This is a genomic window from Mycolicibacterium xanthum, assembly GCF_019710635.1.
Classification (GTDB): domain Bacteria; phylum Actinomycetota; class Actinomycetes; order Mycobacteriales; family Mycobacteriaceae; genus Mycobacterium; species Mycobacterium xanthum.
This window is the reverse complement of the sequence record NZ_JAIFZS010000029.1, coordinates 57,672-114,330: the sequence shown is the minus strand read 5'-3', so window position 1 is coordinate 114,330 and position 56,659 is coordinate 57,672. Positions and strand designations below refer to the sequence as shown.

At 70.2% G+C, this 56,659-nt stretch carries 52 protein-coding genes and 1 riboswitch (2 of these 53 only partly in view); of the genes, 33 read left to right on the top strand and 19 right to left on the bottom strand.

All coding sequences use genetic code 11. The features are described from left to right. Both JDV09_RS13365 and JDV09_RS13360 read left to right on the top strand, forming a co-directional pair. Positions 1–883 carry the final stretch of a heavy metal translocating P-type ATPase gene (locus tag JDV09_RS13365; protein WP_221369653.1) on the top strand. Its footprint begins 1,466 nt before the window's first position, so 883 of the gene's 2,349 nt are visible here — the last part of the coding sequence; the start codon falls outside the window, past its left edge; its stop codon occupies positions 881–883. Positions 884–983: 100 nt separating this feature from the next. Next, positions 984–1,577 carry a hypothetical protein gene (locus JDV09_RS13360; protein ID WP_221369616.1) on the top strand — a complete coding sequence of 198 codons (594 nt, stop codon included), beginning with the start codon at positions 984–986 and terminating at the stop codon, positions 1,575–1,577. A gap of 85 nt (positions 1,578–1,662) precedes the next feature. Here JDV09_RS13360 and JDV09_RS13355 read toward each other — a convergent pair whose 3' ends face one another. Continuing rightward, positions 1,663–1,953: a WhiB family transcriptional regulator gene (locus JDV09_RS13355; RefSeq protein WP_221369615.1), complete on the bottom strand. Its 291-nt coding sequence runs from the start codon at positions 1,951–1,953 to the stop codon at positions 1,663–1,665. Positions 1,954–2,347: 394 nt separating this feature from the next. On the opposite strand from JDV09_RS13355, the gene JDV09_RS13350 reads away from it, so the two are divergent. The 3 genes from JDV09_RS13350 to JDV09_RS13340 all read left to right on the top strand — a co-directional run bounded on the left by JDV09_RS13350 (position 2,348) and on the right by JDV09_RS13340 (position 5,091). Then, entirely contained in the window at positions 2,348–3,151 is an 804-nt protein-coding gene (locus tag JDV09_RS13350) for a hypothetical protein (RefSeq protein ID WP_221369614.1), read from the top strand. A gap of 133 nt (positions 3,152–3,284) precedes the next feature. Beyond that, positions 3,285–3,863 carry a sigma-70 family RNA polymerase sigma factor gene (locus JDV09_RS13345; RefSeq protein WP_221369613.1) on the top strand — a complete coding sequence of 193 codons (579 nt, stop codon included), beginning with the start codon at positions 3,285–3,287 and terminating at the stop codon, positions 3,861–3,863. Beyond that, positions 3,856–5,091 (top strand): anti-sigma-D factor RsdA, encoded by a 1,236-nt coding sequence (locus JDV09_RS13340; protein WP_221369612.1) that lies wholly within the window; start codon positions 3,856–3,858, stop codon positions 5,089–5,091. Before JDV09_RS13345 ends, JDV09_RS13340 begins: the two co-directional genes overlap by 8 nt. Positions 5,092–5,119: 28 nt before the next feature. Here the strand turns inward: JDV09_RS13340 and JDV09_RS13335 are convergent, their stop codons facing one another. Next, entirely contained in the window at positions 5,120–5,524 is a 405-nt protein-coding gene (locus JDV09_RS13335; RefSeq protein WP_221369611.1) for a DUF5319 domain-containing protein, read from the bottom strand. 178 nt (positions 5,525–5,702) lie between these two features. Between JDV09_RS13335 and guaB the strand changes: the two genes are divergently transcribed. Together guaB and JDV09_RS13325 are read left to right on the top strand one after the other, a co-directional pair. Next, positions 5,703–7,256 carry an IMP dehydrogenase gene (gene guaB / locus JDV09_RS13330; RefSeq protein ID WP_221369610.1) on the top strand — a complete coding sequence of 518 codons (1,554 nt, stop codon included), beginning with the start codon at positions 5,703–5,705 and terminating at the stop codon, positions 7,254–7,256. Between the two features lie 48 nt (positions 7,257–7,304). Then, complete coding sequence (locus JDV09_RS13325) at positions 7,305–8,432, top strand: GuaB3 family IMP dehydrogenase-related protein (RefSeq protein ID WP_221369652.1); 1,128 nt, start codon at positions 7,305–7,307, stop codon at positions 8,430–8,432. Positions 8,433–8,604: 172 nt separating this feature from the next. Here the strand turns inward: JDV09_RS13325 and JDV09_RS13320 are convergent, their stop codons facing one another. Further along, on the bottom strand, positions 8,605–9,468 hold the full coding sequence (locus JDV09_RS13320; protein WP_221369609.1) for a type IV toxin-antitoxin system AbiEi family antitoxin: 864 nt from the start codon (positions 9,466–9,468) through the stop codon (positions 8,605–8,607). Between the two features lie 194 nt (positions 9,469–9,662). Here JDV09_RS13320 and JDV09_RS13315 point away from each other — a divergent pair, with 194 nt between their 5' ends. The 4 genes from JDV09_RS13315 to JDV09_RS13300 all read left to right on the top strand — a co-directional run bounded on the left by JDV09_RS13315 (position 9,663) and on the right by JDV09_RS13300 (position 14,157). Beyond that, entirely contained in the window at positions 9,663–11,396 is a 1,734-nt protein-coding gene (locus JDV09_RS13315) for a GMC oxidoreductase (RefSeq protein ID WP_221369608.1), read from the top strand. A 124-nt stretch (positions 11,397–11,520) separates the two neighbouring features. Further along, on the top strand, positions 11,521–13,080 hold the full coding sequence (gene guaA, locus JDV09_RS13310) for a glutamine-hydrolyzing GMP synthase (RefSeq protein WP_221369607.1): 1,560 nt from the start codon (positions 11,521–11,523) through the stop codon (positions 13,078–13,080). Between the two features lie 153 nt (positions 13,081–13,233). Then, positions 13,234–13,827 (top strand): alpha/beta hydrolase, encoded by a 594-nt coding sequence (locus tag JDV09_RS13305; protein ID WP_221369606.1) that lies wholly within the window; start codon positions 13,234–13,236, stop codon positions 13,825–13,827. A 42-nt stretch (positions 13,828–13,869) separates the two neighbouring features. After that, positions 13,870–14,157, top strand: coding sequence for a hypothetical protein (locus JDV09_RS13300; RefSeq protein WP_221369605.1), 288 nt, complete (start codon positions 13,870–13,872; stop codon positions 14,155–14,157). Positions 14,158–14,176: 19 nt separating this feature from the next. Here the strand turns inward: JDV09_RS13300 and JDV09_RS13295 are convergent, their stop codons facing one another. Beyond that, positions 14,177–14,533, bottom strand: coding sequence for a hypothetical protein (locus JDV09_RS13295; protein WP_221369604.1), 357 nt, complete (start codon positions 14,531–14,533; stop codon positions 14,177–14,179). 51 nt (positions 14,534–14,584) lie between these two features. On the opposite strand from JDV09_RS13295, the gene JDV09_RS13290 reads away from it, so the two are divergent. From JDV09_RS13290 to JDV09_RS13280, 3 genes are read left to right on the top strand one after another with little or no spacing between them, the layout of a single operon-like run. Next, positions 14,585–14,758, top strand: a complete 174-nt coding sequence (locus JDV09_RS13290; RefSeq protein WP_221369603.1) for a hypothetical protein — start codon at positions 14,585–14,587, stop codon at positions 14,756–14,758. Between the two features lie 25 nt (positions 14,759–14,783). After that, positions 14,784–15,491: a DnaE2-dependent mutagenesis accessory factor ImuA' gene (gene imuA' / locus JDV09_RS13285; protein ID WP_221369602.1), complete on the top strand. Its 708-nt coding sequence runs from the start codon at positions 14,784–14,786 to the stop codon at positions 15,489–15,491. Between the two features lie 34 nt (positions 15,492–15,525). Further along, positions 15,526–17,061: a DNA polymerase Y family protein gene (locus JDV09_RS13280; RefSeq protein ID WP_372452911.1), complete on the top strand. Its 1,536-nt coding sequence runs from the start codon at positions 15,526–15,528 to the stop codon at positions 17,059–17,061. Here JDV09_RS13280 and JDV09_RS13275 read toward each other — a convergent pair. Next, a complete protein-coding gene (locus JDV09_RS13275) occupies positions 17,052–18,104 on the bottom strand; it encodes a nucleoside hydrolase (RefSeq protein WP_221369600.1) in 1,053 nt (350 codons plus the stop codon). The two genes, JDV09_RS13280 and JDV09_RS13275, sit on opposite strands and share 10 nt — an antisense overlap. After that, positions 18,101–20,110, bottom strand: a complete 2,010-nt coding sequence (locus JDV09_RS13270) for an SDR family oxidoreductase (protein WP_221369599.1) — start codon at positions 20,108–20,110, stop codon at positions 18,101–18,103. The genes JDV09_RS13275 and JDV09_RS13270 overlap by 4 nt, the downstream gene beginning before the upstream one ends. A gap of 56 nt (positions 20,111–20,166) precedes the next feature. Between JDV09_RS13270 and JDV09_RS13265 the strand changes: the two genes are divergently transcribed. From JDV09_RS13265 to JDV09_RS13250, 4 genes are all read left to right on the top strand, one after another. Further along, positions 20,167–21,030, top strand: a complete 864-nt coding sequence (locus tag JDV09_RS13265) for a MaoC family dehydratase (protein WP_221369598.1) — start codon at positions 20,167–20,169, stop codon at positions 21,028–21,030. A gap of 117 nt (positions 21,031–21,147) precedes the next feature. Then, on the top strand, positions 21,148–22,311 hold the full coding sequence (locus JDV09_RS13260) for a diguanylate cyclase domain-containing protein (protein ID WP_221369597.1): 1,164 nt from the start codon (positions 21,148–21,150) through the stop codon (positions 22,309–22,311). A 61-nt stretch (positions 22,312–22,372) separates the two neighbouring features. Further along, positions 22,373–25,717 (top strand): error-prone DNA polymerase, encoded by a 3,345-nt coding sequence (locus JDV09_RS13255; protein WP_221369596.1) that lies wholly within the window; start codon positions 22,373–22,375, stop codon positions 25,715–25,717. A 125-nt stretch (positions 25,718–25,842) separates the two neighbouring features. Next, positions 25,843–26,493 carry a nitroreductase family protein gene (locus JDV09_RS13250; RefSeq protein WP_221369595.1) on the top strand — a complete coding sequence of 217 codons (651 nt, stop codon included), beginning with the start codon at positions 25,843–25,845 and terminating at the stop codon, positions 26,491–26,493. Positions 26,494–26,506: 13 nt separating this feature from the next. On the opposite strand, the gene JDV09_RS13245 is transcribed toward JDV09_RS13250, so the two are convergent. Further along, positions 26,507–26,971 carry a tRNA (cytidine(34)-2'-O)-methyltransferase gene (locus JDV09_RS13245; protein WP_221369594.1) on the bottom strand — a complete coding sequence of 155 codons (465 nt, stop codon included), beginning with the start codon at positions 26,969–26,971 and terminating at the stop codon, positions 26,507–26,509. 713 nt (positions 26,972–27,684) lie between these two features. Between JDV09_RS13245 and JDV09_RS13240 the strand changes: the two genes are divergently transcribed. From JDV09_RS13240 to JDV09_RS13220, 5 genes are read left to right on the top strand one after another with little or no spacing between them, the layout of a single operon-like run. After that, on the top strand, positions 27,685–30,204 hold the full coding sequence (locus tag JDV09_RS13240; RefSeq protein WP_221369593.1) for a HAMP domain-containing sensor histidine kinase: 2,520 nt from the start codon (positions 27,685–27,687) through the stop codon (positions 30,202–30,204). Beyond that, positions 30,201–30,599 (top strand): serine protease inhibitor, encoded by a 399-nt coding sequence (locus JDV09_RS13235; protein WP_221369592.1) that lies wholly within the window; start codon positions 30,201–30,203, stop codon positions 30,597–30,599. The genes JDV09_RS13240 and JDV09_RS13235 overlap by 4 nt, the downstream gene beginning before the upstream one ends. A gap of 7 nt (positions 30,600–30,606) precedes the next feature. After that, positions 30,607–30,978 (top strand): DUF742 domain-containing protein, encoded by a 372-nt coding sequence (locus JDV09_RS13230; protein WP_221369591.1) that lies wholly within the window; start codon positions 30,607–30,609, stop codon positions 30,976–30,978. Then, positions 30,959–31,540, top strand: coding sequence for a GTP-binding protein (locus tag JDV09_RS13225; RefSeq protein WP_221369590.1), 582 nt, complete (start codon positions 30,959–30,961; stop codon positions 31,538–31,540). Before JDV09_RS13230 ends, JDV09_RS13225 begins: the two co-directional genes overlap by 20 nt. 4 nt (positions 31,541–31,544) lie before the next feature. Further along, positions 31,545–32,111: a pentapeptide repeat-containing protein gene (locus JDV09_RS13220; RefSeq protein WP_221369589.1), complete on the top strand. Its 567-nt coding sequence runs from the start codon at positions 31,545–31,547 to the stop codon at positions 32,109–32,111. Here JDV09_RS13220 and JDV09_RS13215 read toward each other — a convergent pair. Together JDV09_RS13215 and JDV09_RS13210 are read right to left on the bottom strand one after the other, a co-directional pair. After that, the gene (locus tag JDV09_RS13215) at positions 32,108–32,683 is read right to left on the bottom strand and encodes a TetR-like C-terminal domain-containing protein (RefSeq protein ID WP_221369588.1); all 576 of its coding nucleotides are present in this window, start codon (positions 32,681–32,683) and stop codon (positions 32,108–32,110) included. The two genes, JDV09_RS13220 and JDV09_RS13215, sit on opposite strands and share 4 nt — an antisense overlap. 15 nt (positions 32,684–32,698) lie before the next feature. Further along, positions 32,699–35,338 carry an FHA domain-containing protein gene (locus tag JDV09_RS13210; RefSeq protein WP_221369587.1) on the bottom strand — a complete coding sequence of 880 codons (2,640 nt, stop codon included), beginning with the start codon at positions 35,336–35,338 and terminating at the stop codon, positions 32,699–32,701. A gap of 304 nt (positions 35,339–35,642) precedes the next feature. Here JDV09_RS13210 and JDV09_RS13205 point away from each other — a divergent pair, with 304 nt between their 5' ends. Continuing rightward, on the top strand, positions 35,643–36,206 hold the full coding sequence (locus JDV09_RS13205; protein ID WP_221369586.1) for a TetR/AcrR family transcriptional regulator: 564 nt from the start codon (positions 35,643–35,645) through the stop codon (positions 36,204–36,206). Here the strand turns inward: JDV09_RS13205 and JDV09_RS13200 are convergent. Continuing rightward, a complete protein-coding gene (locus tag JDV09_RS13200; protein WP_221369585.1) occupies positions 36,190–37,401 on the bottom strand; it encodes an NADH:flavin oxidoreductase in 1,212 nt (403 codons plus the stop codon). The genes JDV09_RS13205 and JDV09_RS13200 overlap by 17 nt on opposite strands. A gap of 38 nt (positions 37,402–37,439) precedes the next feature. Here JDV09_RS13200 and JDV09_RS13195 point away from each other — a divergent pair, with 38 nt between their 5' ends. Further along, positions 37,440–38,297 (top strand): bifunctional methylenetetrahydrofolate dehydrogenase/methenyltetrahydrofolate cyclohydrolase, encoded by an 858-nt coding sequence (locus JDV09_RS13195; RefSeq protein WP_221369584.1) that lies wholly within the window; start codon positions 37,440–37,442, stop codon positions 38,295–38,297. Continuing rightward, positions 38,294–38,584: a DUF3017 domain-containing protein gene (locus JDV09_RS13190; protein WP_221369583.1), complete on the top strand. Its 291-nt coding sequence runs from the start codon at positions 38,294–38,296 to the stop codon at positions 38,582–38,584. Before JDV09_RS13195 ends, JDV09_RS13190 begins: the two co-directional genes overlap by 4 nt. A gap of 89 nt (positions 38,585–38,673) precedes the next feature. Here the strand turns inward: JDV09_RS13190 and JDV09_RS13185 are convergent, their stop codons facing one another. The 4 genes from JDV09_RS13185 to ephH form a co-directional block, all read right to left on the bottom strand. Beyond that, complete coding sequence (locus JDV09_RS13185) at positions 38,674–39,405, bottom strand: class I SAM-dependent methyltransferase (protein ID WP_221369582.1); 732 nt, start codon at positions 39,403–39,405, stop codon at positions 38,674–38,676. Further along, positions 39,402–40,532 (bottom strand): homoserine O-acetyltransferase MetX, encoded by a 1,131-nt coding sequence (gene metX / locus JDV09_RS13180; RefSeq protein ID WP_221369581.1) that lies wholly within the window; start codon positions 40,530–40,532, stop codon positions 39,402–39,404. The genes JDV09_RS13185 and metX overlap by 4 nt, the downstream gene beginning before the upstream one ends. 10 nt (positions 40,533–40,542) lie before the next feature. Further along, positions 40,543–41,895 (bottom strand): bifunctional o-acetylhomoserine/o-acetylserine sulfhydrylase, encoded by a 1,353-nt coding sequence (locus tag JDV09_RS13175; RefSeq protein WP_221369580.1) that lies wholly within the window; start codon positions 41,893–41,895, stop codon positions 40,543–40,545. Between the two features lie 127 nt (positions 41,896–42,022). After that, positions 42,023–42,141: riboswitch (SAM riboswitch) on the bottom strand. 172 nt (positions 42,142–42,313) lie between these two features. Next, positions 42,314–43,144 carry an epoxide hydrolase EphH gene (gene ephH, locus JDV09_RS13170; protein ID WP_221369579.1) on the bottom strand — a complete coding sequence of 277 codons (831 nt, stop codon included), beginning with the start codon at positions 43,142–43,144 and terminating at the stop codon, positions 42,314–42,316. Between the two features lie 87 nt (positions 43,145–43,231). Here ephH and JDV09_RS13165 point away from each other — a divergent pair, with 87 nt between their 5' ends. The 3 genes from JDV09_RS13165 to yhjD all read left to right on the top strand — a co-directional run bounded on the left by JDV09_RS13165 (position 43,232) and on the right by yhjD (position 46,191). Then, positions 43,232–44,032 carry an exodeoxyribonuclease III gene (locus tag JDV09_RS13165; protein WP_221369578.1) on the top strand — a complete coding sequence of 267 codons (801 nt, stop codon included), beginning with the start codon at positions 43,232–43,234 and terminating at the stop codon, positions 44,030–44,032. A gap of 72 nt (positions 44,033–44,104) precedes the next feature. After that, complete coding sequence (trpS, locus tag JDV09_RS13160; protein WP_221369577.1) at positions 44,105–45,133, top strand: tryptophan--tRNA ligase; 1,029 nt, start codon at positions 44,105–44,107, stop codon at positions 45,131–45,133. A 17-nt stretch (positions 45,134–45,150) separates the two neighbouring features. Continuing rightward, positions 45,151–46,191, top strand: a complete 1,041-nt coding sequence (yhjD, locus tag JDV09_RS13155) for an inner membrane protein YhjD (RefSeq protein ID WP_221369576.1) — start codon at positions 45,151–45,153, stop codon at positions 46,189–46,191. Between the two features lie 6 nt (positions 46,192–46,197). On the opposite strand, the gene JDV09_RS13150 is transcribed toward yhjD, so the two are convergent. Further along, positions 46,198–47,415, bottom strand: a complete 1,218-nt coding sequence (locus JDV09_RS13150) for a D-alanyl-D-alanine carboxypeptidase family protein (protein WP_221369575.1) — start codon at positions 47,413–47,415, stop codon at positions 46,198–46,200. Positions 47,416–47,648: 233 nt separating this feature from the next. Between JDV09_RS13150 and JDV09_RS13145 the strand changes: the two genes are divergently transcribed. Next, entirely contained in the window at positions 47,649–47,807 is a 159-nt protein-coding gene (locus tag JDV09_RS13145) for a hypothetical protein (RefSeq protein WP_221369574.1), read from the top strand. A 282-nt stretch (positions 47,808–48,089) separates the two neighbouring features. Here the strand turns inward: JDV09_RS13145 and JDV09_RS13140 are convergent, their stop codons facing one another. The 4 genes from JDV09_RS13140 to JDV09_RS13125 form a co-directional block, all read right to left on the bottom strand. Next, the gene (locus tag JDV09_RS13140) at positions 48,090–48,395 is read right to left on the bottom strand and encodes a hypothetical protein (RefSeq protein WP_221369573.1); all 306 of its coding nucleotides are present in this window, start codon (positions 48,393–48,395) and stop codon (positions 48,090–48,092) included. Positions 48,396–48,562: 167 nt separating this feature from the next. After that, a complete protein-coding gene (locus JDV09_RS13135) occupies positions 48,563–49,573 on the bottom strand; it encodes an SMP-30/gluconolactonase/LRE family protein (RefSeq protein WP_221369572.1) in 1,011 nt (336 codons plus the stop codon). Between the two features lie 205 nt (positions 49,574–49,778). Beyond that, complete coding sequence (locus JDV09_RS13130) at positions 49,779–51,188, bottom strand: aspartate aminotransferase family protein (protein ID WP_221369571.1); 1,410 nt, start codon at positions 51,186–51,188, stop codon at positions 49,779–49,781. Beyond that, positions 51,185–51,706 carry an Lrp/AsnC family transcriptional regulator gene (locus tag JDV09_RS13125; protein WP_221369570.1) on the bottom strand — a complete coding sequence of 174 codons (522 nt, stop codon included), beginning with the start codon at positions 51,704–51,706 and terminating at the stop codon, positions 51,185–51,187. Before JDV09_RS13125 ends, JDV09_RS13130 begins: the two co-directional genes overlap by 4 nt. Positions 51,707–51,828: 122 nt before the next feature. Here JDV09_RS13125 and JDV09_RS13120 point away from each other — a divergent pair, with 122 nt between their 5' ends. The 3 genes from JDV09_RS13120 to JDV09_RS13110 form a co-directional block, all read left to right on the top strand. Then, positions 51,829–53,334, top strand: a complete 1,506-nt coding sequence (locus JDV09_RS13120; protein ID WP_221369569.1) for a gamma-aminobutyraldehyde dehydrogenase — start codon at positions 51,829–51,831, stop codon at positions 53,332–53,334. A gap of 390 nt (positions 53,335–53,724) precedes the next feature. Then, on the top strand, positions 53,725–55,923 hold the full coding sequence (locus JDV09_RS13115) for an MMPL family transporter (RefSeq protein WP_221369651.1): 2,199 nt from the start codon (positions 53,725–53,727) through the stop codon (positions 55,921–55,923). Positions 55,924–56,040: 117 nt separating this feature from the next. After that, positions 56,041–56,659, top strand: the 5' portion of a protein-coding gene (locus JDV09_RS13110) for a polyprenyl synthetase family protein (protein ID WP_221369568.1). The gene runs 470 nt beyond the window's last position; 619 of the gene's 1,089 nt are visible here — the first part of the coding sequence; the start codon lies at positions 56,041–56,043; its stop codon lies off the right edge, out of view.

Here is a 56,659-nt window from a genome sequence, read left to right as displayed (position 1 = left end):
GGCCGACAAGGTCGCCGCGGTGCGGGCCGAGTGTGAGCACGCCGTCACCGTCATGGTGGGTGACGGCATCAACGACGCTCCTGCCCTGGCGGCCGCGACGATCGGTGTGGCGATGGGCGCCCGGGGAGCCAGTGCGTCGTCGGAGGCCGCGGACATGGTGCTGACGACCGATCGGGTGGACCGCCTGGCCGATGCGATGGACGTGGCCCGCTGGTCGCGTCGTATCGCCGTGCAGAGCGCCGTGGTGGGGATGGCGCTGTCGTTGTTGGCGATGGGCGTCGCCGCGCTGGGATGGTTGCCGCCGGCGGCGGGTGCGTTGTTGCAGGAGGGCATCGATGTCGCGGTGATCCTCAACGCGCTTCGGGCTCTGCGCGGTAATCCCGCTACCGAATTGGCGCTGCCCACCGGCACCAAAGAGATGCTGAACCGGTTTTCCGCCGAGCACGACGAGTTGCGCGACACCCTCGGAATCATTCGTGACAGCGCCGACCGGCTGGTCGACGGCGGCGCCGACGCCGGAGCGCTGGAGTCCCTGATCGCCGCGCAGGCCCTGATCACCGGCCGGATCGTGCCTCATGAACTCGCCGAAGAGACCGAGCTGTACCCGGCGCTGGCCCGCCCGTTGGGCAGCGGCGAGGCCACCGCCACGATGAGTCGCACCCACGCCGAGATTCAGCGTCTCGCCGATCGCATCGCTGCCCATGTGGGCCTGGCCCGGTCCGAAGGCGCAATCCAGCCCGAGCAGGTCGACGACCTGCTGGCGTGCCTGTACGGGCTGTATGCGCTGCTTCGCCTGCACTTCGTCCAGGAAGAGGAGAGCTACTTCACGCTCGCGCAGGAGTCGGAGCGGGACGGGACCGGGACGCGGGCACAAAGCCCCTAGTGGACGGCTGAGGCCTGCGGAATCGTCGGACCGAGGGGGATCGGCGGCCCGTGGTCGACGGATCCACCGACGGCCGGCAGATCGGGTGAAACGGGAAGACATGGCACGACTGATGAGCCGTCGCGTCGCGCTTGCGGCGTTCGGCGCGCTCGCGGCGAGCGGCGCGGTGGGACTCGGCGTTGCGCGGCGGACGACGTCCGGTGCGACCGGGACCGCGGTCCGGCTGACCCAGGGACCCGGCGGCGGGATGATGGGTATCGACCCGGCCGACCGGCGGACCTACCTGGCGATGTTCAGCCGGCATGAGGAGATCGATCGCGTTGTCGAGTTGATTCCGGGCGGTGTCCGCACCACCACCGAATCGAGCGCGCCGGACCTTGTCGCGCAGCTTCAGGCGCATGTGTCGAACATGTATGCCCGGATGGACCAGGGCGACGAGGTGATGTGCATGAGCTCGAGTCTGCCGACGTTGTTCCGCGGCGCGGACGGCTACCAGCGACGACTGACCTTTACCGCCAACGGCGTGATCGCCGAAGAGACCGCCGGCGATCCGGCGCTCGTTGCTGCGATCCGCGATCACGCCGTGGAGGTCACCGGATTCGTCCGCGATGGCATGCCGGCGATGATGCAGCAGATGATGGACCCCGGGGGAATGATGGGCCCGGGAGGGATGATGCCGCACCACGGACGCTGATGTCCGCGCCGCGGCCGGCCCCTATGCGACAGCACCCCGGGTCGACGGATCGCCCGGGGTGCTGTCGGAAGTATTCGGTTGACGGTCAGGCGGTGCGGCGGATGCCCCGCTTGAGGAGCAGTTCGCGCTCGGACTCGCTGAGGCCGCCCCAGATTCCGTAGGGCTCGCCGACGGCGAGTGCGTGGGCGCGGCACTGGGTGATCACCGGGCAGCGCCGGCACATCTCCTTGGCCCGCATCTCCCGCTGCGCGCGGGCCCGGCCACGCTCGCCATCGGGGTGGAAAAACATCGAGGAATCAACTCCCCGGCAAAGGCCCTGCATCTGCCAATCCCAGATGTCGGCGTTCGGTCCCGGTAGCTGCTGCGGCTGTGGCACTGGAAAACCCCTCTCTACACATCCATTTCGGTCGCTCACTGGATGCGTGAGTCGTGGAACAGATCCGAGCGCAGTCGCCGATGACCACTCGTGCACACAACGTAGAAGGGCTTCGGAATTTCCGTCAATAGTCTCGGACTGTGCGGAACCGCATAATCGCCGGCGGAAAATTAACATCCCGTTCATCGAAGTGACGCGTCCGCAGCGAGTTCGATGCTATGGCAGATGGATGCAAAGTGACGAGCCGCCGCGTTTTGGCTGATCAGTTCATCCGGTGTCGATAGGCCATTTCCTGCCGCTCAGTAGGCAGTTGACATGGAGTTAACATGTCCTCCATAAACTGTTAACCGACGTGATTTTGAAAACACGTTCAACTTGGTAGCGTGCCGATCCGATGAGCACCAGCTCCGCGCCGGCCGTTGCTGGACTCGACGACGTGGCGTTCGGCAGCAACCCTGCGAAGTGGCCCCTTCCGCCGGCGGTCGGCGCCGGCGACCTGTGGCTGCGTGCGGTGGCCGCGGGCGGCCAGGGGCGCTACGCCAGCGCGCTGGCCGACCTCGACCAGCTGCACCGCCTGGGGCCGAATGGCCCGTTGGCCTCGCTGGCCGCCAGCACCCGGGCGTCGTTTCTGCGTCAGCTCGGGTGGCATGACCGTGCTCGATCGCTGGACGGCCAGGCGCTGGCCCGGTCCGCCGGGGATCCCGAGGCGGCGGCGGATGCGCTGATCGGGTTGGCGGCCGACGCGCTGGGGGTCGGGCGGTGCTCCGCGTCGGAGCGTGCGCTGCAACGTGCCGCCGAACTCGTCGCCCGCGCGGACGCGCAGCGGCTGCCGATCCGGTTCGCCTGGGTATCGGCCGAGCTGGCGATGGTCGGCGCCGACGGCGACGCGGCGGTCGGACACGCCGAGCGGGCCGTCGCCCTCGCCACGGAGTTCGGTTCGGTGCGGCACCGCGTCAAGTCCGGGGTGGTCCTGGCCGCTGCCCGCTGCTGCGCCGGCGACGGCGATGGCGCGCGCCTGGCCGCCGACGACGCGCTCGACCAGGCCGGGCCTGCCGGGCTGGTGCCGCTGCGGTGGGCCGCGGCCTGTCTGCTCGCCGACATCGGGAGCGGGCGGCGTCCGGCGGCGGAGATCTGCGCCATCCGCGACGAATCATCCGAAACTGTGATCAGACGGGGCGGCGTGTGGCGTCCGCGCTAACCCGGTTGCGCCCGTCGCGGTCGTTATTGTTTAGCTGAGCCGCGCCCCGCGGCACGGCTCGGCCGCCCGCAGGGCGGCACCACCTCCCCAACCGGGATGTGTCCCGCACGTAACGCTGGAGATATCGCCCACGATGACAATTTCGGGAGAACGTCTCGATTCTGTCGTTGCTGAGGCTGTGGCCGGCGATCGGGATGCGCTCCGGGAGGTGCTGGAGACCATCCGTCCCATTGTCGTCCGGTATTGCCGGGCGAGGGTGGGGGCCACGGAACGCAGCGGTCTGTCAGCTGATGACGTTGCACAGGAGGTGTGCTTGGCCGCCATCACGGCGCTGCCGCGCTACAGGGATCAGGGACGGCCGTTCCTTGCCTTCGTCTACGGCATCGCTGCACACAAGGTTGCCGACGCGCATCGTTCGGCGTCCCGGAACCGGGCCGACCCGATGGACGTCGTCCCGGAGCGCTCGTCGGGTGAGGCGAGCCCGGAACAGCTGGCCATCGACTCCGAATCGTCGGCGCGGATGGCGGCACTGCTGCAGATCCTGCCCGAGAAGCAGCGCGAGATCCTGATCCTGCGTGTCGTGGTGGGGATGAGTGCGGAGGAGACCGCCGAGACGGTCGGCAGCACCCCTGGGGCGGTGCGGGTCGCCCAGCATCGTGCGCTCGCGAAGCTGAAGGCGGAGATCACGGCGACGGGGCGGGACCATGCCTGATTTCGGACGCTGGACTTCCAACGGCGGGGATCCGTCGCTCAACGAGATCAATCGCTCCGATCAGTTCCTCGATGCGCTGGCCTCCCGGCAGCCCGCGTACCCGACGGACCACGCCGAGGCCGAGCTGGCGAATCTGCTGGCGGGCTGGCGCGACGACGTTCGCGAGACCCCGGTGTCGGCGGTGGTGACGCCGGAGCAGGCCGCGCAGGCGATGGACCGCGCCGCATCGTCGGGACGCCGCAGGCGGCTGTCGCTGGCGGTGGTCGGTTCGGCGGCCGCCGCGGTGCTGTTCCTCGGCGGGTTCGGGGCCATCGTCGCCGGAGCGGGACCCGGTGACGCGCTCTACGGGTTGCGCACGATGCTGTTCGGCGAGCCCGCGACGATGCGCGACGATGCCGTCATCCTGGCCGCCCAGACCGAGATGGCCGAGGTTCAGCAGCTCATCGACCAGGGGGACTGGCAGGCCGCCCAGGCCAGGCTGGAGGCCGTCACCACCACCGTCGCCACGGTGAACGACATCGAGAGCAAACAGGAATTGGTCACCCAGTGGCAGGAGCTGACCGTCAAGGTGGAGGCCCAGGACCCGGCCGCGACCGTGCCACCGGGCGCGCCGCTGCCGAGCTTCCCGGATCTGCCGTCGGTGGTGTTCGACCCGGGCACACTGTCGGCGTCCGAGACGTCCTCGGCTCCCGCGACGACTTCGGCTCCTGATGACACCACGTCGGTGACGACGCCGGCCTCCGAGACGCCGGGACCCTCGGAGACCAGCACCGCCCCGTCGCCGACCACGAGTGCGCCGGGCCCGTCACCGTCGGCGACCACCCCGGTCACCTCACAGGCGCCCGCTGGGGCATCCGAGACGACCTCCCCGAGCGCGGCGACCTCGCCGCCGAGTGCGACGTCGTCATCCACCTCCGCGCCGTCCGCGTCGTCGACCACGACGCGTGCGCCGTCCTCGACCACGGCCACGACGACCACGACGACGGTGGCCGCGGAACTGTCGACGTCGGCGGCGGCCGCACCATCGCCGGCGCCGTCCACTTCGGCGGCACCGCGCGCGACGCCGACTCCGCAGCCGACGCCCACCCCGACACCGGTCCTGACCACCCCGACCGCGGCGGCCACGCCGCAGCCGACGGTCCAGGAACAGCAGGAGCCGGCTCAGACGCAGTCGTTGGCGCCGCTGACGACCACGACGACGCCGGTGCTACCGGGGGCGGGGGAGTAGGTCGGGGCGCTACCGGTGAATTCGGCCGTCAGCGATAGCCGTCGGAGTCCGACGTGGCCTCGTTGAGGGAGGCGTCGGCGTAGCCGCGGCAGTAGTCCCAGGTGACGTAGGAGTCGGGCTCGGGATCGTAGGCAGGCTCGTGCGGGCGGACCGTGCCGTCGACGAGCAGCTGCAACAGGTTCGCCCGGAGCATGTCCCAGTCGTGGTAGTGGTCCTGCTGGCATTCGTCGCAGCAGACGACCAGCCCGCGAATTCCCTTGTGCGCCAGCAGCGCCTCATACACCGCGAGATCGGCGAGATCGGCCTCGACAGCCGTGCGCTCCTGCGGGTCAAGCGGCTGACCGGGCTCCAGGGCGTCGAGCGCCGCCGTCGGATCGCTCGGGTCGTCGGCGAACGGGTCGGGCGGCAGTCCTGGTGGCAAGTGGTCTCGCACGGTTCCCAGACTACGCAGCCTCCCGCGAATCGCGCCAGCGCTCCGGCGGCACGTCGTGGGGAACATGAACGGCGAGCGTGGCGCCGATCGGGATCCCGATAGCGATCGGGATCCCGATAGGATGTTGCTCTCAGGTCGCTTCTCTCGCCTGGCTGTATCTGTTACTGGAGGCTTACCCGTGTCGATCGCCGAAAGCAGCGTCCCGATCGCCGTGCCGGTGCCCACCGGCGGAGACGATCCGACCAAGGTCGCGATGCTCGGTCTGACGTTCGATGACGTCCTGCTGCTGCCGGCCGCGTCCGATGTGGTGCCCAGCGCCGCGGACACCTCGAGCCAGCTGACCCGCAAGATCCGGCTGAAGGTGCCGCTGGTCAGCTCGGCGATGGACACCGTCACCGAGGCGCGGATGGCCATCGCCATGGCGCGGTCCGGCGGCATGGGCGTGCTGCACCGCAACCTGCCGGTCGCCGAGCAGGCCGGCCAGGTGGAGACCGTGAAGCGGTCCGAGGCCGGGATGGTGACCGACCCGGTGACCTGCTCGCCGGACAACACGCTGGCCGAGGTCGACGCGATGTGTGCACGGTTCCGGATCTCCGGGCTACCGGTCGTCGACGACACCGGCGCGCTGGTCGGGATCATCACCAACCGCGACATGCGCTTCGAGGTCGACCAGTCCAAGCCGGTGTCGGAGGTGATGACCAAGGCGCCGCTGATCACCGCCCAGGAGGGGGTGTCCGCCGAGGCCGCGCTCGGGCTGCTGCGCCGCAACAAGATCGAGAAGCTGCCGATCGTCGACGGCCACGGCAAGCTGACCGGGCTGATCACGGTCAAGGACTTCGTCAAGACCGAGCAGTTCCCGCTGGCCACCAAGGACAGCGACGGCCGGCTGCTGGTCGGCGCCGCGGTCGGTGTCGGCGAGGACGCGTGGACGCGGGCGATGACGCTCGCCGACGCCGGCGCCGACGTGCTGGTCGTCGACACCGCGCACGCCCACAACCGCGGTGTGCTCGAGATGGTGCACCGGCTCAAGGCGGTGGTGGGTGACCGGGTCGAGGTGGTCGGCGGCAACGTGGCCACCCGCGCGGCCGCGGCCGCGCTGGTCGATGCCGGTGCCGACGCGGTCAAGGTCGGGGTGGGCCCGGGGTCGATCTGCACCACGCGGGTCGTCGCCGGTGTGGGTGCGCCCCAGATCACGGCGATCCTCGAGGCGGTCGCCGCCTGCGCGCCGCGCGGGGTGCCGGTCATCGCCGACGGCGGCCTGCAGTATTCCGGTGACATCGCCAAGGCGCTGGCCGCCGGTGCGTCCACGACGATGCTCGGCTCGCTGCTCGCCGGCACGGCGGAGTCGCCGGGGGACCTGATCCTGGTCAACGGCAAGCAGTTCAAGAGCTACCGCGGCATGGGTTCGCTGGGCGCGATGCAGGGCCGGGGCGCTGCGGGTGCCGTACGCGCGTCCTACTCCAAGGACCGCTACTTCCAGGACGACGTGCTCTCCGAGGACAAGCTGGTGCCGGAGGGGATCGAGGGCCGGGTGCCGTTCCGCGGTCCGTTGTCGACGGTGATCCACCAGCTCACCGGGGGTCTGCGCGCCGCGATGGGCTACACCGGTTCGGCGACCATCGAGGCGCTGCAGCAGGCGCAGTTCGTCCAGATCACGGCGGCCGGGCTCAAGGAGAGCCATCCCCACGACATCACGATGACCGTGGAAGCCCCGAACTACACCACCCGCTGATGAGCGCTGCGCGCGAGGAAGCAGAAAGCACGGGAACGCATGCGTGACATGGTCGAGATCGGCATGGGCCGCACGGCCCGCCGGACCTACGAACTCGACGACATCAACATCGTTCCGTCGCGGCGCACGCGCTCGTCGAAGGATGTGTCGACCACCTGGCAGCTGGATGCCTACCGGTTCGACATCCCGGTCGTCGCCCACCCCACCGACGCGCTGGTGTCGGTCGAGTTCGCGATCGAGCTGGGGCGCCTGGGCGGGCTCGGGGTGCTCAACGGCGAAGGGTTGATCGGCCGCCATGCCGATGTCGGTGCGCGGATCGCCGAGGTGGTGGCGGCCGCGGAGAAGGAGCCCGACCCATCTGCGGCGATAAGGTTGCTGCAGCAATTGCATTCCGCGCCATTGGATCCCGATCTGCTCGGGGCCGCGGTCGGGCAGATACGTGATGCCGGGATCACCACCGCCGTGCGGATCAGCCCGCAGAACGCGCGGGCGCTGACCCCGACACTGGTGGCTGCCGGGATCGACCTGCTCGTCATCCAGGGCACCATCATCTCCGCCGAACGGGTGGCTTCGGACGGCGAGCCACTCAACCTCAAGACGTTCATCTCCGAGCTCGACGTTCCGGTGGTGGCCGGCGGGGTGCTCGACCACCGCACGGCCCTGCACCTGATGCGTACCGGGGCGGCCGGCGTCATCGTCGGCTACGGATCGACCTCGGGGGTGACCACTTCCGACGAGGTGCTGGGCATCAGCGTGCCGATGGCCACCGCGATCGCCGACGCCGCCGCGGCCCGCCGCGAGTATCTCGACGAGACGGGTGGACGCTACGTGCACGTGCTCGCCGACGGCGACATCCACACCTCCGGGGATCTGGCCAAGGCGATCGCCTGCGGCGCCGACGCGGTGGTTCTCGGCACCCCGCTGTCCTCGGCCGCCGAGGCGCTGGGCGGTGGCTGGTTCTGGCCGTCGGCTGCGGCACATCCCTCCCTGCCGCGCGGCGCGCTGCTGCAGGTCGCGGTCGGTGAGCGGCCGTCGCTGGCCCGGGTGCTGAACGGGCCGTCCGACGATCCGTTCGGCTCGCTCAACCTGGTCGGCGGCCTGCGCCGGTCGATGGCCAAGGCCGGTTACTGCGATCTCAAGGAGTTCCAGAAGGTGGGGCTCACGGTCGGGAACTGACCCGGGCCGTTGGCCCGGGCACCCGCGGCCGGGTCGCCGACCGCGGCCCCGCCGCGCCTGCCCGTGCTGCCGACTGCCCCGTGCTGCCGACTGCCCCGTCGCCGCCCGAATGTCCCGTCGCCGCCCGAATGTGAAGTTACCTTCACGCTCGGGCGCCGTCGTGAAGGTAACTTCACGCGGGGCGACGCGCCCGCGGGGTTGGGCGCCGGGACGCGAGAGCGGCACGCACCCGCCGCAGGATGTCAGGTGGCTTGTCGTCGGCCAGTACGCGCACGATCAGCCATCCACGGCGCTGGGCGATCTCCAGCCGCTTGACGTCCCAGCTGTACTGGGATCGCTTGGTGCGGTGCTGTTCACCGTCGTACTCGACGGCGACCATGAGGTCCGGCCAGCCCATGTCGAGGTAGGCGACCACCGAGCAGGTGTCCCCCAACACGGGGATCTGGGTCTGCGGCCGCGGTAGGCCGCTGTCGGTCAGCAGTAGTCGCACATACGTCTCTTTCGGTGACTGTGCACCTCCGTCGGCCGATTCGAGCACCTGCCAAGCCTTGGCGATGCCGCGGCGGCCGGGATATCTCGCGACCAGCGATCGAGGCTCGGCGAGGTCGAGGCCGGTGGCTCTGACCAGCGCGTCGACGGCCGCCGTCGCCTCGACGCGCGGGTGCCGGCAGCCCAGATCCAGCGCGGTCCGAGCGGGCGTCGTGACCGGCACCCCGTCGATCACTTGCCATTCGTCGTCCTGCAGGCGGTCACCAAAGACCCGCAGACCGGACAGTCGGTGCCGGTTGCCGTGGATCAGCTCGACCGCTGCGCCGGCGTCAACCCATGCGCTCCCATGCAGTGCCGCCGCTGAGAGGCCTGCGACGATTGCCCGGCGCCCGGACCACAGCCATCCCGCATACGCGCGGGTTGTTGCGGTGATCCCGGCGTCGGCGTCGATGTAGACGTCTCGGAAGATGCGGGTGTGGTTGCGCTGCAGCTCACCCCAGGACATGCCGGCCGCGATGGCCTCGCTGCCGATGAATGGTTCCCCCATGGCGAGAGTGTGCCGACCCTGACCGACAGTCTGGGCACCGCCGGCGCTCATGACCCGGCCCCCCCTCGCCCGCCTGTGAAGTTACCTTCACGCTCGGGCGCCAGCGTGAAGGTAACTTCACACGGGGCCCGCGGGTCGGTTTCTTAGGCGAGCCTGTCTAGCAAGTTACCGGCCGGTAAGTTCATACTGGGCCGATGAAGCCTGACTACGACGTCGTCATCATCGGTTCGGGGTTCGGCGGCAGCGTGAGCGCGCTGCGGCTCACCGAGAAGGGCTACCGGGTGCTCGTCCTGGAAGCGGGTCGCCGCTTCGCCGACGACGAGTTCGCCAAGACGTCGTGGAATCTGCGCAGGTTCCTGTGGGCACCCCGGCTGGGCCTGTTCGGTATTCAGCGAATCCACCTGCTGAAAAACGTGATGATCCTGGCCGGCGCCGGGGTGGGCGGCGGTTCGCTGAACTACGCGAACACGCTTTACGTCCCGCCGGACCCGTTCTTCAACGACCCGCAGTGGAAGTCGATCACCGACTGGCGCGCGGAACTGATGCCGCACTACGACCAGGCCCAGCGGATGCTCGGGGTGGTGACCAATCCGACCTTCACCGACGCCGACCGCATCATGAAGGAGGTCGCCGACGACATGGGGGTCGGCGACACATGGGTGCCGACGCCGGTCGGGGTGTTCTTCGGCCCCGACGGGCAGAAGACCCCGGGCAAGACGGTGCCCGATCCGTACTTCGGCGGGGCCGGCCCGACCCGCACCGGCTGCATCGAGTGCGGCGAATGCATGACCGGCTGCCGGTACGGGGCGAAGAACACTCTGGTGAAGAACTACCTCGGGCTCGCGGAAAAGGCTGGGGCGCAGGTATTTCCGATGAGCACCGTGACCGACTTCGCGCAGGGGCCCGAGGGGCTGTGGCAGGTGCGCACCGTGCGGACCGGCAGCTGGCTGCGCCGCCGCAGGCGCACCTACACCGCGACGCACGTGGTGCTGGCGGCGGGGACGTTCGGCACCCAGCGGCTGCTGTTCAAGATGCGCTACACCGGCCGGTTGCCCGCTCTGTCGGACCGGCTGGGGGTGCTCACCCGCACCAACTCGGAGTCGATCGTCGGCGCCGGGCGACTGGAGGTCTCGCCCGACATGGACCTCACCCACGGCGTGGCCATCACGTCGTCGATCCATCCGACGCCCGACACCCACGTCGAGCCGGTGCGCTACGGCAAGGGTTCCAACGCGATGGGTCTGCTGCAGACCCTGATGACCGACGGCGCCGGGCCGCAGGGCACCGACGTGCCGCGCTGGAAGCAGTTGCTGCAGATCGCCGGGGCGGATCCGAAGGCCATGCTGCGCCTGCTCAACCCGAGCCGGTGGAGCGAGCGCACCGTGATCGCGCTGGTGATGCAGCACCTGGACAACTCGATCACCACGTTCACCAAGCGCACCCGGCTCGGCTTCCACCGCTTTTCCAGCAGGCAGGGACACGGTGAGCCCAACCCGTCGTGGATCCCGGCCGGTAACGAAGTCACCCGCCGCATCGCCGCCAAGATCGACGGCGTCGCGGGCGGAACCTGGGGCGAGTTGTTCAACATCCCGCTCACTGCACACTTCCTCGGCGGTGCGGCGATCGGCGACAGCGCTGAGACCGGTGTCATCGACCCCTATCAGCGGGTGTACGGCTATCCGACGCTGTCGGTGATGGACGGTGCCGCGGTCTCGGCGAATCTCGGGGTGAACCCGTCGTTGTCGATCACCGCGCAGGCCGAGCGGGCCGCGGCGTTGTGGCCCAACAAGGGGGAGACCGACCTGCGTCCGGCTCAGGGCGAGGCCTACCGGCGGCTGGCCCCGATCACGCCGGCCAACCCGGTGGTGCCCGCCGACGCGCCGGGGGCCCTGCGCATCCCGATCGAGCCGGTCGGTTCGACAGGGTAGTGCGGGCCCGCCGACGGCGCGCAGCCCGGCCCGCCGACGGCGCGCAGCCCGGCCCGCCGACGGCGCGCGGCCCGGCCCGCCGACGATCCAGAGGCCCTGCAGGGGCAGCCACTAAACTGACCGGGTGGAATCTGCAGCCCCCCGTCCCGTGTTGGTCGTCGACTTCGGTGCGCAGTATGCGCAGTTGATCGCCCGGCGCGTCCGCGAGGCGCGGGTGTTCTCGGAGGTCATTCCGCACACCGCCACCGTCGAGGAGATCAGGGCGAGGAACCCGCGGGCGGTCGTCCTCTCCGGCGGCCCGGCCAGCGTCTACGCCGACGGTGCTCCCCAACTGGATCCGGCACTGTTCGACCTCGACGTGCCGGTGTTCGGCATCTGCTACGGGTTCCAGGCGATGGCCCAGGCTCTCGGCGGCACGGTGGCGCACACCGGCACCAGCGAGTACGGCCGAACCGAGCTCAAAGTCACTGGCGGTCAACTGCATTCAGATCTTCCCGGGACCCAGCCGGTGTGGATGAGCCACGGTGACGCGGTGACGGCCGCGCCGGCCGGGTTCGACGTGGTGGCCACCAGCGCGGGTGCCCCGGTGGCGGCCTTCGAGGACCGCAGCCGACGGCTCGCCGGGGTGCAGTACCACCCCGAGGTGATGCACAGCCCGCACGGTCAGCAGGTGCTGAGCCGGTTCCTGCACGAGTTCGCCGGGATCGACGCCACCTGGACCCCGGCCAACATCGCCGACGCCCTCGTCGAGCAGGTGCGTGCGCAGATCGGTGCGGGCCGCGCGATCTGCGGCCTGTCCGGCGGTGTCGACTCGGCGGTCGCCGCGGCCCTGGTCCAGCGCGCCATCGGCGACCGGCTGACCTGTGTGTTCGTCGATCACGGGCTGCTGCGCGCCGGTGAGCGCGCGCAGGTGCAGCGCGACTTCGTCGCGGCGACGGGCGCCAAGCTGGTCACCGTCGACGTCGCCGACCGGTTCCTGGAGGCGCTGAGCGGGGTGACCAACCCCGAGGGCAAGCGCAAGATCATCGGCCGGGAGTTCATCCGGGCGTTCGAGGGCGCGGTGCGCGACGCGCTCGGGGTCGCCGAGGGCGAGGTCGAGTTCCTGGTGCAGGGCACGCTCTACCCCGATGTGGTGGAGTCCGGCGGCGGCGCGGGCACGGCCAATATCAAGAGCCACCACAACGTCGGCGGCCTGCCCGACGATCTGAAGTTCGCACTCGTCGAACCGTTGCGGCTGCTGTTCAAGGACGAGGTGCGCGCCGTCGGCCGTGAGTTGGGGCTGCCCGAGGAGATCGTTGCGCGCCAACCGTTTCCGGGGCCCGGACTCGGGATCCGCATCGTCGGTGAGGTCACCGCGGAACGGTTGGACACGCTGCGCCGGGCCGATGCGATCACCCGTGAGGAGCTGACGTCGGCCGGGCTGGACCACCAGATCTGGCAGTGCCCGGTGGTGCTGTTGGCCGATGTCCGGTCGGTGGGTGTGCAGGGCGACGGCCGTACGTATGGCCATCCGATCGTGTTACGGCCGGTGTCGAGCGAGGACGCGATGACGGCGGACTGGACGCGGGTTCCTTACGAAGTGCTGGAACGGATTTCGACGCGGATCACCAACGAGGTGCCCGAGGTCAACCGGGTGGTGCTCGACATCACCAGCAAGCCGCCCGGCACCATCGAGTGGGAGTGAGGGCCGGCCCCGGATCGCCACCGCGCAGCCGGTGTAACCGACCGGCCGCCGAGATTGCGGTCATGTGTCTATGATCAGCCGGTGATCAGCCACAGGCGCGGGGGCAACGTCCTTGCTGTAGCAGTAGCAATCGTATTCAACTTCGTTGCATTGGTGACGATCCCGGTGGCGGGGGCGCAGCCCCCGGCCGGTGCGCACATCACCGGCATCGAGCACGTCAACGACCGCTGGGACAAAGTCTCGGTGTACTCGCCTGCCATGAACAAGGTGATCGTCAACGACGTCTACAAATCGCCCACGTCGGGCTCACCCACCTTCTACCTGCTACCCGGCATCGACGGTGGCGACAACCTCGATCCCGGCGGCTCCTGGGCGCCGGGGACCAAGAGTTGGTTCGGAATGACCGACATCCAGGGCTTCTTTGCGAACAAGAACGTCAACGTGGTCTCACCGCTCGGTGGCCAGTTCAGTTGGTACACCGACTGGATCGCCGATCCCGGCAAGCAGTACCAGACGTACATGACCAGAGAGCTTCCGCCGCTGATCAACCAGGAATACAACACCAACGGCAAGAACGCGGTCGGCGGGTTGTCGAGCACCGGCGGGACGGCCGTCGACTATGCCATTCAGGTACCCGGTCAGTACCAGGCGGTGGGGTCGTACAGCGGCCTGCTCAACCCGTCGCGCGACCCTCAGCAGATTCAGCTGACTCTGATGGGCGGCGGTGCCAGCGCCGAAGCCATGTAGGGGCCCTTCGGCGGTCCGCTGTGGCTCGCCCACGATCCCACCGTGAACGTCGCGAAGCTCAACGGCGTCGCGGTCTACGTCGGCGCATCGGGCAGCGGCGACGTCGGTGAGGTCGACCGGCTGCCGGTCGGTTTCGGGCCGAACATCACCGGAGGCTTCATCGAGCGCATCGTCGCCGACAGCACGAGGGCCTTCGCCGACGCAGCCGGGGCGGCAGGCGTCGCGATCACCTATGTGGTGCGGCCCAACGGTTCGCACACCTGGGGTCTGTTCGAGTCGGAGATGCAGGAGTCCTGGAACACCACCATCGGCCCCGCACTGGGTGTGTAGCCGCCGGCGGTGGGTCCGCTCAGCCGACGAGCAGGGCGGCCTGGTGTAGCGCCGCGCCGACGGTCTGCTGGATGCTCGCCATCTCTTTCTTGGCCTTGTTCATGCCGATCAGGCCGCCGCCCATCCCCGTCATCGCGGGGGTGATCACCGCAGCCGTGGTGCCGGGCATGTCGCCCTGGGTGACCCGGTACTCGACGATCATCCGGCGGGCGAATCCGCCCGCCAGCGCGCGGGCCGCCGCCGAGCCGACCTCGGCACGTGCGCCCCAGCCATCGGGGTGTGGCATGACCGAGTAGCCCAGTGAACTCAGCGCGCCGCCGATCGTGGACAGCACGGCAGGTCCGTTGGCGGTTGTGCGGAACGCGACGTTGTCCATGACCGTCATTGTGCTGCGATGTCGCCGCGTACGTCCACGGCCGGTGCCGGGATGCCCCCCACCACCGATTCGGCCCTCGACCCGGTCGAGGACGCCAACGTGGCGGTCGCGACATTTGTCAGTGTCACCGTTTGTGAGTGGCGAATTCTCCGGTTGACGAGCGTCGCCGGCGGGGTGTTTACTGAAGGAATCGAACATATATTCGAATACGGTGGTGATCCATGATTCGGGTGGTGTGAAAGGTGCTGTTGTGGCCATTGCGGAGAACCTGGATCGGGGCCCCGTTCAACGCGCTGAACAGGTAGAACGGCTTCGGCGACAGATCGCGTCGGTGTCCGGGAAGGTTGGCGGCAGCCGTCGGGCGGCCACCGCGCCACCCGAGCTTCCAGCCGCCCGCGAATGTTTGCTGTCCAACCCCGGATCGCTGCCCGAACCACTGGCTGAACTGCTCCCCGACTCGTTGCCGCGGGGAACGGTCGCGGTGCTTTCGGGGGCGAGGTCACTGGAACTGGGTCTGGTGGCGGCGGTGACGGCCGAGGGTGGCCACGCCGCGATCATCGGCAGGCCCGACGTCGGGTTGCTCGCCGCGGTGGAGATGGGGGCCGACCTGAGCAGGATCGCCGTCATCCCCGAACCCGGGGTCGATCCGGTCGAGGTGGCCGCGGTCCTGATGGACGGGATGGATCTGATCGTGCTCGGCCTGGCCGGCCGCACGGTGCCCGCGAGCAGGGCCGGGGTCGTCACGGCGCGCGCCCGCCAACGCGGATGCACCCTACTGGTCGCCGACGGGGACTGGCAGGGAGCCCCCGCGCGGCTGGAGGCCCGGGTCAGTGGTTACGAGATCGCCGGTGGGCGGGGCGTGACACCGCTGCCGGGGTGCGGGCGGATCAGCCGGGTCCGGTTGACCATGCATGCCCGGGGACGTTCCGTGCGTCCCGCCCGTGCGCTGGGAGGCTGACGTGTCCGGATCCCGGGTGCTGGCGATCTGGTGCATGGACTGGCCGGCCGTTGCCGCGGCGGCCGCCGCCCGGGTGCCCCCGACGGCACCGGTGGCGGTGACGTTGGCCAACCGGGTCATCGCGTGTTCGGCGGCGGCGCGCGCAGCCGGGGTGCGCCGCGGGCTGCGGCGCCGGGAATCGCAGGCCCGCTGTCCGGAGTTGTTCGTCGCGACCGCCGACCCGGCTCGCGACGCCCGGTTCTTCGAACACGTCACGGCGGCGGTGGACGACCTGGTGCCGCGCGCCGAGGTGCTGCGCCCCGGTCTGCTGGCTCTGTCGGTGCGCGGCGCGGCCCGGTACTTCGGTTCCGAGCAGGCCGCGGCGGAGAGCCTGGTCGACGCCGTCGCTGCGGCCGCCGTCGAATGTCAGATCGGCATCGCCGACCAGTTGGCCACCGCGGTCTTCGCGGCTCGGGCCGGCCGGATCGTCGAGCCCGGCGGGGATGCGGCGTTCCTGTCCGGACTGTCCATCCGGCAGCTGGCCGCCGAGCCTAGCCTGGCCCCGCCGAGCCGGGCGGATCTGGCAGATCTGCTGTGGCGCATGGGGATCAGAAAGATCGGGCAGTTCGCCGAGTTGCCCCGAAGCGATGTGGCCTCCCGGTTCGGCGCCGACGCCATCGCCGCCCACCGGATGGCGCGCGGCGAGTCGAGCCGTGGTCCGTCGGGCCGGGACCCGGACGCCGACCTCGATGCGGTCATGAACTGCGATCCACCGATCGACCGGGTGGATGCGGCGGCCTTCGCCGGGCGTTCGCTGGCCGGCGTGCTGCACCGCAGCCTCGAGGGTGCCGGGGTGGGGTGCACCCGGCTGGCCATTCACGCCGAGACCGTCAACGGGCAAGAGCTGGAACGCGTCTGGCGCTGCGCCGAGCCGTTGACCGAGGATGCCACCGCCGACCGGGTGCGCTGGCAACTGGACGGCTGGCTGAACCGGCGCCAGGAGCAGGACCGGCCCAGCGGGCCGATCGCGGTACTGCGGCTCCGACCGGTCGAGGTGGTCTCGGCCGAGGCATTGCAGCTGCCGCTGTGGGGCGGGGTCGGGGAGGAGGACCGGCTGCGCGCTCGCCGTGCCCTCGTGCGGGTGCAGGGCCTGTTGGGTCCCGACGCCGTCAGGGTGCCGGTGCTCAGCGGCGGGCGGGGTCCCGCCGAACGCATCACCTTCGCCCCGCTCGGGGATGAGCTTGTGCCCCGGGCGAATCCGGACCAGCCGTGGCCGGGGCGGCTGCCCGAGCCGTCGCCGACGGTGTTGCTCGACGATCCGGTGGAGCTGCTCGATGCCGAGGACACCCCGGTGCGGGTCACCGCGCGGGGCCTGTTCTCGGCCGACCCGTTCCGGCTGCAGGCCCCGGGGCGCAACGGCCGGCTGTCCTGGTGGGCGGGGCCGTGGCCGGTGGACGAACGGTGGTGGGATCCCGATGCCGCCGGCGGCAGATCGGCGCGGGCGCAGGTGCTCGTCGGTTCCGACCCGGCCCAGGCCCTGCTGCTGTGCTTCCGGCAGCGGCGGTGGTACGTCGAGGGAGTCTATGAATGACCAGAATGACCAGAATGACCGAGCCGCCGGGCGAACGCGGCGACCCGGCCGATGAACCGGTCGAAGAACGCCGCCGGGTCGACGTCGACACCGATGAGCGCGTTGGGTTCCCGTGCCCAGTGCCCACTCCAGTCCGCAATCGTCATGCCACGGGTCAGGGTCCCGGTCAGCTCGACGTCGACCGCCGCGGCGCGGCAGCCCACCAACCCGGGGTCCAGCGCGACCGCGGCGGCCAGCGGGTCGTGCAGGTGGGCCAGGTAGCCCTCGCCCTGGTCGTGATGGAACTCGAAGTAGAACCGCATGGCGTCCTCGAGCACCCGGATCAGCGGGTTGGACGCGCCCGACGCGGTCCCGCGCACGTCGTCGGCGGACATCGTCGCCGACGACGTTCCGGCTTCCCGGGCCAGCCGGTTCAGCAGCGCCGGTGTCAGCGCGATGTCCTCGGTCAGGTTGAGCCCCAACACGATCGGCAGGCTCGCCGCCCCGGCGAAGGCGGCATAGACCTCGGCGGTCGACTCGGGGTCGACGCTGGTGTTCCATTCGGCCACCGGCGTGGTGTTGCCCCGGTAGTCGAACGACCCGCCCATGATCACCAGCCGCTTGAGCAGCCTGGGCAGTGATGGTTCGGCGCGCAGTGCCAGGGCCAGGTTGGTCAGCGGCCCGGTGGCGATCCCGACCAGCTCGCCGGGGTGGGCGCGGGCCGCCCGCACCCAGGCCTCGGCGGCGTCGTGGTCGGTCAGCGCGCCGGCCGGCGGGCGCAGTTGCGCGTACCCGAGCCCCTGCGGGCCGTGGGTGTCCTCGGCGGTGCGCAGCGGCGCGGTCAGCGGTACGTCGGAGCCCTTCGAGACCGGCACCCCGGTGATCCCGCACAACTCCAGCAGTGCAAGGTTGTTGCGGCAGACATGGTGCACGGCGACGTTTCCCGCCGTCGAGGCGATCCCGACCAACTCCGCGTCCGGGCTGCCGAACAGGTAGGCCAGCGCCATCGCATCGTCGACGCCGGTGTCGACGTCGACGAAGACAGGCTGCGGCACGCCGCTCACCAGTGCACGCCGGGCACCAACCGCACCGCGCGCTTGACCGGGCGCGGCACCCGCACCGCGGGCACCGGCCGGCTCGGCCGCTCGGGCCGGCGAACCGGGGAGCTCGGCGCGGCCGGACGCGGCTCGCTGACGCCGCGGGCGGCCGCCGAGTCCGGGTAACCCAGGTAGAGCTGGTGCAGTACCCGGCGCGACAGCCGGGGCGTGAAGTAGGTGCCGATGTCGGCCAGCGTCCCGACCGGGGTGTCGATGCGGGCCGGCTTGTCCACCAGGCCGCGCACCACCATGGCTGCGGCGTGTTCGGCCGAGATCGGGGGCATCGGGTTGAGCCTACGGGAGGGGGTGATCATCGGCGTCTTCACCAGCGGCATGTGAATGTTGGTGAACGTGATGTGGTCGGAAAGGGTTTCGGTGCCGACGACTTCGGCGAACGCGTCCAGCGCCGCCTTGCTCGGGATGTAGGCGCTGTACTTCGGGCTGTTGGCCTGCACACCGGCGCTGGAGACGTTGACGACGTGCCCGAAGCGGCGCTCGCGCCAGTGCGGCAGCAGCGCGAGCACCATCCGGACGGGCCCGAAGTAGTTGACCGCCATCACGCGTTCGTAGTCGTGCAGCCGGTCGGTGGAGGCCGACACCGACCGCCGGATCGAGCGTCCCGCGTTGTTGACCAGGTAGTCGACATGTCCGAACCGGTCGAGGATGTCCTTGACGGTGTGCTCGACGGCCGCCGAGTCGGTGACGTCACAGGTGAAGGCGTGTGCGTCGCCGCCGGACCGCCGGATCTCGGCGACCAGGCCGTCAAGGGCCTCGCCGTTGCGTGCCAGCGCGAACACCGTCGCGCCCCGGGCGGCGACCGCGATCGCCGACGCGTGACCGATGCCGCTGGAGGCGCCGGTGATGATCACGTGCTTGCCCACCAGGGGGCCGGCCGGGTCGTCGCGGCGGGCACGTTCCGGGTCCAGATGCCGTGCCCAGTACCGCCACAGCCGCGGTGCGTAGGTGCGGAACTCCGGTACGGCGATCCCGGTGTCCCGCAACGCCTCGGCGGTCCGCTCGCAGGTGAAGGTCGGCGCCAGCTCGACGACGTCGAGGATCTCGCCGGGGATGCCGAGCTGGGTCGCGGCCATGTTGCGCAGGACCTTGGCCCGCCCGCCCAGCTGCAGGACCGGGGCGGCGGCCACCCGCGGCAGCGACCCCACCAGCGGCGGCAGCCCGGCGGCCGGTGCGACCGCCCGGTAGATGCCGCGCAGGCCGATGGTCTTCGGGGCGGTCAGATGAAACGTCTGCCGGTCCCGGCCGTCGGCGTGCATCAGCACGGCCATCGCGTCGACCACGTAGTCCACCGGAACGATGTTGGTGCGTCCGGTGTCCGGCAGCACCATCGGCGTGAAGCTGGGCAGCGCCGCGAGCTTGGCCAGCAGTCCGAAGAAGTAGTAGGGCCCGTCGATCTTGTCCATCTCGCCGGTCCTGGAGTCGCCGACCACCACGGCGGGCCGGTAGATGCGGTACCGCAGTCCCGGCGTCGTCCGCACCAGCTGCTCGGCCTCGAACTTGGTGCGGTGATACGGCGTCGGCAGGTCCTGGGCGACGTCGAAGTCGTCCTCGGTGAACACCCCGCGGTAGGTGCCGGCCACGGCGATCGACGACACATGGTGCAGCGTGGCGTCCAGGGCCCGGGCCAGCCCGATCACCGCACGGGTGCCCTCGACGTTGGCCAGCCGCTGGCGGTGCTCCGCGGCGGTGATGTCGTAGATCGCCGCGCAGTGCACGACGTGGTCGATGCGGCCGAGTTCGGCGACGGCCGCCCCGGTCAGCCCGAGGTCGGCTGAGGTGAGGTCACCGACCAGCGGCGACACCCGCTTGTCCCAGTCCACTGCGTGACGTTCGAAGCGGCCCAGGGAGTCGCGGCGCACCAGTACGTGCACCGCCTCGGTGCCCGGTAGGGCCAGCAGTCGGGTGATCAGACGGCCGCCGATGAACCCGGTACCGCCGGTAACGACATAGCGCATGCGTGTCATGGTCACTTGTCCACGGGCGCAGGTCAACACCGGATAGCCTCGCGATCATGCCCATCGATCCGAACACCATCGGCGCGACCACGTCGCCGCATCTGTTCGAGTGGACCGACCGCGACACGCTGCTCTATGCGCTGGGTGTGGGCGCGGGCACCGCCGACCTGGCATTGACCACCGAGAACAGCCACGATGTGGAGCAGCAGGTGCTGCCGACCTACGCGGTGATCGCGTGCTCCCCGTTCGCCGCGGCCACCCACATCGGCTCGTTCGACTTCAGCCGGATGTTGCACGGGTCGGAGGCCGTTCGGCTGTTCGCGCCGTTACCCCCGGCGGGCCGGCTCAGCGTGGTCGCCGAGGTGGCCGACATCCAGGACAAGGGTGCGGGCCGCAACGCGATCGTGATGCTGAAGGCGACCGGCAGCGATCCCGACACCGGCGCGCCGGTCGTCGAAACGCTGATGACGCTGGTGCTCAGGGGGGAGGGTGGTTTCGGTGGCCGGCCGGGGCAGCGTCCGGCGGCGCCGGAGATCCCCGACCGGGACCCCGACGCCGGCGTGGCGCTACCGACCCGCGAGGACCAGGCGCTGATCTACCGGCTCTCCGGCGACCGCAACCCGCTGCACAGCGATCCGTGGTTCGCCCAGCTGGCCGGGTTTCCGACGCCGATCCTGCACGGGTTGTGCACCTACGGCGTCGCGGGGCGGGCGCTGGTCGCCGAGCTCGGCGGGGGCGATGCGTCGAAGCTCACCGCGATCTCGGCCCGGTTCACCTCGCCGGTGTTTCCCGGTGAGACGCTGACGACGTCGATCTGGCGGATGGAACCGGGCCGGGCCGTGTTCCGCACCGCGGCCGCCGGCCCCGACGGCTCCAACGCCCGTCTTGTGCTCGAGGACGGCGCCGCCGAGTATCGCTGACCGCCCGCTCTTCCCCGGCTGGTTCCCGCCCCTGTGAAATTGTTTGCTGCGCTGGTAGCCTTCGGCTGGCGGGGAGGTTTGATCTGGTCCGGATTTGCTCACGCCAGAGGTGCGCGGATGTTTGATGGTTCGCGGCGATCGCCCGCCAGGCCGGTCGGCGCAGGGTTGTGGTGCCCCGACCGGTACTACTGGTTTACTGCGTTGCTGTCCGCCCGGGGCCTGCAACCGGCCACCTGTCGGCTGGTGGCGGCGTGCATCGTGGCTCTCGGTTTGATCCCGGTGACGCTGTTGGCCAGTCGCCTCGGTCCGCACGACACCGTCGCGCGGATCGTCGCCGTCACGGTCGGGGTGTGCTGCCTGGGGATGGCGATGCTGTGGTTGCGGCGGTACTGGCCCTCGCGGGCGCAGTCTCTGTTCTGTGTGTTCGCCGGTTCGCTCGGCATCGGGGTGTCTTCGCTGATGGTGTCCAGTCCGGTCACCGGATTCCTGGGCATGTCTACCTATGTGATGGTGACCGCATACGTCCTGTGCTTCCACACCCCGAAGCTGCTGGCGTTCGTCTGGACGGTGGCGGTCGCGGTGTTGGCGGTGCTGTTCGTGCGGTTGGCACCGACCGATCCGGCACTGGCGGTGAGCGCGGTGGGCGTGGTGGTGGTGCTCAACCTGTTCATCGCGTTTGCCTGCCGGGCAGCGGTCAGGCTGGCCGGGCCGGACACCCATCGCGGCGACATCGAGCAGATCACCGGCCTGCTGCATCGCGACGCGTTCTATCGCGGGGTCGCCACGCTGCTGGCCTCGCGCAGCCGCAGTGCCGATCAGTATCTGGTCGTGATCGCGGTGAACATCGACAGCTTCTCGTTGGTGCTCGGGCTCTCCGGTGCGCGCGGTGGGCACCGGGCCCGGGTGACGGTGAGCCAGGCGCTGCGCGAAACCGTGCGGCACAACGCAATCGTCGCCCACGCCGCCGACGACGACTTCCTGATCGCTGACACGTTCACCACCGCGGATGCCTCACCGCTGGTGGAACGCATCCGGGGTTCGATCTCGACGACCCCGCAACGGCTCACCGCCAGCATCGGCGTGGTCTGCACCCCGTTGCCGCCGCTGGCGGCGGAGCCGCCCGACGAGGTGGTCGACGAGTTGATCGCCATCGCCACCACCGCGATCGAGCAGGCCAAGATGGCCGGGGGCAACCAGGTCCGCTATGTCCTTCGCCCGACGCTGGGCGAGGACGGCGACGCCGTGGGCGGCCCCGGCGACCGCTGGCCGGACACCGGATAGGACCGCCTGAGCGGCTGCGCCCGATCTGGTCGATCGAACATTTGTTCGATAGACTCTCGAGGTGGGTTGGCACAACGGTCCGCCGAGCTGGTCGGAGATGGAGCGCGTCCTCAATGGCAGGTTGCGTCGGCCCGCCGACGATGGCAGGTTGGGTCGGCCCGCCGACGATGGCAGGTCGGGTCGGCCCGCCGAGCACCCGGGCGACGGCGGGGACAGCCCGGCCTGGTCGCGCGAGCGGGGACGGTACCGGCCCCCGGACCTCGACCGGCCGGCGCCGGCCGCCGAATCGACGCCCTACGCCGAACTGCACGCTCACTCGGCCTACAGCTTTCTCGACGGGGCGAGCACCCCGGAGGAACTCGTGGAGGAGGCTGCCCGGCTGGGGCTGCGGGCCATCGCGCTGACCGATCACGACGGGCTCTACGGGGTGGTGCGGTTCGCCGAGGCGGCCAGGGAACTCGACATGGCCACGGTGTTCGGCGCCGAGTTGTCGCTGGGCGGCGGCAGCCGCACCGACCAACCAGACCCGCCCGGGCCGCATCTGCTGGTGCTCGCCCGCGGGCCGGAGGGCTATCGTCGGTTGTCCCGGCAGCTGGCCGCCGCCCATCTGGCCGGTGGCGAGAAGGGCGTGCTGCGCTACGACTACGACGCCTTGACGGAAGCTGCGGGCGGACACTGGCACATCCTCACCGGCTGCCGCAAAGGCCATGTCCGTCAGGCTCTTTCCTCCGGCGGGCCGGATGCGGCCGCGGCGGCGCTGGCCGATCTGGTGGAGCGGTTCGGCCGCGACCGGGTCAGCGTGGAGCTCACCGACCACGGTCATCCGCTCGACGACGAACGCAACGCCGCGCTGGCCGCACTGGCGGCCCGGTTCGGGCTGGACGTCGTCGCCACCACCGCCGCCCACTTCGCCGCACCGGCCCGGGGGCGGCTGGCGATGGCGATGGGGGCGATCCGGGCCAGGAACTCGATCGATGACGCTGCGGGTTACCTTGCGCCGCTGGGTGGTTCACATCTGCGATCGGGTGAGGAGATGGCGCGGGTCTTCTCGGCGCACCCCGAGGCGGTGAGCGCGGCGGCCGAACTCGGTGAACAGTGCGCTTTCGGTCTGGCGCTCATCGCGCCACGGTTACCGCCGTTCGAGGTGCCCGACGGGCACACCGAGATCAGCTGGCTCCGGCACCTGGTCGCCGACGGCGCCAGGGAGCGTTACGGCCCGCCGGATCGGGCACCGCAGGCGTATGCCCAGATCGAGCACGAGCTGGCGATCATCGAGGAGTTGGGGTTCCCGGGTTATTTCCTGGTGGTACACGACATCACCCGGTTCTGCCGGCTCAACGACATCCTGGCCCAGGGCCGGGGCTCGGCGGCCAACTCCGCGGTCTGCTACGCGCTGAAGGTCACCAACGTCGACCCGGTGGCCAACGAGCTGCTGTTCGAACGGTTCCTCTCGCCTGCGCGGGACGGCCCGCCCGACATCGACGTCGATATCGAATCGGACCTGCGGGAGCAGGCGATCCAGTACGTCTACCAACGCTACGGCCGCGAGTACGCCGCGCAGGTGGCCAACGTGATCACCTACCGCGGGCGCAGCTCGGTGCGCGACATGGCCCGGGCCCTGGGGTTCTCCCAGGGGCAGCAGGATGCCTGGAGCAAGCAGATCAGCCGGTGGAACGGTCTGGCCGACTCGCCCGATCTCGAGGGTATCCCCGATCAGGTGGTGGATCTGGCCATGCAGATCGCCGACCTGCCCAGGCACATGGGCATCCACTCCGGAGGCATGGTGATCTGCGACCGCCCGATCGCCGACGTATGCCCGGTCGAATGGGCGCGGATGGAGAACCGCAGCGTGCTGCAGTGGGACAAGGACGACTGCGCGGCAATCGGTTTGGTGAAGTTCGACATGCTGGGGCTGGGGATGCTCTCGGCGCTGCACTACGCCATCGATCTGGTCGCCGAGCACAAGGGCATCCACGTGGACCTGGCCAGGCTCGATCTGTCCGAGCCCGCCGTGTACGAGATGCTGCAGCGCGCCGACTCCGTCGGGGTCTTCCAGGTCGAGTCGCGGGCCCAGATGGCCACGCTGCCCAGGCTGAAGCCGCGGGTGTTCTACGACCTGGTGGTCGAGGTCGCGCTGATCCGGCCCGGGCCGATCCAGGGTGGCTCGGTGCACCCGTACATCAAGCGCCGCAACGGCCAGGAGGCGGTCACCTACGATCACCCGTCGATGGTGGCGGCACTGCGAAAGACATTGGGAGTTCCGCTTTTCCAGGAACAGCTCATGCAACTGGCGGTCGACTGCGCCGGGTTCTCCGCCGCCGAGGCCGACCAGTTGCGCCGTGCGATGGGGTCGAAACGGTCCACGGAGAGGATGCGCAGGCTGCGTGGACGGTTCTTCGAGGGGATGCGCGAACTGCACGGCGTCACCGGCGAGGTGGCCGAACGGATCTACGAGAAGTTGGAGGCGTTCGCCAATTTCGGTTTCCCGGAGAGTCATTCGTTGTCGTTCGCATCGTTGGTGTTCTATTCGTCGTGGTTCAAGCTGCACCACCCCGCGGCGTTCTGCGCCGCGCTGTTGCGGGCGCAGCCGATGGGTTTCTACTCGCCGCAGTCGCTGGTCGCCGATGCGCGCAGGCACGGCGTCGTTGTGCGGGGCCCGGATGTCAATGCCAGCCTGTCCTACGCCACGCTGGAGGACCACGGTCTGCAGGTGCGGCTGGGACTCGGCAGCGTCCGCCACATCGGCGACGAGCTGGCCGGGCGTCTGGTCGAGGAGCGGAAGGCCCACGGGCCCTTCGATTCCCTGCTGGATCTGACCGGGCGGGTGCAGCTGTCGGTGCCGCAGACCGAGGCGCTGGCCACCGCCGGGGCGCTGGGCTGTTTCGGCATCGAGCGGCGGGAAGGACTGTGGGCCGCAGGTGCGGCGGCGGCCGAGCGGCCGGACCGGTTGCCGGGGGTCGGATCGGCCTCGCATGTCCCGTCGCTGCCCGGCATGACCGAGCTGGAGCTGGCGGCCGCCGATGTGTGGGCGACCGGCATCTCGCCGGACAGCTACCCGACCCAGTTCCTGCGCGAGGACCTCGATGCGCTGGGGGTGGTTCCCGCCGACCGGTTGTTGAGCCTGCCCGACGGCACCCGGGTCCTGGTGGCGGGGGCGGTCACCCACCGGCAGCGGCCCGCCACGGCGCAGGGGGTGACCTTCATGAACCTCGAAGACGAGACCGGGATGGTCAACGTGCTGTGCTCGCCGGGGGTGTGGTCGCGGCACCGCCGGCTGGCGCAGACGGCCCCGGCGCTGGTGATCCGGGGCATCGTGCAGAACGCGACCGGAGCGGTGACGGTGATCGCCGACCGGATGGGTCCGCTGAGCATGCGGGTGCCCTCGAAGTCCCGCGACTTCCGCTGACCGCCTCGCGAGCGAGCCGGGGGCATCTCCCGTCCGCGAGCGAGCGTGTCTGTACACCTCCGCGCGGAGTGTCGCGTGCATTTGCGCACGCTCACCGCCCGCGACCGCGACGGTAGTTTGACGGGATGGCCTCCTCGACGCTGAACCTGTCCGCCGACGACGTCCTCACGACCACCCGGTCGGTGCGCAAGCGGCTGGATCTGGACCGGCCCGTGCCGCGCGAGGTGCTGATGGAATGCCTCGAGATAGCACTGCAGGCACCCACCGGATCCAACAACCAGGGCTGGCAGTGGGTGTTCGTCGAGGACCCGGACGAGAAGAAGGCCCTCGCCGACATCTACCGGAGGAACGCCACCCCCTATCTGGCGGCGCCCAAGCCCACCACCGGCGACATCCGGGACGACCAGCGCCCGCGGGTGACCGACTCCGCGATGTACCTCAACGAGCACCTCCACGAGGTTCCGGTGATGCTGATCCCGTGCCTGCAGGGCAAGCCCGACGACACCCCGTCCGGTAAGAGCGCGGGATTCTGGGGGTCGCTGCTGCCGGCCGCGTGGAGTTTCATGCTGGCTTTGCGATCGCGTGGCCTCGGCTCGGCGTGGACGACGCTGCACCTGCTCGGCGACGGTGAGCAGCGCGCGGCCGAGTTGCTCGGCATTCCCTACGACGACTACAGCCAGGCCGGTCTGTTCCCGATCGCCTACACCAGGGGCACCGACTTCCGGCCGGCCAAGCGGTTGCCCGCCGAGCAGTTGACGCACTGGGACCGCTGGTGATCGAGACGGCGGCTCACTGCGCGCCGGAGAAGCCCTGCTGGCGCCAGGCCTCGTAGACCGCGACGGCGGCGGCGTTGGACAGGTTCAGCGAACGCCGTCCACTGAGCATCGGGATGCGCACCTGAGCGGTGATGTTCGGATCGGCCAGCGTTCGTTCGTCCAACCCGGTGGGTTCCGGGCCGAACATCAGCACATCGCCGGGCCGGTAGGCGATGTCGGCGAACGACGCTGTGGCGTGCGCGGTGAAGGCGAAGACCCGTGCCGGCAGCACCGTCGCCCAGGCGGCGGCCAGGTCCGGGTGCACCGTCACCGACGCCAGGTCGTGATAGTCCAGCCCGGCGCGACGCAGCTTGGGTTCGGACAGGTCGAAGCCGAGCGGCTCGACCAGGTGCAGCTCGCACCCCGAGCCGGCGACCATGCGGATCGCATTGCCGGTGTTCGGCGCTATCCGCGGTGAGTAAAACAGCACCCGAAACAATGCATCCGCCTCAAATGGGATGTGGGAACGAAAAGCCCATTCTGCCGAATCCCGTGCGCTGTGCCAGTCTGCCGTGGCAACGATCAGCACCCGCCGGGGCGGCCTGCCGCCAGCCCATTCAGGCCGGTGCGCCCCGCGAACGGTGCCCGAGCTCCACGGCGACCTGATCGCCCATCGCCTCGCGCGCGGTCTGCTCCTGGGGCCGCAGCTCGGCAAACTTCGCGCGCGCCTCGGTGTCGCCGCCGGCCGGGACATCTGCGCCCAGTGCCCGACCCTCTCGGCGACGTCTAGCAGGTCGACGTAGGCGTTCTCCAGCCGCTGTTGCCGGCGGGCCTCCCGGGCCAGTTGCCGTCGTGCGTCAGGCCCGGCCGGCGGTCAGCCGCGTCCCCATGATGCGCGCCACGCCGACCGCGGCCGTCGCAACGTGCGGCACCCGCTCCCATGCCGTGTCCAGCATGATTCCGGCCCCCGGTCGCCGCCCCCGGTCGCCTTCGCGACAGTGTTTGCCGGCGTTGTCGACGCCGGCCGGTTGGCGGGTTCGCGGGCCCACACCGTTCGGTGTGACCTGTGGAAACCGGGTGATGGGACTGGCATACTCGTCCAATTGCCAGGCACGCATGCCCGCCGCAGTGGAGGCGCCATCAGCAGGAAAGCTCAATGAACGACGCCCGATCAACCGCCCGTGCGCGCTGCGCCGACCGGGGAAACAGCCGATGAAGCACAACAAACGGCCTGCGCGCCTGGCGCTGTCCAACTGGCCGGTGCGCCTGAAAGTCCTTGCGATCGTCGCGGTCCCGCTCGTGCTGGCCTGTGTGTTCGGTGGGCTGCGGATTTACAGCAGCGCCACCGAGGCTGCGGATCTGCGGCAGGCTGCCGAGCGCGCCCAGATGGTGCCGGCGGTCGCCGATTACATGGGCGCGCTCGAGGACGCGATGGTCACCACCACCGAAGGCGGCGACGCTCGGAGCGCGTTGACGGCGCTCGGGTCCAGCCGATCGGTGCTGGAACAGCGGCTTGCCGACACCGATGTGGACGACAGCACCAGGCTGGCCACCAATACTTTGCTTGACTACGGGCAGGACCTGATCGACAAGATCACGGCCGACACGATCGACCTGCGCGGCCGGGTGATGACGTATGCGCCGTTGCTGATCACCGCCGAGACCGCGATCACCGGCCTGGTCGGCACCGACGATCAGGCCGTCCGGGAACAGGGTGAAGCGCTGTCGCGTGCGGTCGGCGCACGCGGCCAGATGGCGATGCAGCAGATGCTCGTCAATCGGGGCGGCGAACTCCCCGAACCGGTGCTGCGTTCGTCGATGGTCACGCTCGCGGGCACCGAACCGCAGACGGTGTCGGCGATCGGCGCTTTCCTCGGCGGCGCCACCGATCCGGCCGCCACGCTGCGCTCGCAGATGGTCAAACGCCTGTCGGTGCTGTCCGACCCGGCATCGGTGCTGGTCGGCAACCCCGACCTGCTGGCGTCTCAGCAGATCACCCGGGAGATCGCCGACGACGTGATCGCCCGGACCGCCCACTCGATCCCGGCGACCGTCGACCAGCAGGCCGGGGATGCCCGCTTCACCGCGCTGCGCGACGCAGCCCTCGTCGTCGCCGCGATCGTCATCGCGCTGCTGCTCGTCACGCTGGTCGCCCGCACGCTGGTCCGGCCGCTGCGCACGCTGCGTGACAGCGCGCTCAAGGTCGCCCACGAGGACCTGGCCCGCGAAGTCGAGCATGTCCGTACCGACGGCACGATCGTCCCGGTGCAGCCGGTTCCGGTGTACACCTCCGAGGAGGTCGGGCAGGTCGCGCACGCCGTCGACGAACTGCACGAGCGGGCCGTGCTGCTCGCCGGTGAACAGGCGCAGCTGCAGTTGCAGGTCACCGACATGTTCGAGACGTTGTCACGGCGCAACCGGTCGCTGGTGGACCAGCAGCTGTCGTTGATCGACAGGCTGGAGCGCAACGAAGAGGATCCCGACCGGCTGGAGAGCCTGTTCCGTCTCGATCACCTCGCCGCCCGGATGCGCCGCAACGGTTCGAACCTGCTCGTGCTGGCCGGCGCGCGCATCCCGCGCCAGCAGGCCGGGCCGGTGCCGTCGAGCGCGCTCGTCAACGCCGCGGCCTCCGAGGTGGAGGACTACACCCGCGTCGTTGCTGTCGACCTGCCCGGCAGCGCCGTCGCCGGCGCGGTCGCCGGCGACGTGGTGCACCTGCTGGCCGAGTTGTTGGACAACGCGCTGCAGTTCTCGCCGCCGACATCGGAGGTGCGGGTGTCGGCGGTGCACACCGGCAACGGCGGCCTGGTGCTCGAGGTCGCCGACACCGGTCTCGGCATGACCGAGTCCGACCTGCGGGTGGCCAACACCCGCCTGCAGTCCGGCGGCGAGGTCAACGCCTACACCGCGCGGCACATGGGGTTGTTCGTGGTGGGCCGGCTGGCCGCCCAGCACGGGCTGGTGGTGCGGATGCGCGCCACCGTCGCCGACCAACCCGGCTCGGGAATCACCGCCGGGGTGTACCTGCCCGCGGGTCTGCTCGTCAGCACCCCGGGCGGGGCGGGCCCGCAGGCCGCGGCGCCGGTACCGGCGCCCGCCGCCACACCGCCGTCGACCCCGCCGCCCGCCGGACGAATGGCACCGTCGCCGGTCGGTGAGCTGCTCCCGCAGCGGCGGCCGGGCGCCAGCGGTATGGGTGAGCCGGCCCAGCCCGTCGAATCTCCGGAATCGCCGGCGGGTTCCGGCGTCGCCGCATTCTTCGCCCCCAGGGCCGAGCCCGTTGCGGGTCCCGAATTGCCGGGCAACGCCCGGCATGCCCGGGCAGACTCCGCCGACCCGGACGACGCGATCTACCAGAAGATGCTCTCCGAATGGCTGGTCGATCCCCACGAGTTGTCCCGGAGCACCGACCTGGACTGGCAGTCGGTGTGGGATCACGGCTGGTCGGCCGCCGAGGCGGCCGAGAGTGCGCCGGTGCTCGATCACACCGCCGAGGGACTGCCGGTGCGCCAGCCGGGGGCGCGGCTGGTGCCCGGGCACGCGGAGGACCTCGCAGCCGGGGCCGGCGGTGGCGAGCGGCGCGTACCATCGGCCGTCGAGCCCGGCCCCGGCGCCCATGGGATGCCGGCACGGGATCCCGAAGCGGTGCGGTCCAGCATCGGCCGGCATTTCGGCGGCGTGCACGCCGCCCGGGCGAGGGCTCACGAAACCGGAGGTGCCGACGCCGAATGACGGAGCGGGATTCGCTCGACTGGCTGGTGTCCAGGTTCGCTCGCGAGGTTTCCGGGGTGTCCCACGCGGTCCTGGTGTCCGCCGATGGTCTGCTGATGGCGGCCAGCGAGCACATGCCAGGGGAGCGCGCCGATCAGCTCGCCGCGGTCACCTCCGGGCTGGCCAGCCTCGCCACGGGTGCGGCGCAACTGTTCGAGGGCGGATACGTGCTGCAGTCGGTGGTGGAGATGGAGAACGGTTACCTGCTGCTGATGCGTATCGGCGACGGGTCCAACCTCGCCACCCTGGCCACCCGCAACTGCGACATCGGTCAGATCGGCTACGAGATGGCGATCCTGGTGGAACGCGTGGGAGCCGTCGTCCAGGCCACGCGCCGTACCCCGCAGCACTCGTGAGCGGCGGATGGACCACCCCGCCGACAGCAGTGCCGCCGAGCCCAGCCTGGTCCGGCCCTACACGCTGACCTCCGGTCGCACCGATGCCGGGGTGCCGCTTGCGCTGGAGGCGCCGGTCGGGACGGTTCCGTCGCCGCACCCGCCGCGGTGGCCGGACAACGACGTCCGTGGCCAGATCCTGGCGCTGTGCGCCGACCGGCCGTCCGTCGCCGAGATCGCGGCGCATCTCTCACTGCCGCTCGGCGTGGCGCGGGTGTTGGTGGGGGACCTGGTGGTGCAGGGTTATGTGCGGGTGCACGCCACCCTGGGCGAGGCCTCCACGGCCGACGAACAACGGGAACTGATCGGAAGGACGCTGCGTGGCCTCAGAGCACTCTGATTCCGGGCGTGCGGCGTCGACCAAGATCGTCATCTCGGGCGGCTTCGGCGCCGGCAAGACGACCTTCGTCGGCGCGGTGTCGGAGATCGTGCCGCTGCGCACCGAGGCGCTGGTGACCAACGCCTCGGCCGGTGTCGACGGGCTGGAATCCACCCCGCAGAAGTCCACCACCACCGTGGCCATGGACTTCGGCCGCATCAGCCTCGGCGACGACCTGGTGCTGTACCTGTTCGGCACACCCGGTCAGCGGCGGTTCTGGTTCATGTGGGACGACCTGGTCCGCGGCGCGATCGGTGCGATCATCCTGGTCGACCCGCGCCGGCTGGCCGACAGTTTCGCCGCCGTCGACTTCTTCGAGGCGCGTGATCTGCCTTTCCTGGTGGCGGTCAACGAGTTCGACGATGCGCCGCGCTATCCGCTGCCCGCGGTGCGCAAGGCACTCGCACTGCCCGATCGTGTCCCGATGATCGCCGTGGACGCGCGCAGCCGCGAGTCGGCCAAGACCGCGCTGATCGCCATCGCCGAGTACGCACTGAGCAGGCTGTCGGCGGTGGGCGGCTGACCGGATGAACGACCGCGAGTCCGATCGCGAGTCCGACCGGGAGTTCGTCGGCCGGGACTACCGCGACGAGGACCTGAGCCGGCTGCGCACCGAGCGGGTGGTGTTCACCGAGTGCGACTTCTCCGGGGCGGACCTCGCCGAGTCCGAGCACGTCGGCTCGGCCTTCCGTAACTGCATGTTTCGGCGAACATCTCTGTGGCACAGCATATTTCGTCATTGCAGTTTCCTCGGTTCGACGTTCGTCGAGTGCCGGATGCGGCCCCTGACCCTGGTCGAGGTGGATTTCACGCTGGCCGTGCTGGGCGCGGCGGACCTGCGCGGGCTCGACCTGTCCGACTGCCGGCTGCGGGAGGCCGGACTGGTGGGCGCCGATCTTCGCGAGGCGGTGCTGGCGCGGGCCGACCTGACCGGCGCGCGGACCCAGGACGCCCGATTGGAGGGCGCCGATCTGCGCGGGGCACGCACCGACCCGACGTTGTGGACCACGGCGCGGCTGCGCGGCGCCAAGGTCGACGTCGAACAGGCGCTGGTTTTCGCCGCGGCGCACGGCCTGGACGTCCGGGGTGGCTAGCGACCGATCGCCCGGGCCACCATCTCGGCGACCACCCGGCAGTATTCGGGCGCGATCTCTACGTCGGTGTACAGGGCGTAGGTGTGCAGCGGGGACATCAGCATCTGGATGGCGATGAACACCTTGACGTTCGGACGCAGCTCGCCACGCTCGCCGGCATGGTCGAAGATGGATTCGAGCGTCGACAGCCGGGTGGCCCAGAACCGTGCCCGCGTCTCCTCGTCGACGGCCTGTGATCGGCTGTCCACCACCAGCATGCGCAGCAGCCGCCGTCCCATCGGGTCGTTGAGGAAGGCCGCCACCGACAGTGTCAGCACGGTCAGGTCGTCGAGCAGCGAGCCGGTATCGGGCACCGTGATCGTCGATTCGCTGTACTCGAGCAGCGCCTCGATGATCAGGTCCCGCTCGTTGGGCCACTGCTGCCGGAAGAAGTCCACACCCACCGAGCAGCGCTGCGCGGCACCCTCGACGCTGAACCGGTCCACGCCCCACTGCAGCAACTCGTCCAGCGCGGCCTTCCGCGCCGCGGCGCGCTGCGCCCCGTCGGCGTCGTCGGTGTCGGACGAGGCCATGGTGTCCTCCTGACCTCAGGCGGCCTTGAGCCTGATCCGCCACCGCACGAAGCTGACGTACACCACGCTGATCAGGGCCAGCATCGCCATGTCGAACAGCCAGGCCGCGGAGGTGTGCTCCCAGTGCCGGTCATCGGGCGTCAACGGGCCGGGCGCCAGCCTGATCAGATCGACCGTCGATGCCGACGCCGCGAAGCCCCACCGCGCCGGCGTCGCCCAGGACAGCTGGTCGAGCACGATGCGGTCGGTCACCGGGATCATGCCGCCGGAGAACACCAGCTGGCTCATGATCGCCACCACCAGCAGCGGCATGATCTGCTCGTTGGACCGGGCCAGCGCCGAGAGCGCCAGGCCGACCATGGCCGCGGCCACGCACGTCACCGCGATGTCGACGAACAACTCCACGCTGCGGTTGCCGATCACCGCGCCGCGGTCGACCGCGCCCGGACCCCAGCCCTTTCCCAGGATCGCGATCGTGGTCACGATCAACGACTGGATGATCGCGAACGCGGTGAAGACGAACACCTTGGCCATCAGATAGGCCGTCGTGGACAGGCCCACCGCCTGCTCGCGCCGGAAGATGGCACGTTCACCGATCAGCGCGCGGATGGTCAGCGCGGTCCCCATGAAGATGGCGCCGACGTTGAGCATCACCAGGATCTGGCCGGGTTCGTTCGGGGCGGCGCCACCCTGGGTGGCCGGCACCGGCACACCGAAGCCCACATCGCCGGGTACCGACAGGGACAGCACGCCCATGATGAACGGCAGCATCATCAGGAAGCCGAAGTAGCCGCGGTCGGACACCACCAACCGGATCTGGCGCCGCGCGATCGTCGACAGCTGGCGGCGCAGGCTGGTCCGGGTCGGTGTGCCGAGGTCGGACGGCGAGAGTGTGGCCGGCGCGGGGGGCGGCGGACCGTGCTGGGCCAGGTAGCGCTGTTGAGCGGCCTCCGGATCCCCGGCCACGTGGCTGAAGATGTCGGCCCAGTTGGTGGTGCCCATCGACGGCCCGATCTGGCCGGGCGGCCCGTAGAACGCGGTCTTGCCGCCGGGAGCCAGCAGCAGCACCTCGTCGCAGACGTCCAGGTAGGTCAGCGAGTGGGTGACGACGAGCACCACGCGGCCGGCGTCGGCGAGCTGGCGCAGCATCGTCATCACCTGCCGGTCCAGCGCGGGATCCAGGCCGGAGGTGGGTTCGTCGAGGATCAGCAGCGACGGCCCGGTCAGCAGCTCCAGCGCCACCGAGGCGCGCTTGCGCTGGCCGCCGGACAGCTTGTCCACCCGGGTGTCCGCGTGCTGGGTCATCTCGAGCTCTTCGAGGACCTGGGCCACGACCTGGGCCCGGTCCTCCTTCGTGGTGTCCGGGGGCAGCCGCAGCTCCGCGGCATACATCAGCGCCTGGTTCACGGTCAGCTGACCGTGCACCACATCGTCCTGCGGGACCATCCCGATCCGGGACCGCAGCGAGGCGTACTCGGCGTGGACGTTGTGGCCCTCGAAGCTGACGGTGCCGGTGGTCGGGTGGGTGTAGCCGGCCACCAGGCGCGCGAACGTCGACTTGCCCGCACCGGACGGGCCGATCACGGCGGTCAGCGTGCCGGGGCGCGCCGCGATCGAGATGTTGTCCAGCAGCGTCTTGTTGTTCTCGATGGTCCAGGTGACGCTGTGCACGTCCAGGCCGCCGGTGGCGGTGGCCGCGGCGGTCTCGGTGCGCCGGACCAGGGTGCCGCCGCGGAAGACCAGGTCTACGTTGCCGATCGTGACGGTGTCGCCCTCGCCGAGCACGGCGGTGTCCACCCGGGCGCCGTTGACGAAGGTGCCGTTGATGCTGCGGTTGTCGCGGATCTCGGCGGTGCCGTCGGTGGCCGGGATCAGCGTGGCGTGGTGACGCGAGGCCAGCACGTCGGGAATGACGATGTCGTTGTCGCCCGCGCGGCCGATCCGGATCGAACCCGCGGGGGCCTCCTGCGGCCGGCCCGGCCGCAGGATCTTGAGCATGCTCGTGGCCAGGTTTCCGTCGCCGGACCGCGGTGCGGCGGCCGGGCCCATCACCGTCACCGACTCCATCGCGGGGGAGGAGATGGGCTGGTGGGCGGAGATCGGCCTGGACGGCGGCGGCGGGGCCGGTGCCGGCGGTGGTGGTGGGGCCGGTGCCGGTGGTGGGGGTGGTGCCGGTGGCGGTGGGGCGCCGGGTGCGCCGGCATGCGGGCGCGGTCCGGTCTGGTAGGGCTGTGGGGGGAATGGCGGCTGGCTCACCGGTGGCGGTGGCTGGTTGGGCCAGGTGGTGCTGGGCCGCTGGGTCACCGGGATCGACGTGGTCGACGGGGGGCGGCCCGCAGCGCCCTGGTGGCGGCCGACCTCGAAGGCCAGCAGCGGCCCGTCCGGATTGCCGAGGTGGATCTGCATCCCGTCGGCCAGGTCGGCGGCCGGCACCCGGTGACCGTTGATGAACATGCCGTTGAGGCTGCCGTTGTCGATGGCGATCCATCGGCCCTGATCGAAACGCAGCACCAGGTGGGCACGCGAGATCAGCGGGTGGGCGATGCGCACGTCGGCGCGCAGGTCGCGGCCGACGACGACGTCGTTGCCCGGCGCGAAGGAGCGCGCGGAACCGTCATGGCGAACGGTGAGCGTAGGGGGTGCAGGTCGGCTCATCGCGAGCCATGCTATCGGTACCGGTCCGGGCGGAGGCCGTGCCACGGCGTCCGCGCGCCCACCGACCCGCCGCCGGGACCGCTCGGCCCCGCGGGACCGTCCCCGCACGATAGGCACCCGTCGGGCGCCCGGTCGGCCGCGCGGGGCTCCGCCGGGGTGCCGCGGGCGCGTCGCGCACCCCGCCCGCACCCCAGGCGGCGAGATCGGCTGCGAGGAAGTCGAATAGCGCCGTGTGACGGCAATCATGCTGTCGCGCGGGGCCTGACGGGATATTAGAGGGTGTTCGCTACTTTAGGGTGGAGCAATGCCGCGGCCCGCCCGATACACCGTCGATGTGTTGCTCGACGCCGCTGCCGACCTACTGGCCGCCGACGGGCCCGCCGCGGTCACGATGTCCGCGGTCGCGCGTGCCACCGGTGCGCCGAGTGGCTCGGTCTACCACCGGTTCCCGACGCGGTCGGCGTTGTGCGGCGAACTCTGGGTGCGCACCGAGGAGCAGTTCCAGCAGGGGCTGGTGGAGGCGCTGGCCAGCGCCGAGGAGCCCCAGCAGCGGTGCGTCGCCGGCGCGCTGCACGTCGTGACGTGGTGCCGGGAGAACCCGGTGGCGGCGCAGGTGCTGCTCGCCGGGCCGGACGCGCTGGACCTCGCTGACTGGCCCGAGCCGATCAGCCGCCGGCGGAAAAGCCTGCAGCGCAGGCTGAGAACGGCGCTCGCCGGGATCCCCGACGACGCCGGCCGGCGCAGCGCCGCATTGCTCGACGTGCCATACGCGGTCGTCCGGCGGCATCTGCGGGCAGGTCAGGCGATTCCGGCCGGCGCCGACGCCATCGTCGTCGACTGCGCCCGGGCGCTCATCCCGGCGAGCTGACCGGTGACCCCGTGACGACACAGTGGGTATGGCTGTAGATGGTGGCCATGCACTCGTTGCAGTGCGTGCACAGCGAACGGGTCGCCCCGTCGGCCTGGATCCGGTTGACCAGGTCGGGCTCGGCGAGCAGCGCGCGACCCATCGCGACGAAGTCGAAGCCCTCGGCCATCGCCAGGTCCATGGTCTCGCGGTTGGTGATGCCGCCGAGCAGGATCAGCGGCAGCGACAACTCGGCACGGAACAGTTTGGCGTCGCGCAGCAGGTAGGCCTCGCGGTACGGGTACTCGCGGAGGAACTTCTTGCCGGTCATCCGGATGCCCCAGCGCAGCGGCGGCTTGAAGGCCCCGGCGAACTCCTTGATCGGTGCCGTGCCGCGGAACAGGTACATCGGGTTGACCAGCGAGCTTCCCGCGGTGAGCTCGATGGCGTCCAGGCCGCCGTCCTCCTCGAGCCACTTCGCGGTCTGCAGCGCCTCCTCGGTGGAGATACCGCCGCGCACCCCGTCGGCCATGTTCAGCTTGGCGGTCACCGCGATCGGGTTGCCGGCCTTCCCGGCGGCCTTCTCGACGGCACGGCGCACCGCCCGCACCATGCCGCGGGCCACCTTCGCCCGGTTCTCCAGCGACCCGCCGAACTCGTCGGTGCGGCGGTTGATCAGCGGTGAGAGGAACGCGCTGGCGAAATAGTTGTGGCCCAGATGGACCTCGACGGCGTCGAACCCGGCGTCGATGGCGAAGCGGGCCGCCGCGGCGTGCGCCTCGATCACGTCGTCGATGTCGTCGCGGGTGGCCCTGCGGGCGAAGCGCATCGCCAACGGGTTGAAGAACCGGACCGGGGCCAGCGCGGTCGCCTTGTTGGACCGGGCGTTGGCCACCGGGCCGGCGTGGCCGATCTGCGCGCTGATCGCCGCGCCCTCGGCGTGGATAGCGTCGGTGAGCCGCCGCAGGCCCGGGATCGCCGCGGGCCGCCAGTAGATCTGCTTGCCCTCGGTGCGGCCGCCGGGGGAAACCGCCAGGTAGGCGACCGTCGTCATGCCGACCCCGCCCGCCGCGGGCAGCCGGTGGTAGGTGATCAGGTCGTCGGTGACCAGCGCCTCGGGCGTGGACGCCTCGAAGGTGGCGGCCTTGATGATGCGGTTGCGCAGCGTGACCGGGCCCAGCTTCGCTGCAGTGAACACATCATGTGGGACTGTCATGTCTGGAGCTTGCCACGCCTCCTGTCAGAATGGCTGCCGTGGGTGCGATCACTTTGGACGGCAAGGCAACGCGCGACGAGATCTTCGTCGACCTGACCGCGCGGGTCGCGGCACTGGCGGCGGCGGGCCGGACGCCCGGACTGGGTACCGTGCTGGTCGGCGACGACCCCGGGTCGCAGGCCTACGTGCGCGGCAAGCACGCCGACTGCGCGAAGGTCGGCATCAAGTCGATCCGCCGTGATCTGCCCGCCGACATCAGCCGGGCCGCGCTCGACGAGGTGCTCGACGAGCTCAACGCCAACCCGGAGTGCACCGGCTACATCGTGCAGTTGCCGCTGCCGCGGCACCTCGACGAGAACGCCGCGCTGGAGCGCGTCGACCCGGGCAAGGACGCCGACGGCCTGCACCCGATGAACCTGGGCCGGTTGGTGCTCAACGAGCCCGCCCCGCTGCCGTGCACGCCGCGCGGCATCGTGCACCTGCTGCGCCGGTATCAGGTCGAGATCGCCGGCGCGCACGTCGTGGTGATCGGCCGCGGGGTCACCGTGGGCCGCCCGCTGGGGCTGCTGCTGACCCGCCGCTCGGAGAACGCGACCGTCACGCTGTGCCACACCGGCACCCGGGATCTGCCCCAGCTCACCAGGCAGGCCGACATCGTCGTCGCCGCCGCCGGCGTGCCGCACATGGTGACCGCGGAGATGGTGCGTGAGGGCGCCGCCGTGGTCGATGTGGGGGTCAGCCGCGACGACGCCGGCAAGCTGGTCGGCGACGTGGCGCCCGACGTGTGGGACGTGGCCGGACACGTGTCCCCGAACCCGGGTGGTGTCGGACCGTTGACCAGGGCGTTTCTGCTGACCAACGTCGTCGAGCGCGTCGAGGCCGCCGCGGCCTCGTGACCGTCAGGGAGTTCACCCGCAAGATGGTGCGCCAGTGGCCGATTCTGCTGGTGGGCCTGTTCCTGGTCGCCGCGTTCGGGCTGGTGGCGCTGGGCTACTGGCGGCGCGGCGCGCTGATCATGGCCATCGGTGTCGGGGCCGCCTCGGCCCTGCGGCTGTCGCTGCCCGAGGAGCGGGTCGGGCTGCTGGCGGTGCGCACCCGCACGATCGACGTGCTCACGACGGCGTCGGTGAGCGCCGCGATGCTCTACATCGCCTGGACCATCGACCCGCTCGGGACCAGCTAGCCACACTGCCCGCGACTTGTCGCGCACCCGCGCTCGGCGCGACCGCGGGAGCACGCTCGGCGCGACCGCGGGAGCACGCTCGCGCGCGGCTAACCCAACGTGGCGCGGATGCAGACCGTCACGTAGGGCAGCGCCAGCCCCGAGGAGTTGGCCAACGCCGGGTGGGTCGCCAACAGGTCGCGCACCTGCTCCAGCGTGCGGGTGCGCACCCGCTCCGGGGAGGTGATGCAGTAGCTGCGCGAGGCCACCAGGTCGATCAGCGCCTGCGGGGTCAGGTAGCTGGTCCACTCCACCCGGTGGTGTTCGGGGTCGGCGAACGGCGACGGCAGGTCGACCGTCTGGCTGAACGGGTCGACCTCGTGGCCGATGATGCGGCCCAGGTCCTTGACCCACCCGAGCCGTTCGTCGCGGTTGTTCCACACCAGCCCGAGCCGGCCGCCGGGCCGCAGCACCCGGGCCACCTCCTCGACGGCGCGCACCGGGTCGAACCAGTGCCAGGCCTGGGCCACCAGCACCGCGTCCACGCTGTCGTCGGGCAGCGGGATCTCCTCGGCGGTGCCCAGCAGCGCCGGGGTGTCGGGCAGCGAGCCGCTGAGCAACTCGAGCATCTCCGGGATCGGGTCGACGGCGACGACGTCCAGGCCGCGCTCCACCAGCCGGGTGGTCAGCTTGCCGGTGCCGGCGCCGAGGTCCAGGACGTCGAGCACGCCGTCGGGCAGCAGCCAGTCGATCGCCTCCGGCGGATACGACGGGCGCCCGCGCTCGTAGGCCGCGGCCTCGGCTCCGAACGACCGCGACCGCTGTTCGGGGGTGCCGGTCACCGGGAGGCGAGGTCCAGCGTCCGGCGGATCAGCTTGCCGACGGCGTCGGTCTCCAGCAGGAAGCCGTCGTGGCCGTACTGGGAGTCCACCACGTCCAGGCCGTCGCAGCCGGGCAGCAGCTCGGCCAGCTCGGCCTGCAGTCGCAGCGGGTAGAGCCGGTCGGAGGTGATGCCGCCGACGATCGCGGGCACCGGGCAGGCGCGCAGCGCGGCCTCGACACCGCCGCGGCCGCGGCCGACGTCGTGGCTGGACAACGAGTCGGTGAGCGAGACGTAGGTGCCGGCGTCGAAGCGGGCCAGCAGCTTACGGCCCTGATGCTCCAGGTAGCTCTGAATCGCGTAGCGGCCGCCGATCGCCGGGTCCTCGCCGGTCTGGGCGTCGTTGGCGAACCGGTCGTCGAGCTCGTTCTCGCCGCGGTAGGTCAGGTGCGCGAACCGCCGGGCGATCTCCATACCCAGGTCCGGGGCGCGCCCGGTGTGGTAGTAGTCGCCGCCGCGCCAGTTCGGGTCGCATTGGATGGCCGCCACCTGGCTGCTCTGGGTACCGATCTGGTCGGCGGTGGCCCGGGCGCCGACCGCGAGCACCAGCGCGGCGCGCACGTTGAGCGGGTGCATCAGCATCCACTCCAGGGCCCTGGCCCCACCCATCGACCCGCCGATGACCGCGGCGATCTCGGTGATGCCGAGCCGGTCGAGCACCGCGACGTCGGCGGTCACCTGGTCACGGATCGACACCGCGGGGAAGCGTGAACCCCACGCCTTGCCGTCCGGCGCCGGCGAACTGGGGCCGGTGGAGCCGCGGCAGCCGCCGAGCACGTTCGTCGCGATCGCGCACCAGCGGCCGGTGTCGATCGGCGCCCCGGGCCCGGCCACGCCGTCCCACCAACCGGGGGTCGGGTGGTCGGGTCCGGCGGGGCCGGTGATGTGCGAGTCGCCGGTGAGCGCGTGTGCCACGAACACGACGTTGTCCCGGTTCGGCGACAGCTCTCCCCAGCGCTGCACCGCGATCGAGACGTCGTCGATGACGGCGCCGTTCTCGAGTTCGAGCCGGCCGATGTCGATGACGCCGATCTCGCCCTCGGGCGGCAGCGTCAAGCGATCGTCGGCCACCACGTCCACAATTGTCACGTCACAATCCTCAGAACGACACCACGGTCCGCGGGTCGGTGCGCTCGGCGGTACTGAAGGGTTTGGCCGCGGTGAAGCCCCGGTCGAGGTCGGCGATGATGTCGCCGATGCCCTCGATGCCGACCGCGAGCCGGACCAGGCCGGGGGTGACGCCGGTGGACAGCTGCTCCTCGGCGGACAGCTGCTGATGCGTCGTCGACGCCGGATGGATCACCAGTGAGCGCACGTCGCCGATGTTGGCCACGTGGCTGTGCAGTGTCAGCGCGTTGACGAACGCCTTGCCGGCCTCGATGCCGCCGGCCAGCTCGAAGGCCAGCACCGCGCCGGTTCCCTTGGGCGCCAGCTTCTTTCCCAGCTCGTACCACGGCGAGGTGGGCAGCCCCGCGTAGTTGACCGAGACCACGTCGGGATGTCCGGCCAGGTACTCGGCCACCTGCCCGGCGTTGGCCACGTGGCGCTCCATGCGCAGGCTCAGCGTCTCCAGGCCCTGCGCGATCAGGAACGCGTTGAACGGGGAGGCCGCCGCGCCGAGGTCGCGCAGCAGCTGCACCCGGGCCTTGAGCGCGAACGCCGGGGCGCCCAGCTCGGCGAACACCACGCCGTGGTAGCTGGGATCGGGGGTGGTGAAGCCCGGGAACCGGCCGTTGGTCCAGTCGAAGGTGCCGCCGTCGACGATCACCCCGGCGATCGCCGACCCGTGCCCGCCGAGGTACTTGGTCGCCGAGTGCACGACGATGTCGGCGCCGTGGCTCAGCGGCTGGACCAGCCACGGCGTGGCGACGGTGTTGTCCACGATCAGCGGGACCCCGACGTCATGGGCGACGGTGGCCACACCGGGGATGTCGAGGATGTCGTTCTGCGGGTTGGAGATGGTCTCGCCGAAGAACGCCTTGGTGTTCGGGCGCGCGGCGGCCCGCCACGATTCCAGGTCGTCGGGGTCGGCCACGAAGCTGACCTCGATGCCGATCTTGGGCAGCGTGTAGTGGAACAGGTTGTAGGTGCCGCCGTAGAGCCGCGGGGAGGACACGATGTGGTCCCCGGTGTTGGCCAGGTTGAGGATCGCGAGGTGCTCGGCGGCCTGGCCCGAGGCCAGGAACAGCGCGGCGACGCCGCCCTCGAGCGCGGCGATGCGCTGCTCGACGACGTCGGTCGTCGGGTTCATGATGCGGGTGTAGATGTTGCCCGGTTCGGCCAGCCCGAACAGCGCGGCCGCGTGTTCGGTGCTGTTGAACGTATAGCTGGTGGTCTGGTAGATCGGCAGGGCCCGCGCATTGGTGGCGATGTCGGGCGTCTGCCCGGCGTGGACCTGCTTGGTCTCGAACGCCCAGCCGCTGGTGGGGTCGGCGGGTTCGGTTTCGCTCATCGGTGTTTCCTCCGGGAAAAGCGGGGTCTGAACAGTGAGGGGATCGCGGTGCGCTACTGACAACAACAGCGCATCGGTGACCTCGCCATCAGGTTTCCCCGTCTACTCAGGGGCCCGTTTCACGGCGGACCCGCGCTTGCCGCGTAGCCGGTGTGGCTACTCAACCTGGTCATCACCCGGGGCACCCCACCGCGGTTGGAGGGTTGCCGGCCAGCAAGCCGGGGCTTGACGCTGGCACTCATGACCGAGTCGAAGCCTAGCGCACGGGGTTGCCACGGTGCCAGTGGGTCGTCCTGACCGGCCCGAACAGCAGCTCCCGGCGCGCGGGTGTGAAGCTACCTTCACGCTCGCGTCCGGGCGTGAAGATGACTTCACATTCGGTGCGGATTCCCGGGCTCGAGCCCGCCCGGGTTCCGGCTCAGCCGATCGCGCGATGCGGCGAGGAATGCTCGTCGACGAACCGGGCGATCAGGTCGGTGATCACGTCGGGCGCCTCCAGCATCGGGATGTGGCCGACGCCGTCGAGCTCCACCACCTGCGCGGTGTCGGGCATGTGGTGCAGGAAATAGCGGTGCCCGCGCGGGGCGGGGAACACCCTGTCCTTCTCGCACACCACCAGCTGGGTGGGGGCACCGAGGCCGGCCAGCTCCAGCAGGCCGGGCAGGCGCAACGTCTTGACCAGCAGTTGCAGGTAGGCGTGGCAGTGGGTGGCGTCCTCGACCAGCACCCGCAGGTCGGCGTCGTCCGGTCCGTCGGCGGGGCCGCTGACCGGCAGCGTGGCCAGCCGGCGGGCGAACGGCAGGTCCAGGATGCGCGGGCCGAGCAGGCGCGCGGCGATCAGTGCCGGCCCGCCCAGCACGAACTTCAGCACGGTCTCGTACTTGGCCGGCGAGTGCTGCGACCAGCCGCCCGCCGGGGCGATCGCGGTCAGCGTGCGGGCCCGGCCGCGCCGCTCCAGCTCGAAGGCGACCCAGCCGCCCAGCGAGTTGCCGACGATGTGGGCGGTCTGCCAGCCCAGCTCGTCGAGCCGGCGTTCGACGTCGTCGACCAGCATCTGGGTGTGCAGCAGCCAGGACGGTGACCGGTGCCCGCCGTGGTGACCCAGCATGGTCGGGGCGAACACCTCGAAGCGGCCGGCGCCGGCAAGCCGGGCGGCCACCCCGGTCCAGACGTTCTGGGAGCACAGGAACGGATGCAACAGCAGGATCGGCTCGCCCGATCCGAGGTGTATCGGCTCTCGTGGTGCCATGAACCCGACACTAAGGTGGTACCGGCGGTATCGCAAACCAATGCGGTACCGCCGGTATCGCGCACATCCCCGCTAAAGTCGTGGACCGTGATCGTCAGCACCATCAACGTCAACGGCATCCGCGCCGCGGTCAAACAGCGTTCGACGGAGAACCTCGGCCTGCTTCCCTGGCTGAAGGAGACCGACGCCGACGTGGTGTGCCTGCAGGAGACTCGTGCCGACGACGAGCAGCTGGCCGACGCGCTGGCGCCCGCGCTGGCCGACGGCTGGCACCTGGCGTCCGCGACCCCGCACGTCAAGGGCCGCAACGGCGTGGCGGTGCTGTCGCGCACCGAGTTCGACGACATCCGGATCGGTTGCGGGGCAGCGGAGTTCGCCACGCACGGCCGTTACCTCGAGGTAGACACCGCGGGGGTGACGGTGGCCAGCGTGTACTTCCCGACCGGTGAGGCCGAGACCGACCGGCAGCTGGAGAAGGAACGCTTCATGGCGGCCGTCGCCGACCGGATGGCGGTGCTGCTGACCGGGCCCCTTGAGGCGGTGCTGTGCGGCGACTGGAACATCGCCCACACCGAGAACGACATCAAGAACTGGCGGGGCAACGTCAAGAGGGCGGGATTTCTGCCGCAGGAACGCCAGTGGCTCACCGATCTGCTGGACACCGGCTGGGTGGACGTGGTGCGGCAGGTCCATCCCGGTGTCGCGGGCCCGTACGCCTGGTGGTCGTGGCGCGGCAAGGCGTTCGACAACGATGCCGGCTGGCGCATCGACTACCAGCTGGCCTCGCCCGGCCTGGCGGCCCGGGTCGGCGCCGCGCGCACCGAGCGACCCGCCGCCTACGCGCTGCGCTGGTCCGACCACGCCCCAGTGACCGTCCACTACCAGTGATTTCGGTGTAGTCCGTCACGCCTGCCGTGACGGACTACACCGAAATCACCGCATGGGAGAATGAGCCCCACCATGAGCAACACAGCCAAGCCGGTCGTCTTCTCCGGTGTGCAACCGACCTCGGACTCCCTGCATCTGGGCAACGCCCTCGGGGCGGTCAGCCAGTGGGTCGCCCTGCAGGACGACAACGACGCCTACTTCTGCGTCGTGGACCTGCATGCCATCACGATCCCGCAGGATCCGGCGGTGCTGCACCGGCGCACACTGGTGACGGCCGCGCAATACCTGGCGCTGGGCGTCGATCCCGCGCGAGCCACCGTCTTCGTCCAGAGCCATGTGCCCACTCACGCCGAATTAGCTTGGGTGCTGGGCTGTTTCACCGGTTTCGGCCAGGCCTCGCGAATGACGCAGTTCAAGGACAAGTCGCAGAAGCAGGGCAGCGATTCCACCACCGTCGGGTTGTTCACCTACCCGGTGCTGCAGGCCGCCGACGTGTTGCTCTACGACACCGACCTGGTGCCCGTCGGCGAGGATCAGCGCCAGCACCTGGAGTTGGCCCGCGACGTCGCGCAGCGGTTCAACGCCCGGTTCCCGGACACGTTCGTGGTGCCCGATGTGATGATCCCGAAGGCCACCGCCAAGATCTACGATCTGGCCGACCCGACCGCCAAGATGAGCAAGTCCGCCGCCACCGACGCGGGTCTGATCGGCCTGCTCGACGACCCGGCGCGGACGGCGAAGAAGATCCGCTCCGCGGTCACCGACAGCGAGCGTGAGATCCGCTTCGATCCCGACGCCAAGCCGGGGGTGTCCAACCTGCTGACCATCCAGTCGGCGGTCACCGGCGCCGACGTCGACAAGCTGGTCGAGGGCTACGCGGGACGTGGATACGGCGACCTGAAGAAGGAGACCGCCGAGGCGGTGGTCGAGTTCGTCACGCCCATCAAGAGCCGGGTCGACGAATTGCTCGACGATCCGGCCGAATTGGAGAGCGTGCTGGCTCAGGGGGCGCAGCGGGCACGTGAGGTGTCTGGACTGACGTTGCGCCGGGTATACGACCGGCTAGGGTTTCTTGCACCGCCGTCGCCGGGAACGACTTAGCAGACACGGGGGATCGGATGACCGCTCCACCAGCGAGCGATTCCGACGACAAGCCGGGCATCCTGGCCCGGTTGCGGGCCCGGCTGCCGTGGCTGGACCACGTGATCCGTGCCCAGCAGCGGTACAACACCTGCAAGGGCGACTTCTACGCGGCCGGGATCACCTACTTCACGATCTTCGCGCTGTTTCCGCTGCTGATGGTCGGGTTCGCCATCGGCGGCTTCGTACTGGCCAGCCAGCCTGAGCTGCTCGACGAGATCCATCGCCGCATCAGCGAGACCATCAGCGGTGATCTCGGCAAGCAGGTCATCGAGTTGATGGATTCGGCGATCCAGTCGCGCACCTCGGTCGGCATCATCGGCCTGGCGACCGCGGCCTGGGCCGGTCTGGGCTGGATGAACAATCTGCGCGAGGCGCTCAGCCAGATGTGGGGCAGGTACCGCGACGAGAAGCCGGGCTTCCTCAAGACCAAGCTGTCGGATCTGCTGGCGTTGCTGTCGGTGTTTGTCGTGATGGTCGTCACCGTCGCGCTGACGGCACTGGGCAACACGTCGGTGATGGAGGGCGTGCTGCACTGGTTGGGATTCGGCGATACCAGCGGGCTGACGCATCTGCTCCAGGTCGCCTCGATCGTGGTCTCGCTGCTGGTCTCGTGGCTGCTGTTCACCTACATCATCGCGCGCCTGCCGCGCGAGTCGGTGAGCTTGCGCAGCAGCATGCAGGCGGCGGTGATCGCGGCGGTCGGCTTCGAGATCTTCAAGACGGTCGGGTCGATCTACCTGCAGCGGGTGGTCAGCGGACCCGCGGGTGCGACGTTCGGCCCGGTGCTGGGCCTGATGGTGTTCGCCTACATCACGTCGCGACTGGTGCTGTTCGCCACCGCGTGGGCGGCGACGACGCCGGAGAACATGGGCGAGGAAATCCTCCCGGCGCCGGGACCGGCCGTCATCAGAAACCGGATCATCACCCGGCCCGGACTCGGGCCGGCGCAGGCCTTGGTGGCCGTCACGGTGGGAGCCCTTGGGGCGCTGGTGCTTTCGCGCCGGCGTGGGCGCTGATCCGGGTCAGTGCTGGGGGCGGCGGTTCATCGCCCGCGCACCCATGATCAGGGCGAACACGACGATCGCGCCGATCACGCCGACGCCGACGCGCACCGGCATCGCGTCGACGTCGGGGAGTACCGCGTTGGCGGTCGTGGTGGTTGCCGCTGCGGCGGCGTCGGGTTCGGGGGCGACGAGCGAGGGGTCCGGTTCGATCAGCGTGCCCACCTTGGTGCCGGGCGCGGTGGCGAAGCCGTAGTCCAGCAGATGGGCCGCCTGCTCCCAGGGGGCGATCGGCTGGCGGGTGCCCTTCAGCAGCACCGCCACCAGGCGGCGGCCGTCGCGTTCGGCGGCGCCGACGAACGTCTGGCCGGCGTCGTCGGTGTAGCCGGTCTTTCCGCCCAGGGCCCCGGGGTAGTTGTAGAGCAGCTTGTTGTCGTTCTCCACCGGATACCCGGAGTCGCCCCGGCCGGGGAAGGGGAACGACTGTGTGGAGACGATGTCGGCGAAGACGGGGTTCTGCCACGCATAGCGGTAGAACAGCCCGAGGTCATAGGCGGAGGTGCTCATGCCGGGACCGTCCAGTCCGGACGGGGTGGCCGCCCGGGTGTCGCGCCCGCCCAGCTTGTTGGCCAGCACGTTGATCTTGCCCAGCGCGGCGTCCATGCCGCCGAGCTGCATGGCCAGCGCGTGTGCCGCGTCGTTGCCGGACTCCATGAGCAGCCCGTGCAGCAGGTCGTTGATGGAGTAGAAGCCGCCCTCGCCGACACCGACCTTGCTGCCCTCGGAGGCGGCGTCGTCGGCGGTGCCGGGGACGACTTTGTGCAGCGGCAGGTCCCTGATCGACTGCATGGCGACCAGCACCTTGATGATGCTGGCCGGGCGGTGCCTGCCGTGCGGATCGCGCGCGGCGATGATGTCGCCGGTGTCGAGGTCGGCGACCAGCCAGGCCTCCGCGGAGACGTCGCCGGGGACCGGCGGGGTTCCGGGGGCGGTGATGATGCCGCACCCCGACAGCGCGTCGCCGCCCAACGGCTTGGCGGGCACCGGCAGCGGGGCGGGTGGATCGCCGACCTCCGGGACCTCCGAGGAGTCGACCGCCGGCGGGGTCGTCACCCGGTACGGACACGTGTTGGCGTCCACCGCGGCGTCCGGCTCGGCCGCCGCCACCGGCGCCAGGCCCAGCATCAGCGCCGTGAGCAGCGCAGACACCCGAGCACAGTTGTTCCGTAAGGTCCCCATCGAGGCGAAGATTAGGCGATCCGGCCGTTCGGATCAGGGAGCCACGCGGTGACTGGTGTGGTCAGTGTTTCAAATGTGACTGACGTGGGTAGGTCCTCGCGGCTCTGTTCCCGGGGTGTTTACTGCCCCGCTCGGCGGGGCATTTCTCATGAAGTTCACGGGTGACTCTGACGCAATCGCTAGGTGCGCCGAGCAGGCTGAAGATATCTCGAGTTGAGCGGAGGGCGATGAAGGTGACGACGAATACCGCCGCCAATGTTGTCTGTCTGGAATCCCATCCCGCCTGGCGGGCGGCCCAGCGGCGCGCGTGCGAGCTCGAGGCGGCCATGCGCAGGCACCCGTCGTTTCAGTCCAGGCTGGAGTCCGACGCACCCCACCTGCACAGCGTCTAGACCTACGCGACAAAGGCCTACGCGACAAAGGGGCGTCCCTGGTGGGGCGCCCCGTTGTGCGTGCACTACTTGTCGCCGAGCGTGCGGTCACTGCTTTGCTTGCCGCCGGTCTGGCGCGGTCACTACTTGTCTCCGAGCGTGCGGTCACTGCGAATTTCGAGCGGATTCTTCGCGCTGAGTTCACGTTGGGTGCATGACGAAGGGGCGCCCCTTGCGGGGCGCCCCTGGTGCGCGGCGGTGCGCGCTATCGGACATCTGTGTCCCGATGTACTTCTCGCTTCGTTACTTGACGTCGACGTAGTAGACCTTGCCGGTGATGACGTTCTGCCGGATGGAGTCGTCATCGGAACTCCAGACCTGGCCGCGCAGGTCGGCGCCGGGCTGGATGCCCACCACGGTGGCCTGCGACAGCGGGGTGTCGGAGAGCCGGTTGACGATGACCCGGTTGCCCTGGTCCTCGAGCTGGCTGATGGTCGCGTCGGCGTTGCCTCCGGCGCTGGGGGCGGCGGCGGCCGGGGCGGCCAGCCCCAGTACGGCGGCGCCCAGAGCGGCGGCTACGGCGGTGATGGTGAAGGTGATGTTCTTCATGGTGGTTGCTCTTCCCTGTGTCAGGTCGGAGCCGTGGAGCGAATCGCGCGGTTTCGACTTCGTGTGCTGATCTTGTCCGATCTGATCGGTAAAACCCGCAGCTCACCGGCATCATTTCCGTTGGCAGAAATTGAACGACCGCTGGCAGAAACCAGACGGCTGGCGCGCTACAGGCGGGTGTCGGCGAGGTCGACGCTGCCCAGGTATGGGCCGCCGATGCTGCCCATCCAGAGCCGGCCGTCCGCCTCGACCAGGCCGGTCACCATGTCGAACGACGGATGGGTGGTGCGCAGCCCAGCCACGGCGTCCCCGGTGTCCGGGTCGAACGCGACGGCCCACACCACCGACTCCGGCTTGGGTTTGAGCGAATCCGGCAGCCCCCACACCACCTTCCGCAACACCGGCGGCCCGGCGGCCAGTCGGTCGGCGAGCGGGTTGGCCGGCGTCACCATCGCACACCAGATCCGCCCGTCGGCACCCGTCGACAGGTTGTCCGGCATGGCCGGCAGGTTCTCGACGAGCGGCGTCACCGACCCGGCCCGAGGCCCGGTCAACCAGTACTTCGACAGCCGCCTGCCCTGGGTCTCGGCGAACACCAGCGCCGAGCCGTCCGTGGTGGGGGTCAACCCGTTGGCGAAGTACAGGCCGTCGAACAGCGTGGTCACCGCGCCGTCCGGGCCGAGGCGGTGCAGCGCGCCGCGGCCGCGGGCCTCCAGGATCGCGCCGAGGTAATGGGCCACGGTGAACGCGCTGGTGGACTCGGTGAAGTACACGGCGCCGTCGGCCGTCTGCGTGACGTTGGAGCAGAACTGCAGCGGACGCCCGCCGATGCGGTCGACCAGCGTCTCGATCCGGCCGGTGCCGGTGTCCACCGCGAGCAGACCCCGCGGGCTGTCGCACACCAGCAGTCGGCCGTCGGCCGCGAAGGACAGGCCCAGCGGGCGACCACCGGTGTTCGCGACGACCGTCGTGCCGCCGTCACGCGCCAACCGCACGATGCCGCCGTCCAGCGCGCCGGTCCACAGCTGCCCGTCGGCGTCGACGACGATGTCTTCCGGCTCACCGCCGGGGATGCGGACGAGCGTGGGCACCGGCGCCGGGAACTGCGGAAGCGGCTCGATCGGCGGCGCCTGCCACCTCACCGGGTCGACGGGTGGTCTCGATGCGCGTGAAAACACGCCCCCGAGTCTCGCCGAAATGGCATTCCGGCAGGCCCACACTCGCAAATCCGCTGCCGGAATGCCAGTTCGGCGCAAGAGCTACATCCGGGCGGAGCCTGGGCACCGCATGGGGTCGAAGGTGCCCAGCCGGAGCCGCCCAGCCAAGAGCCGCCCAGCCAGCGCCGCGCGACGAGCGTGGGCCTGCGGGTGGTCGTGGCCCCGCTCAGTGCCAGGCGTCGCCGCGGGTCTGCAGCTGGTCCCACGCCCGGCTCAGCACGCTGCGCAGGATCTGCTCGATCTGGTCGAACTCGGCTTGGCCGCTGATCAGCGGCGGCGCGAGCTGGATCACCGAGTCGCCGCGATCGTCGGCCCGGCAGTACAGGCCGGACTCGAACAGCTCCGTCGACAGGAAGCTGCGCAACAGCCATTCGCTGAGTTCGTCGTCGAGCACCTGCTTGGTGGCCTTGTCCCTGACCAGCTCGATGCCGTAGAAGTAGCCCTCGCCACGGACATCGCCGACGATCGGCAGGTCGAGCAGTTTCTCCAGCGTGGCGCGGAAGGCCGGGGCGTTCTGCTTCACGCGGTCGTTGAGGCCCTCGCGCTCGAAGATGTCGAGGTTGGCCAGCGCCACCGCGGCGGAGACGGGGTGTCCGCCGAACGTGTAGCCGTGGGTGAACGTGGTCTTGCCGTCGTTGAACGGCTCGAAGAGGCGATCGCTGGCGATCATCGCGCCGATCGGCGAGTACCCCGAGGTCATGCCCTTGGCGCAGGTGATGATGTCGGGCACGTAGCCGAAGTCGTCGCAGGCGAACATCGAACCGATCCGCCCGAACGCACAGATCACCTCGTCGGAGACCAACAGCACGTCGTACTCGTCGCAGATCTCCCGCACGCGTTCGAAGTACCCGGGCGGCGGCGGGAAACACCCGCCGGCATTCTGCACGGGTTCCAGGAACACCGCGGCCACCGAGTCGGGGCCTTCGAACTCGATCGCCTCGGCGATCCGGTCGGCCGCCCACTGGCCGAATGCCTTCTCGTCCTTGTCATATGGCGCCGGGGCACGGTAGAAGTTGGTGTTGGGCACCCGGAACCCGCCCGGCGTGATCGGCTCGTACGGCGCCTTGAACGTCGGCAGGCCGGTGATCGCCAACGCGCCGTGCGGGGTGCCGTGATAGGCGATGGAACGCGAGATCGCCTTGTACTTACCGGGTTTGCCGGTGAGCTTGAAATAGTGTTTGGCCAGCTTCCAGGCCGATTCGACCGCTTCGCCGCCGCCGGTGGTGAAGAACACCCGGTTCAGATCGCCCGGGGCATAGTTCGCCAGCCGTTCCGCGAGCTCGATCGCCGTCGGGGTGGCGTAGGACCAGAGCGGGAAGAACGCAAGCTTCTCCGCCTGCTTGGCCGCGGCCTCGGCGAGTTCCTGTCGGCCGTGGCCGGCTTGCACGACGAAAAGGCCTGAGAGCCCGTCGATATAGCTCTTGCCCTTGTCGTCCCAGATGGTCACCCCCTCGCCGCGGGTGATGATCGGCGGCGTGATGCCCGCGCCGTGGCGGGCGAAGTGCCCCCACAGGTGGCGGTTGGCCTTGGTGCCCAGTTCGGCGGAAATCTCTTGCACGGTATCGGTGGTTGTCATCGTGTTCCCCAATTGTATTGCTGCTTGACAAGTCTCAGGTAAACCAGGGTTTCGGTGGCTATCACTCCCGGTAGCGCGCGGATCTGGGTGTTGAGCAGTTCGAGCAGTCCGTCGTCGTCCTCGCAGACCACCTCGACGATGGCGTCGAAGGAGCCGGCGGTCAGGACCACGTAGTCGACGGAATCGATCGCGGCGAGCTTCTCGGCGATCTTGGTGGTGTCCCCCGTGCAGCGGATGCCGATCATCGCCTGCCGGGCGAACCCGAGCTGCATCGGATCGGTGACCGCGACGATCTGCATGACCCCGGCATCGACCATGCGCTGGACACGCTGGCGCACCGCGGCCTCGGACAGCCCGACCGACTTGCCGATGCCCGCGTAGGAGCGCCGGCCGTCCTGTTGCAGCTTCTCGATGATGGCCTTGGACAGGTCATCGAGCTGGAACGCGGCGCCCGGCCGGGACTGGTTGACTCGGAACGAGGCGGGGCCGACCGAATGCGGAGCCCCCGGGTTAGCCATGCTTGTGATTGTGCACGGAATCCGTCGCGGCAGGCAACCACGACCATGAAATCGCGCGTAGCGGGTTGTCGGGGCTGCCGGAATGCGTAGCCATGCCCGGCAGCGCGCGATAGCGTGGAGGAATGAGCGTCGTTCCCTCTTCGACCGTCACTCCCCGCCTGGCCAGCAGCTGGATCGACGGCGCGCCGGTGCAGACGGGTGGCGCCCCGCACGTGCTGGTCAACCCGGCCACCGGGGCGCCCGTCGCCGAGTATGCGCTGGCCCAGCCGGCCGACGTGGACGCCGCGGTCGCGTCGGCTCGCAGCGCGCTGCGGCAGTGGGCGGGTGCGACCCCCGCCGAGCGCTCGGCGGTGCTGGCCAAGCTGGCCAAGCTGGCCGACGAGGCGGCCGACACCCTGGTCGCCGAGGAGGTCAGCCAGACCGGCAAGCCGGTGCGGCTGGCCACCGAGTTCGATGTACCGGGCAGTGTGGACAACATCGACTTCTTCGCCGGTGCCGCCCGTCACCTCGAGGGCAAGGCGTCGGCCGAGTACTCCGGCGACCACACCTCGTCGATCCGCCGCGAGGCCGTCGGGGTGGTCGCCACCATCACGCCGTGGAACTATCCGCTGCAGATGGCGGTGTGGAAGGTGTTGCCCGCGTTGGCCGCCGGGTGTTCGGTGGTGATCAAGCCGGCCGAGATCACCCCGTTGACGACGCTGACGCTGGCCCGGCTGGCCTCCGAGGCCGGTCTGCCCGACGGCGTGTTCAACGTGGTGACCGGTGCCGGGGTGGATGTGGGAACCCGGCTGGCCGGCCATCCCGACGTCGACATGGTCACCTTCACCGGGTCGACGCCGGTCGGGCGAAAGGTCATGCTCGCGGCGGCGGCGCACGGCCATCGCACCCAGCTGGAACTGGGCGGCAAGGCGCCGTTCGTGGTGTTCGACGACGCCGATCTCGATGCCGCGATCCAGGGTGCGGCGGCCGGCGCGCTGATCAACACCGGGCAGGACTGCACCGCGGCCACCAGGGCGATCGTGTCGGCCGGCCTGTACGACGACTTCGTCGCCGGGGTCGAGGAGGTGTTCGCCAAGATCGTCGTCGGTGAGCCCGGCGACCCGGACACCGATCTGGGCCCGCTGATCTCGCTGGCGCACCGTGCCAAGGTGGCCGGCATGGTCGAGCGGGCACCGGCCGAGGGCGGGCGCATCGTCACCGGCGGGGTGGCGCCCGACGGGCCGGGGTCGTTCTACCGGCCGACGCTGATAACCGACGTGTCGGAGTCCGCCGAGGTGTGGCGCGACGAGATCTTCGGGCCGGTGCTGACGGTGCGCCCGTTCACCGACGACGACGACGCCATCCGGCAGGCCAACGACACCGCCTACGGCCTGGCCGCCTCGGCGTGGACGCGTGACGTGTACCGCGCGCAGCGGGCGTCGCGGGAGATCCACGCGGGCTGCGTGTGGATCAACGACCACATCCCGATCATCTCCGAGATGCCGCACGGCGGGTTCGGCGCCTCGGGTTTCGGCAAGGACATGAGCCAGTACTCGCTCGAGGAGTACCTGTCCATCAAGCACGTGATGAGCGACATCACCGGCGTGGTCGACAAGGCCTGGCACCGAACGATTTTCACCAAGCGCTAAGTGCACGCGGGCGAGGATGCGCGCGACCGCCGGTATTCGGCGCGGCCGGGGTGGCCGTCGGGCAGTTCCTCTCGGACGACCACCACCATGTCCACGGTGGCATCGAAAGTCCCGGCGAGCGCGGCTTTCTCCGATCCACCTTCCGCTCTGGCGAGCCGGCCGGTCGGCCCGCGGTGGGTGAACGACGGGCGGTTCGCTGCGACGGTGCCGGGACACCCCGGATACGTCCCGTGCTCGACCAGGGCCGCCCAGGGTGGCCGAAGGCTGACGCATCCCTGACGATTCAGCTCGGCGGCTTGCCCGCTGTGGCGGAATGACGGACGCTTCGGGCACGAGAACACCGCGAGATCGGGCACGAGAACACCGCGAGAACCCGAGGTGAGGTCCACCCTGCTGCATCGAATCGCCGCGCTGGCCATCGCTGCGCCTCGTCGGATAGTGGCGGCCGCGGCGGTGCTGATGGCCGCAGCGGCGGTGTTCGGGATCCCGGTGGCAAACAGCCTCACCGCAGGCGGGTTCCAGGATCCGACGTCGGAATCCGCCCGTGCGACGGGCATCCTGGCCGAGACGTTCGGTCGTGGCGACTTACAGCTGGTGTTCACCCTCACCGGGCCGGACCCTGCCGCCGCGCCCCCCGCCCGCCAGATCGTCGAGCGGCTCGAGTCCGACCCGAACGTCGTCGACGTCGTCTCCGCCTGGACCTCACCCCCGCAGGCCGCGGCAGCCCTGCGCAGTGAGGACGGTGCGACGGGATTGATCATCGCCGAGTTGCTCGGCGGTGAGGACGAAGCCCCGCAGACCGCCCGCGCGCTCGCCGAGGACGTCGAGGCGACGATCGTGGCCGGGCTGGAGGGTGTCGAGGTGAGCGCCGGGGGATCGGCGATGGTGTACGCGCAGATCAACTCCCAGACCCAGCGCGATGTGCTGCTGATGGAGGCCATCGCGATCCCGCTGAGCTTCCTCGTGCTGGTGTGGGTCTTCAAGGGCCTGCCGGCCGCGGCGCTGCCGGTGGCCGTCGGCGCGTTGGCGATCGTGGGGTCGATGTCGGTGCTGCGGTTGATCGCACTGGGCGCTGACGTGTCGATCTTCGCGCTGAACCTGACCACGGCGCTCGGGCTGGCGCTGGCGATCGACTACACGCTGCTCATCGTCAGCCGGTTCCGCGACGAGGTCGCCGCCGGCGCCGAGCGCGAGCGGGCGCTGATCACCACGATGATCACCGCGGGACGCACCGTGGCGTTCTCGGCGTTGACGGTGGCGCTGTCGATGGCGGCGATGGTGCTGTTCCCGATGTATTTCCTGAAGTCGTTCGCCTATGCCGGGGTGGCCACCGTGGCGCTGTGCGCGGTGGCGGCCATCGTGGTGACCCCGGCGGCGATCATGCTGCTCGGTGATCGGCTCGACGCGATGGACGTCCGCCGGCTGCTGCGTCGCCGGCCCGAGCCGACCGAGGTGCAGCAACGGTTCTGGTACCGGTCGACGAAGTTCGTCACCCGGCGGGCGGTGGCGGTGGCGCTGGCCGGCACCGCGGCGCTGCTGTGTCTGGGTCTGCCGTTCCTACGGGTCCAGTGGGGGCTGCCCGACGAACGGGTGCTGCCGTCCACGGCGTCGGCCCATCAGGTCGGAGACGCGCTACGCACCCGGTTCTCCGACAACTCCGAGGCCGCGATCACCGTGGTGGTGCCCGACGCGGCCGGGCTGAGTCCGCGGGACTTCGAGGACTACGCGCTGGCTGCCTCCCGGATCGCCGACGTGTCGACGGTCAGCGCGCCGAGCGGCACCTACGCCGGCGGTGCCCGGGTCGGCCCGCCGTCCGGTGCGGCCGCAACCGCCGACGGTGCGGCGTTCCTGACCGTCGGCAGCACCGCGGCGGTGTTCTCCGAGGCCTCGGAGAATCAACTCGACGAACTGCGCGCGTTGGCCGGCCCGGGCGGCCGCGACGTCGCGGTCACCGGAATCGCGCAGGTCAAACGTGACAGCGTCGCCGCTATCGGAGCGCGGCTACCCCTGGTGCTGGGCATCATCGCGGCCATCACGTTCGTCCTGTTGTTCGCGCTGACCGGCAGCGTCGTGCTTCCGATCAAGGCGCTGATCCTCAACGTGTTGTCGCTGACCGCGGCGTTCGGCGCGCTGGTGTGGATCTTCCAGGAGGGTCACCTCGGCGCGTTCGGGACGACACCGACGGGGACGCTGGTGGCCAACATGCCGGTGCTGTTGTTCTGCATCGCGTTCGGTCTGTCGATGGACTACGAGGTGTTCATCCTCGCCCGCATCCGCGAGTTCTGGCTGGCCGGCGGGCGCACCCGGGCCGACAACGACGAGAGCGTCGCGCTGGGTCTGGCCCACACCGGGCGGGTGGTCACCGCTGCGGCGTTGATCATGTCCATCTCGTTCGGCGCGTTGATCGCCGCGCAGGTCTCGTTCATGCGGATGTTCGGCCTGGGTCTGACGCTGGCCGTGCTGGTGGACGCCACCCTGGTGCGGATGGTGCTGCTGCCGGCGTTCATGCATCTGATGGGTCGGTGGAACTGGTGGGCGCCGGCCGCGCTGACCCGGCGACCCCCGGGCCGGCACGCCGCCCGAAATTGATCAGCGCGTCACCCATCCAATCGGATTACTGCTCCGAATAGCGATGTGAAAGGCCGAGGGGAACATCACAGAAGGAGCGGTCGTTTGGACAGGGGAGAGCGATCGGGGGCGCGTCTGATGACGAAGAACGGGTGGGGTGGATCGTCGGTCGGCCTGGCGGCATGGCGCGACGACGTGCGCGATGCGGTGCGCGAACACGTGGATCGGTTCGTGCGCGACGAGTGCGCGGCCCGGCTCGATGACGCCGGTATCGGGGTGGCCGGCCGGCTGCTGTGCAGTTTCCTCGACGGCGGCAAGTGTGTGCGCTCGACGTTCATGTATCTGGGCTGGCTGTGCGGGGCCGCCGACGACGATGCGGCGCTGCGGGCATCGGCCAGCCTGGAGCTGCTGCATGCGTTTGCGTTGATGCAGGACGACGTCATGGACGGTTCACCGATGCGCCGGTCCCGGCCGGCTGCACATGTGGTGTTCGCCCGGTGGCATCGCGACCGGGCGATGGCCGGGTCCCCGGAACGGTTCGGTGAGTCCGCGGCGACCCTGCTCGGCGACCTGTGCCTGGTGTGGGCTGAGGAGATGCTGCGCCGCAGCGGGGTCGGCGACGCCGCGCTGGCCCGGGTGTGGCCCCGCTACGACGCCATGCGCACCGAGCTGGCGATCGGCCAGTTCTGCGATCTGGTCAACAGCTGCCAGACCTACCCGACGCTGGACCAGGTGCTCGACGTGCTGCGCCGCAAGT

What these genes read in the sequence shown, in the direction of transcription:
- JDV09_RS13295 (WP_221369604.1), bottom strand. Translation starts at nt 14,533, where the DNA reads ATGGACAACGTCGCGTTCCGCACAACCGCCAACGGACCTGCCGTGCTG.
- JDV09_RS13265 (WP_221369598.1), top strand. Translation starts at nt 20,167, where the DNA reads ATGCCCATCGATCCGAACACCATCGGCGCGACCACGTCGCCGCATCTG.
- JDV09_RS13350 (WP_221369614.1), top strand. Translation starts at nt 2,348, where the DNA reads ATGAGCACCAGCTCCGCGCCGGCCGTTGCTGGACTCGACGACGTGGCG.
- JDV09_RS13270 (WP_221369599.1), bottom strand. Translation starts at nt 20,110, where the DNA reads ATGCGCTATGTCGTTACCGGCGGTACCGGGTTCATCGGCGGCCGTCTG.
- JDV09_RS13260 (WP_221369597.1), top strand. Translation starts at nt 21,148, where the DNA reads ATGTTTGATGGTTCGCGGCGATCGCCCGCCAGGCCGGTCGGCGCAGGG.
- JDV09_RS13150 (WP_221369575.1), bottom strand. Translation starts at nt 47,415, where the DNA reads ATGGGGACCTTACGGAACAACTGTGCTCGGGTGTCTGCGCTGCTCACG.
- yhjD (WP_221369576.1), top strand. Translation starts at nt 45,151, where the DNA reads ATGACCGCTCCACCAGCGAGCGATTCCGACGACAAGCCGGGCATCCTG.
- JDV09_RS13280 (WP_372452911.1), top strand. Translation starts at nt 15,526, where the DNA reads ATGGACTGGCCGGCCGTTGCCGCGGCGGCCGCCGCCCGGGTGCCCCCG.
- JDV09_RS13315 (WP_221369608.1), top strand. Translation starts at nt 9,663, where the DNA reads ATGAAGCCTGACTACGACGTCGTCATCATCGGTTCGGGGTTCGGCGGC.
- JDV09_RS13120 (WP_221369569.1), top strand. Translation starts at nt 51,829, where the DNA reads ATGAGCGTCGTTCCCTCTTCGACCGTCACTCCCCGCCTGGCCAGCAGC.
- JDV09_RS13140 (WP_221369573.1), bottom strand. Translation starts at nt 48,395, where the DNA reads ATGAAGAACATCACCTTCACCATCACCGCCGTAGCCGCCGCTCTGGGC.
- JDV09_RS13220 (WP_221369589.1), top strand. Translation starts at nt 31,545, where the DNA reads ATGAACGACCGCGAGTCCGATCGCGAGTCCGACCGGGAGTTCGTCGGC.
- JDV09_RS13360 (WP_221369616.1), top strand. Translation starts at nt 984, where the DNA reads ATGGCACGACTGATGAGCCGTCGCGTCGCGCTTGCGGCGTTCGGCGCG.
- JDV09_RS13340 (WP_221369612.1), top strand. Translation starts at nt 3,856, where the DNA reads ATGCCTGATTTCGGACGCTGGACTTCCAACGGCGGGGATCCGTCGCTC.
- JDV09_RS13125 (WP_221369570.1), bottom strand. Translation starts at nt 51,706, where the DNA reads ATGGCTAACCCGGGGGCTCCGCATTCGGTCGGCCCCGCCTCGTTCCGA.
- JDV09_RS13210 (WP_221369587.1), bottom strand. Translation starts at nt 35,338, where the DNA reads ATGAGCCGACCTGCACCCCCTACGCTCACCGTTCGCCATGACGGTTCC.
- JDV09_RS13235 (WP_221369592.1), top strand. Translation starts at nt 30,201, where the DNA reads ATGACGGAGCGGGATTCGCTCGACTGGCTGGTGTCCAGGTTCGCTCGC.
- JDV09_RS13205 (WP_221369586.1), top strand. Translation starts at nt 35,643, where the DNA reads ATGCCGCGGCCCGCCCGATACACCGTCGATGTGTTGCTCGACGCCGCT.
- JDV09_RS13240 (WP_221369593.1), top strand. Translation starts at nt 27,685, where the DNA reads ATGAAGCACAACAAACGGCCTGCGCGCCTGGCGCTGTCCAACTGGCCG.
- JDV09_RS13175 (WP_221369580.1), bottom strand. Translation starts at nt 41,895, where the DNA reads ATGAGCGAAACCGAACCCGCCGACCCCACCAGCGGCTGGGCGTTCGAG.
- JDV09_RS13325 (WP_221369652.1), top strand. Translation starts at nt 7,305, where the DNA reads ATGGTCGAGATCGGCATGGGCCGCACGGCCCGCCGGACCTACGAACTC.
- JDV09_RS13200 (WP_221369585.1), bottom strand. Translation starts at nt 37,401, where the DNA reads ATGACAGTCCCACATGATGTGTTCACTGCAGCGAAGCTGGGCCCGGTC.
- JDV09_RS13320 (WP_221369609.1), bottom strand. Translation starts at nt 9,468, where the DNA reads ATGGGGGAACCATTCATCGGCAGCGAGGCCATCGCGGCCGGCATGTCC.
- JDV09_RS13345 (WP_221369613.1), top strand. Translation starts at nt 3,285, where the DNA reads ATGACAATTTCGGGAGAACGTCTCGATTCTGTCGTTGCTGAGGCTGTG.
- trpS (WP_221369577.1), top strand. Translation starts at nt 44,105, where the DNA reads ATGAGCAACACAGCCAAGCCGGTCGTCTTCTCCGGTGTGCAACCGACC.
- JDV09_RS13130 (WP_221369571.1), bottom strand. Translation starts at nt 51,188, where the DNA reads ATGACAACCACCGATACCGTGCAAGAGATTTCCGCCGAACTGGGCACC.
- JDV09_RS13290 (WP_221369603.1), top strand. Translation starts at nt 14,585, where the DNA reads ATGCCCCCCACCACCGATTCGGCCCTCGACCCGGTCGAGGACGCCAAC.
- ephH (WP_221369579.1), bottom strand. Translation starts at nt 43,144, where the DNA reads ATGGCACCACGAGAGCCGATACACCTCGGATCGGGCGAGCCGATCCTG.
- JDV09_RS13215 (WP_221369588.1), bottom strand. Translation starts at nt 32,683, where the DNA reads ATGGCCTCGTCCGACACCGACGACGCCGACGGGGCGCAGCGCGCCGCG.
- JDV09_RS13230 (WP_221369591.1), top strand. Translation starts at nt 30,607, where the DNA reads ATGGACCACCCCGCCGACAGCAGTGCCGCCGAGCCCAGCCTGGTCCGG.
- JDV09_RS13250 (WP_221369595.1), top strand. Translation starts at nt 25,843, where the DNA reads ATGGCCTCCTCGACGCTGAACCTGTCCGCCGACGACGTCCTCACGACC.